This is a genomic window from Microbacterium sp. A84, from assembly GCF_051842815.1.
In the GTDB taxonomy this organism is placed as follows: domain Bacteria; phylum Actinomycetota; class Actinomycetes; order Actinomycetales; family Microbacteriaceae; genus Microbacterium.
Window position 1 is genome coordinate 111060 of record NZ_JBPXMS010000004.1, and the last position, 56562, is coordinate 167621.

Annotated in this window: 55 protein-coding genes and 1 tRNA gene (2 of these 56 running past the window's edge); 26 read left to right on the forward strand and 30 right to left on the reverse strand. The window is 64.5% G+C overall.

Annotated elements, in window-relative coordinates:
• From ACSU04_RS15335 to ACSU04_RS15375, 9 genes are all read left to right on the forward strand, one after another.
• Nucleotides 1–459, forward strand: partial view of a PTS mannitol transporter subunit IICB gene (locus ACSU04_RS15335; RefSeq protein WP_439290184.1) — the 3' end only. Its footprint begins 1104 nt before the window's first position; the window shows 459 of its 1563 coding nt (coding positions 1105–1563); its start codon lies beyond the left edge, outside the window; its stop codon occupies nucleotides 457–459.
• Between the two features lie 59 nt (nucleotides 460–518).
• Complete coding sequence (locus ACSU04_RS15340) at nucleotides 519–953, forward strand: PTS sugar transporter subunit IIA (RefSeq protein WP_439280547.1); 435 nt, start codon at nucleotides 519–521, stop codon at nucleotides 951–953.
• Between the two features lie 14 nt (nucleotides 954–967).
• A complete protein-coding gene (locus tag ACSU04_RS15345; RefSeq protein WP_439290355.1) occupies nucleotides 968–2119 on the forward strand; it encodes a mannitol-1-phosphate 5-dehydrogenase in 1152 nt (383 codons plus the stop codon).
• An 82-nt stretch (nucleotides 2120–2201) separates the two neighbouring features.
• Nucleotides 2202–3491 carry a flavin-containing monooxygenase gene (locus tag ACSU04_RS15350; RefSeq protein WP_439290185.1) on the forward strand — a complete coding sequence of 430 codons (1290 nt, stop codon included), beginning with the start codon at nucleotides 2202–2204 and terminating at the stop codon, nucleotides 3489–3491.
• On the forward strand, nucleotides 3488–4438 hold the full coding sequence (locus ACSU04_RS15355) for a bile acid:sodium symporter family protein (RefSeq protein ID WP_439290186.1): 951 nt from the start codon (nucleotides 3488–3490) through the stop codon (nucleotides 4436–4438). The genes ACSU04_RS15350 and ACSU04_RS15355 overlap by 4 nt, the downstream gene beginning before the upstream one ends.
• The gene (locus ACSU04_RS15360) at nucleotides 4435–5409 is read left to right on the forward strand and encodes an SDR family oxidoreductase (RefSeq protein ID WP_439290187.1); all 975 of its coding nucleotides are present in this window, start codon (nucleotides 4435–4437) and stop codon (nucleotides 5407–5409) included. Before ACSU04_RS15355 ends, ACSU04_RS15360 begins: the two co-directional genes overlap by 4 nt.
• A gap of 96 nt (nucleotides 5410–5505) precedes the next feature.
• Complete coding sequence (locus tag ACSU04_RS15365) at nucleotides 5506–6885, forward strand: MFS transporter (protein ID WP_439290188.1); 1380 nt, start codon at nucleotides 5506–5508, stop codon at nucleotides 6883–6885.
• Nucleotides 6886–7108: 223 nt separating this feature from the next.
• Complete coding sequence (locus ACSU04_RS15370) at nucleotides 7109–7552, forward strand: HAD family hydrolase (RefSeq protein ID WP_439290189.1); 444 nt, start codon at nucleotides 7109–7111, stop codon at nucleotides 7550–7552.
• A gap of 30 nt (nucleotides 7553–7582) precedes the next feature.
• Entirely contained in the window at nucleotides 7583–8320 is a 738-nt protein-coding gene (locus ACSU04_RS15375) for an alpha/beta hydrolase (protein ID WP_439290190.1), read from the forward strand.
• 33 nt (nucleotides 8321–8353) lie between these two features.
• On the opposite strand, the gene ACSU04_RS15380 is transcribed toward ACSU04_RS15375, so the two are convergent.
• The 9 genes from ACSU04_RS15380 to ACSU04_RS15420 form a co-directional block, all read right to left on the reverse strand.
• Nucleotides 8354–9514, reverse strand: a complete 1161-nt coding sequence (locus ACSU04_RS15380) for a polysaccharide deacetylase family protein (protein ID WP_439290191.1) — start codon at nucleotides 9512–9514, stop codon at nucleotides 8354–8356.
• A gap of 24 nt (nucleotides 9515–9538) precedes the next feature.
• Nucleotides 9539–10657: an adenosine deaminase gene (locus ACSU04_RS15385; RefSeq protein WP_439280554.1), complete on the reverse strand. Its 1119-nt coding sequence runs from the start codon at nucleotides 10655–10657 to the stop codon at nucleotides 9539–9541.
• 60 nt (nucleotides 10658–10717) lie between these two features.
• Nucleotides 10718–12010, reverse strand: coding sequence for a thymidine phosphorylase (locus ACSU04_RS15390; protein ID WP_439290192.1), 1293 nt, complete (start codon nucleotides 12008–12010; stop codon nucleotides 10718–10720).
• A complete protein-coding gene (locus ACSU04_RS15395; RefSeq protein ID WP_439280556.1) occupies nucleotides 12007–12405 on the reverse strand; it encodes a cytidine deaminase in 399 nt (132 codons plus the stop codon). The genes ACSU04_RS15390 and ACSU04_RS15395 overlap by 4 nt, the downstream gene beginning before the upstream one ends.
• Before the next feature lie 7 nt (nucleotides 12406–12412).
• Nucleotides 12413–13693 (reverse strand): ABC transporter permease, encoded by a 1281-nt coding sequence (locus tag ACSU04_RS15400; RefSeq protein WP_439290193.1) that lies wholly within the window; start codon nucleotides 13691–13693, stop codon nucleotides 12413–12415.
• Nucleotides 13690–14976 carry an ABC transporter permease gene (locus ACSU04_RS15405; protein WP_439290194.1) on the reverse strand — a complete coding sequence of 429 codons (1287 nt, stop codon included), beginning with the start codon at nucleotides 14974–14976 and terminating at the stop codon, nucleotides 13690–13692. Before ACSU04_RS15405 ends, ACSU04_RS15400 begins: the two co-directional genes overlap by 4 nt.
• Nucleotides 14973–16526 carry an ABC transporter ATP-binding protein gene (locus tag ACSU04_RS15410; protein ID WP_439290195.1) on the reverse strand — a complete coding sequence of 518 codons (1554 nt, stop codon included), beginning with the start codon at nucleotides 16524–16526 and terminating at the stop codon, nucleotides 14973–14975. Before ACSU04_RS15410 ends, ACSU04_RS15405 begins: the two co-directional genes overlap by 4 nt.
• Before the next feature lie 114 nt (nucleotides 16527–16640).
• A complete protein-coding gene (locus tag ACSU04_RS15415) occupies nucleotides 16641–17738 on the reverse strand; it encodes a BMP family lipoprotein (RefSeq protein WP_439280560.1) in 1098 nt (365 codons plus the stop codon).
• Between the two features lie 139 nt (nucleotides 17739–17877).
• Nucleotides 17878–18993, reverse strand: coding sequence for a mannose-1-phosphate guanylyltransferase (locus tag ACSU04_RS15420; protein WP_439290196.1), 1116 nt, complete (start codon nucleotides 18991–18993; stop codon nucleotides 17878–17880).
• Nucleotides 18994–19160: 167 nt separating this feature from the next.
• Between ACSU04_RS15420 and sdhC the strand changes: the two genes are divergently transcribed.
• Genes sdhC through ACSU04_RS15460 form a run of 8 tightly spaced genes read left to right on the forward strand, consistent with a single transcriptional unit; the run spans nucleotide 19161 to nucleotide 26524 of the window.
• Complete coding sequence (sdhC, locus tag ACSU04_RS15425; protein ID WP_439280562.1) at nucleotides 19161–19595, forward strand: succinate dehydrogenase, cytochrome b556 subunit; 435 nt, start codon at nucleotides 19161–19163, stop codon at nucleotides 19593–19595.
• The gene (locus tag ACSU04_RS15430; protein ID WP_439280563.1) at nucleotides 19595–20047 is read left to right on the forward strand and encodes a succinate dehydrogenase hydrophobic membrane anchor subunit; all 453 of its coding nucleotides are present in this window, start codon (nucleotides 19595–19597) and stop codon (nucleotides 20045–20047) included. Before sdhC ends, ACSU04_RS15430 begins: the two co-directional genes overlap by 1 nt.
• Nucleotides 20048–20064: 17 nt before the next feature.
• A complete protein-coding gene (gene sdhA / locus ACSU04_RS15435) occupies nucleotides 20065–21870 on the forward strand; it encodes a succinate dehydrogenase flavoprotein subunit (RefSeq protein ID WP_439280564.1) in 1806 nt (601 codons plus the stop codon).
• A 2-nt stretch (nucleotides 21871–21872) separates the two neighbouring features.
• Nucleotides 21873–22631, forward strand: a complete 759-nt coding sequence (locus ACSU04_RS15440) for a succinate dehydrogenase iron-sulfur subunit (protein ID WP_439280565.1) — start codon at nucleotides 21873–21875, stop codon at nucleotides 22629–22631.
• Nucleotides 22632–22691: 60 nt separating this feature from the next.
• Nucleotides 22692–23903, forward strand: a complete 1212-nt coding sequence (locus ACSU04_RS15445; protein ID WP_439280566.1) for a YihY/virulence factor BrkB family protein — start codon at nucleotides 22692–22694, stop codon at nucleotides 23901–23903.
• A 9-nt stretch (nucleotides 23904–23912) separates the two neighbouring features.
• Nucleotides 23913–24767 carry an exodeoxyribonuclease III gene (locus ACSU04_RS15450; protein WP_439290197.1) on the forward strand — a complete coding sequence of 285 codons (855 nt, stop codon included), beginning with the start codon at nucleotides 23913–23915 and terminating at the stop codon, nucleotides 24765–24767.
• 37 nt (nucleotides 24768–24804) lie between these two features.
• The gene (gene trpS / locus ACSU04_RS15455) at nucleotides 24805–25809 is read left to right on the forward strand and encodes a tryptophan--tRNA ligase (RefSeq protein WP_439280568.1); all 1005 of its coding nucleotides are present in this window, start codon (nucleotides 24805–24807) and stop codon (nucleotides 25807–25809) included.
• A 34-nt stretch (nucleotides 25810–25843) separates the two neighbouring features.
• The gene (locus ACSU04_RS15460) at nucleotides 25844–26524 is read left to right on the forward strand and encodes a hypothetical protein (RefSeq protein ID WP_439280569.1); all 681 of its coding nucleotides are present in this window, start codon (nucleotides 25844–25846) and stop codon (nucleotides 26522–26524) included.
• A 25-nt stretch (nucleotides 26525–26549) separates the two neighbouring features.
• On the opposite strand, the gene pth is transcribed toward ACSU04_RS15460, so the two are convergent.
• Nucleotides 26550–27131, reverse strand: coding sequence for an aminoacyl-tRNA hydrolase (gene pth / locus ACSU04_RS15465; protein ID WP_439280570.1), 582 nt, complete (start codon nucleotides 27129–27131; stop codon nucleotides 26550–26552).
• An 87-nt stretch (nucleotides 27132–27218) separates the two neighbouring features.
• Nucleotides 27219–27827 carry a 50S ribosomal protein L25/general stress protein Ctc gene (locus tag ACSU04_RS15470; protein WP_439280571.1) on the reverse strand — a complete coding sequence of 203 codons (609 nt, stop codon included), beginning with the start codon at nucleotides 27825–27827 and terminating at the stop codon, nucleotides 27219–27221.
• 223 nt (nucleotides 27828–28050) lie between these two features.
• On the opposite strand from ACSU04_RS15470, the gene ACSU04_RS15475 reads away from it, so the two are divergent.
• Both ACSU04_RS15475 and gndA read left to right on the forward strand, forming a co-directional pair.
• Nucleotides 28051–28176, forward strand: a complete 126-nt coding sequence (locus ACSU04_RS15475; protein ID WP_439280572.1) for a hypothetical protein — start codon at nucleotides 28051–28053, stop codon at nucleotides 28174–28176.
• Between the two features lie 126 nt (nucleotides 28177–28302).
• Complete coding sequence (gndA, locus tag ACSU04_RS15480) at nucleotides 28303–29751, forward strand: NADP-dependent phosphogluconate dehydrogenase (RefSeq protein ID WP_439280573.1); 1449 nt, start codon at nucleotides 28303–28305, stop codon at nucleotides 29749–29751.
• A gap of 68 nt (nucleotides 29752–29819) precedes the next feature.
• Here gndA and ACSU04_RS15485 read toward each other — a convergent pair whose 3' ends face one another.
• The 8 genes from ACSU04_RS15485 to ACSU04_RS15520 form a co-directional block, all read right to left on the reverse strand.
• Nucleotides 29820–31058: an FAD-binding oxidoreductase gene (locus tag ACSU04_RS15485; protein WP_439290198.1), complete on the reverse strand. Its 1239-nt coding sequence runs from the start codon at nucleotides 31056–31058 to the stop codon at nucleotides 29820–29822.
• Between the two features lie 63 nt (nucleotides 31059–31121).
• A complete protein-coding gene (locus ACSU04_RS15490; RefSeq protein ID WP_439290199.1) occupies nucleotides 31122–32138 on the reverse strand; it encodes an alcohol dehydrogenase catalytic domain-containing protein in 1017 nt (338 codons plus the stop codon).
• Nucleotides 32135–32839, reverse strand: coding sequence for a bifunctional 4-hydroxy-2-oxoglutarate aldolase/2-dehydro-3-deoxy-phosphogluconate aldolase (locus tag ACSU04_RS15495; protein WP_439290200.1), 705 nt, complete (start codon nucleotides 32837–32839; stop codon nucleotides 32135–32137). Before ACSU04_RS15495 ends, ACSU04_RS15490 begins: the two co-directional genes overlap by 4 nt.
• On the reverse strand, nucleotides 32788–33939 hold the full coding sequence (gene dgoD / locus ACSU04_RS15500) for a galactonate dehydratase (protein ID WP_439290201.1): 1152 nt from the start codon (nucleotides 33937–33939) through the stop codon (nucleotides 32788–32790). The genes ACSU04_RS15495 and dgoD overlap by 52 nt, the downstream gene beginning before the upstream one ends.
• Nucleotides 33936–34463: a gluconokinase gene (locus ACSU04_RS15505; protein ID WP_439290202.1), complete on the reverse strand. Its 528-nt coding sequence runs from the start codon at nucleotides 34461–34463 to the stop codon at nucleotides 33936–33938. Before ACSU04_RS15505 ends, dgoD begins: the two co-directional genes overlap by 4 nt.
• Before the next feature lie 2 nt (nucleotides 34464–34465).
• Nucleotides 34466–35350 (reverse strand): carbohydrate ABC transporter permease, encoded by an 885-nt coding sequence (locus ACSU04_RS15510; RefSeq protein WP_439290203.1) that lies wholly within the window; start codon nucleotides 35348–35350, stop codon nucleotides 34466–34468.
• On the reverse strand, nucleotides 35347–36273 hold the full coding sequence (locus ACSU04_RS15515) for a carbohydrate ABC transporter permease (RefSeq protein ID WP_439290204.1): 927 nt from the start codon (nucleotides 36271–36273) through the stop codon (nucleotides 35347–35349). Before ACSU04_RS15515 ends, ACSU04_RS15510 begins: the two co-directional genes overlap by 4 nt.
• A 71-nt stretch (nucleotides 36274–36344) precedes the next feature.
• Entirely contained in the window at nucleotides 36345–37655 is a 1311-nt protein-coding gene (locus ACSU04_RS15520) for an ABC transporter substrate-binding protein (RefSeq protein ID WP_439290205.1), read from the reverse strand.
• Nucleotides 37656–37790: 135 nt separating this feature from the next.
• Between ACSU04_RS15520 and ACSU04_RS15525 the strand changes: the two genes are divergently transcribed.
• From ACSU04_RS15525 to ACSU04_RS15535, 3 genes are all read left to right on the forward strand, one after another.
• Nucleotides 37791–38549 carry a FadR/GntR family transcriptional regulator gene (locus ACSU04_RS15525; protein WP_439290206.1) on the forward strand — a complete coding sequence of 253 codons (759 nt, stop codon included), beginning with the start codon at nucleotides 37791–37793 and terminating at the stop codon, nucleotides 38547–38549.
• 80 nt (nucleotides 38550–38629) lie between these two features.
• A complete protein-coding gene (locus ACSU04_RS15530; protein ID WP_439280583.1) occupies nucleotides 38630–39358 on the forward strand; it encodes a response regulator transcription factor in 729 nt (242 codons plus the stop codon).
• Nucleotides 39355–40812: a sensor histidine kinase gene (locus ACSU04_RS15535; protein WP_439290207.1), complete on the forward strand. Its 1458-nt coding sequence runs from the start codon at nucleotides 39355–39357 to the stop codon at nucleotides 40810–40812. The genes ACSU04_RS15530 and ACSU04_RS15535 overlap by 4 nt, the downstream gene beginning before the upstream one ends.
• A gap of 98 nt (nucleotides 40813–40910) precedes the next feature.
• Here ACSU04_RS15535 and ACSU04_RS15540 read toward each other — a convergent pair whose 3' ends face one another.
• The 7 genes from ACSU04_RS15540 to ACSU04_RS15570 all read right to left on the reverse strand — a co-directional run bounded on the left by ACSU04_RS15540 (nucleotide 40911) and on the right by ACSU04_RS15570 (nucleotide 47498).
• Nucleotides 40911–41747: a DUF559 domain-containing protein gene (locus ACSU04_RS15540; RefSeq protein WP_439290208.1), complete on the reverse strand. Its 837-nt coding sequence runs from the start codon at nucleotides 41745–41747 to the stop codon at nucleotides 40911–40913.
• A gap of 209 nt (nucleotides 41748–41956) precedes the next feature.
• On the reverse strand, nucleotides 41957–43531 hold the full coding sequence (locus tag ACSU04_RS15545; RefSeq protein WP_439290209.1) for an FAD-dependent oxidoreductase: 1575 nt from the start codon (nucleotides 43529–43531) through the stop codon (nucleotides 41957–41959).
• Nucleotides 43532–43545: 14 nt separating this feature from the next.
• Entirely contained in the window at nucleotides 43546–44415 is an 870-nt protein-coding gene (locus ACSU04_RS15550; RefSeq protein ID WP_439290210.1) for an FAD:protein FMN transferase, read from the reverse strand.
• Nucleotides 44416–44421: 6 nt separating this feature from the next.
• A complete protein-coding gene (locus ACSU04_RS15555; RefSeq protein WP_439280587.1) occupies nucleotides 44422–44901 on the reverse strand; it encodes an FMN-binding protein in 480 nt (159 codons plus the stop codon).
• 47 nt (nucleotides 44902–44948) lie between these two features.
• The gene (locus ACSU04_RS15560; RefSeq protein WP_439280588.1) at nucleotides 44949–45983 is read right to left on the reverse strand and encodes a ribose-phosphate diphosphokinase; all 1035 of its coding nucleotides are present in this window, start codon (nucleotides 45981–45983) and stop codon (nucleotides 44949–44951) included.
• Nucleotides 45984–45991: 8 nt separating this feature from the next.
• Entirely contained in the window at nucleotides 45992–47425 is a 1434-nt protein-coding gene (gene glmU, locus ACSU04_RS15565) for a bifunctional UDP-N-acetylglucosamine diphosphorylase/glucosamine-1-phosphate N-acetyltransferase GlmU (RefSeq protein ID WP_439290211.1), read from the reverse strand.
• 1 nt (nucleotide 47426) lies between these two features.
• Nucleotides 47427–47498: transfer RNA gene (locus ACSU04_RS15570), tRNA-Gln, on the reverse strand.
• A gap of 90 nt (nucleotides 47499–47588) precedes the next feature.
• On the opposite strand from ACSU04_RS15570, the gene ACSU04_RS15575 reads away from it, so the two are divergent.
• The 3 genes from ACSU04_RS15575 to ACSU04_RS15585 are packed head-to-tail and all read left to right on the forward strand — an operon-like array spanning nucleotide 47589 to nucleotide 49904.
• Complete coding sequence (locus ACSU04_RS15575; RefSeq protein WP_439280590.1) at nucleotides 47589–48083, forward strand: MarR family winged helix-turn-helix transcriptional regulator; 495 nt, start codon at nucleotides 47589–47591, stop codon at nucleotides 48081–48083.
• A gap of 22 nt (nucleotides 48084–48105) precedes the next feature.
• The gene (locus ACSU04_RS15580; protein WP_439290356.1) at nucleotides 48106–49014 is read left to right on the forward strand and encodes a pseudouridine synthase; all 909 of its coding nucleotides are present in this window, start codon (nucleotides 48106–48108) and stop codon (nucleotides 49012–49014) included.
• Nucleotides 49011–49904, forward strand: coding sequence for a L,D-transpeptidase (locus ACSU04_RS15585; RefSeq protein WP_439290212.1), 894 nt, complete (start codon nucleotides 49011–49013; stop codon nucleotides 49902–49904). The genes ACSU04_RS15580 and ACSU04_RS15585 overlap by 4 nt, the downstream gene beginning before the upstream one ends.
• A gap of 22 nt (nucleotides 49905–49926) precedes the next feature.
• On the opposite strand, the gene ACSU04_RS15590 is transcribed toward ACSU04_RS15585, so the two are convergent.
• Complete coding sequence (locus ACSU04_RS15590; protein WP_439290213.1) at nucleotides 49927–50397, reverse strand: MarR family winged helix-turn-helix transcriptional regulator; 471 nt, start codon at nucleotides 50395–50397, stop codon at nucleotides 49927–49929.
• Between the two features lie 55 nt (nucleotides 50398–50452).
• Between ACSU04_RS15590 and ACSU04_RS15595 the strand changes: the two genes are divergently transcribed.
• Nucleotides 50453–51940: an MFS transporter gene (locus ACSU04_RS15595; RefSeq protein WP_439290214.1), complete on the forward strand. Its 1488-nt coding sequence runs from the start codon at nucleotides 50453–50455 to the stop codon at nucleotides 51938–51940.
• Here ACSU04_RS15595 and ACSU04_RS15600 read toward each other — a convergent pair.
• From ACSU04_RS15600 to ACSU04_RS15610, 3 genes are all read right to left on the reverse strand, one after another.
• A complete protein-coding gene (locus ACSU04_RS15600; RefSeq protein ID WP_439290215.1) occupies nucleotides 51921–53738 on the reverse strand; it encodes an ABC-F family ATP-binding cassette domain-containing protein in 1818 nt (605 codons plus the stop codon). The two genes, ACSU04_RS15595 and ACSU04_RS15600, sit on opposite strands and share 20 nt — an antisense overlap.
• A 68-nt stretch (nucleotides 53739–53806) precedes the next feature.
• The gene (locus ACSU04_RS15605) at nucleotides 53807–54967 is read right to left on the reverse strand and encodes an ROK family protein (RefSeq protein ID WP_439290216.1); all 1161 of its coding nucleotides are present in this window, start codon (nucleotides 54965–54967) and stop codon (nucleotides 53807–53809) included.
• An 86-nt stretch (nucleotides 54968–55053) separates the two neighbouring features.
• Nucleotides 55054–56562: the 3' portion of an ATP-binding cassette domain-containing protein gene (locus tag ACSU04_RS15610; protein ID WP_439280596.1), read on the reverse strand. The gene runs 18 nt beyond the window's last position; 1509 of the gene's 1527 nt are visible here — the last part of the coding sequence; its start codon lies beyond the right edge, outside the window; it ends in the stop codon at nucleotides 55054–55056.

A 56562-nucleotide genomic window follows, 5' to 3' on the forward strand; every position in this document is an offset into this window, starting at 1 on the left:
TCGCGCAGGCGTGACATCGCGGCTGAAGCGGCCAGCGGTGACCCGCTCGCTGCCGCGATTGCGAAGACCGAGGCAAACAAGGGCAAGGCCTCCAGCACGCTGTCGAACCTGGCAGCATCGGCCACCACTACGACAGGTGCAGCGACCGCGCTTCTCACCGCGCCGCTCCAGAACATCGTGTTCGCGTGCGACGCCGGCATGGGCTCATCCGCCATGGGTGCGAGCGTGCTGCGCAACAAGCTGAAGAAGGCGGGCATCGAGGGTGTCACGGTCACCAACCAGGCGATCGCAAACCTGGATGGCACTGCTGACCTGGTGATCACCCAGCAGCAGCTGACCGATCGCGCGAAGGAAAAGTCTCCGAACTCGATTCACGTTTCGGTGGACAATTTCATGAACTCCCCGAAGTATGAAGAGGTCGTCGAGATGGTGCGAGAGCAGAAGGAATCCGGCGAGTAATCCCATTTGGTGGGGCGGATGCCATCGCATCCGCCCCACCACCGAAAGAAGGAGACATCATGGGCGTTCTGACACTCGGCCAGGTCCGCATCCACTCAGGCTCTGCCACCCAGGATGAGGCGCTGCAAGAAGCCACCGACATCTTGGTCGCGGCAGGTGCTGTCACCGCTGACTACGTCGACGCGATGCGTCAGCGCGAGGAGACCGTATCGACCTTCATGGGCAACGGTCTCGCTATCCCGCACGGCACGAATGAGACGAAGGCGTCAATCCTCGATTCCGGGCTGTCCGTCGTGCGATATGACGGCGGCGTGGACTGGGCAGGGGATCAGGCCACGTTCGTCATCGGCATCGCCGGTCGCGGAGACGAGCATCTCGAGATCCTCTCCCAGATCGCGATCCTGTTCTCCGAGGAAGATGACGTCGCGAAGCTCAACGCTGCACAGACACCTGACGAGCTGTATGCGCTGCTCTCTGACGTCAATGAATCATGAGCGGTGAACGCGCAATGAAGGCCGTCCATTTCGGTGCGGGCAACATCGGCCGGGGCTTCGTCGGTCTGCTGCTGCATGAGGGCGGCTACGAGCTCGTCTTCTCGGATGTCGCCGATGCCCTGGTGGACGCGATCAACAACGTCGACTCCTACACCGTGCATGAGGCGGGCCCCGGCGGTGTCGATCGCGTTGTCACCGGCTTTCGCGCGGTGAACAGCAAGAACGATCCGGATGAGGTCGCCGCGGAAGTCGCGACGGCCGACGTCGTCACCTGCGCCGTCGGGCCGACCGTGCTGCGCTTCATCGCGCCGGCGATCGTCGCCGGACTCTCGCGTCGCTCCCCCGATCTCGCCCCGCTGACGATCATGGCGTGCGAGAACGCGATCGGCGCGACCGATCAGCTGCGTGCCGAGATCGAGAAGATCGCCGAAGACCCGTCGCTGCTAGCACGCGCGGTGTTCGCCAATACCGCGGTCGATCGCATCGTTCCCGCACAGCCGGAGGGCGGCGGGGTCAATGTCACCGTCGAGCCGTACTTCGAGTGGGCGATCGAGGCGGGGCCCTTCAACGGTGACCTGCCGAGCATTCCCGGCGCACATTTCGTCGACGACCTCGGCCCGTATATCGAGCGGAAGCTCTTCACGGTGAACACCGGGCATGCGGCCACTGCGTACTTCGGTGCGCAGGCAGGGCATGAGCGTATCTCTGACGCACTCGCGGACCCGACGATCGCTGACAAGGTCGGCGCCGCACTCGAGGAGACTTCGGCCGTCCTCGTCGCCGTGCATGGGTTGGACCCTGCCGAACTGGCGGAGTACCGGGCGAAAATCTTGGAACGGTTCCGCAATCCTTCCCTCGTCGACACTGTTCAGCGGGTCGGACGCCAGCCACTGCGCAAGCTCTCGCGCCACGAGCGGTTCATCGGGCCCGCCGTCCAGGCAGCAGAGCGCGGCCTGTCCACCACCGCACTGGTGGAGGCTGTCGCGGCTGCCGTTGCCTTCGATGATCCCTCTGACGAGCAGTCCGTCGAGATGCAACGGATGCTGCGCAGCGAAGACGCCGATGTACTCACCTCGACCGTCACGGGTCTGGAGCCGGAGCATCCGCTCTTCACCGCCGTGCACGAGGTGTTCGCAAAACGTCAACAGGAACTGCACACGTTCTGAGCTGAACCGGGCACCCGCTCGGCGGCGGCGCTACGATCAACTCGGGGACACAGATCGAGCACACCGTCGTGCGGGGAGCAGAATGAGCAGATACGCCGTTATCGGCGCGGGCCCATCAGGGTTGGCCGCAGCGCGAGCCTTGCAGAAGCAGGGCATCGAGATCGATGGCTACGAGGCCTCCCACGGCGTCGGCGGACTGTGGGACATCGATAATCCTCGCAGCACGATGTACGAGTCAGCGCACCTGATCTCATCGCGCACGACAACCGAGTTCACCGAGTTCCCGATGGCCACCCCCGTCGATTATCCGAATCACCGTGTGCTGCGCGAGTACTTCCAGTCCTACGCAGATCATTTCGGGTTGACCGCGCTGTTCCGCTTCGATAGCCGCGTCACCCGTCTCGAACCCCGGGGTGCCGGGTGGGACCTCACCGCCGCGTCCTCTGAAGGCGAGACCACCCGCTGGTACGCGGGCGTCATCCTCGCGAACGGCACACTCGCCGAGCCGAACATCCCCACCTTCGCCGGCGACTTCAGCGGCGAACTCATGCACACAAGCGCATATAAGGATGCCAGGCAACTCGATGGCAAGCGCGTGCTGATCATCGGCGCGGGTAACTCTGGCTGTGACATCGCCGTGGATGCCGTGCACCACGCGGCATCCATCGACATGAGTGTGCGGCGCGGCTACTACTTCGTGCCGCGCTATCTGTTCGGCCGGCCCAGCGACACGTTGAACCAGGGCCGGCCGTTACCGGCGCGCATCAAGCAGGCCGTCGACTCCCGCGTGCTGAAGATGTTCACCGGGGACCCGGTGCGGTTCGGTTTCCCCAAGCCCGACTACCGCATCTACGAGTCGCATCCGATCGTGAACACCATGGTGCTGAACCACCTCGGCCAGGGCGACCTGCGCGTACGAGCAGACATCGCCCGCTTCGACGGGCACACCGTGCATTTCCGCGATGGCAGCAGGGACGACTACGACGCCGTGCTGCTGGCGACCGGATACCACCTGGACTATCCCTTCGTGGATCGCGCGCATCTCTCCTGGCGTGGAGCCGCACCACGGCTGTTCCTGAACATCTTCCCCGCCGCCTTCAACGGGCTGTATGTGATGGGCATGATCGAGGCATCCGGCATCGGATGGCAGGGCCGTTTCGAGCAGGCAGAGCTGCTCGCCGCGTATCTCGCCGCGGTCGAGAACGCCCCCGACAGCGCAGCGCGTTTCCGGCAGCGAGTCACCAGCGCACCATGGCCAGATCTCACCGGTGGCTACCACTACCTGGGGCTGGAGCGGATGTCGTACTACGTCAACAAGGATGCCTATCGCGCGGCCATGCGCACCGAGCGCATGTCACTGGGGTCGATATGAACGTCGATGACGTCGTCCTCAGCTTCGCCCCCGGTTCGCTCACGATCCTGAACATCGTCCTCGGATTGATCATGCTCGGCATCGCATTGGACACCGCACCGAGCGATTTCCGAGTAGTGACGAAGCATCCCAAGCCGTTCATCATCGCGATCCTCGCTCAGCTTCTGCTGCTGCCCGCCGTCACCTTCCTGCTGACGCTCGTGCTGCCGGTGACTGCGTCCATGGCTATGGGAATGATCCTGGTGGCCTGCTGCCCGCCCGGCAATATTTCGCAGGTGCTCACGCACCGCTCCGGAGGCAATGTCGCACTGTCGGTATCGATGACAGCCGTCGGCAACCTGCTGTACATCATCGCCATGCCGCTGAGCATCGCCTTCTGGGGTTCTCTGCATCCGACGGCGAGCGCCGTGCTGCGTCAGGTCGCATTGGACCCGCTAAAGATGCTGCTGGAGATCGTCCTGATCATCGGATTGCCTTTTGCGGTCGGCCTGTTGGTGCGCGCGAAGCTTCCTCGGCTGGCTGCGAAGGCGCATCCGTTCGTGAAGTGGTTCAGCCTGATCGCTCTCGTTGGCTTCATCGTCGTGGCGCTGATCGGCAATTGGTCCGTATTCGTACAGGTGCTGGGAATTATCCTTCTCGTCGTCACGATCCACGATGCCGTCGCGCTGCTTCTCGGCTACAGCACAGCGGTTCTGGGCGGCCTCGGCACCCGTGAGCGCAAGGCGATCACCTTCGAGGTCGGTATCCGCAACGCGGGTCTCGGGCTCGGCCTGGTGTTCGTGTTCTTCGATGGCCTCGGTGGCATGGCGATCGTGGCCGGATGGTGGGGCATCTGGGACATCATCGCTGGGCTCGTGGTTGCCGGGCTGTGGGCATGGCACACCAAGAGGCGCACCGGATCCGCGTCGGGTGATGCGACCAGCCACCGCACGGCGGCCAGCACATGAGCCGGGTTCTCATCACCGGAGGCAGCGGTTTTCTCGGCACGCATGTGGCCTCGATGCTCGCGGTGCGCGAGAACGTAGAGATCGTCATCGCGGCGGATCTGCACACCGGCAGTGCACATCACGGCCACGCCCATAACGGCATCACACACGTGGTGCTGGACGTGACGGATGCCGCGAGCATCGCTCCCGTGCTGCGTGAACACCACATCGACACCGTCGTGCACCTCGCCGCCATCGTCAATCCCGGCGCCGATGTCGACCTCGAATATCGCGTCGACGTGACCGGCACTGCGAATGTGCTGGCGGCGTGCGTCGAGACCGGGGTGTCGCGCATCGTCGTGTCGAGTTCCGGGGCCGCCTACGGTTATCACGCCGACAACCCGGAGTGGATCGACGAGTCACAGCCGGTACGCGGCAATGACGCCTTCCCCTATTCACGGCACAAGAGGCTGGTCGAGGAGATGCTCGCCGAGTACCGCCGTGCTCATCCGGAACTGGAACAGGTGATCTTCCGCATCGGCACCATCCTCGGCCCAGACGTGCGTAATCAAATCACCGCGCTCTGGGATGGGCGGCGCATCCTGAGCATCACCGGCTCAGACTCCCCCTTCGTGTTCATCTGGGTCGACGATGTCGCCGCGGCCATGGTGCGCGCGGCGACGGACGGCCCAGCCGGCATCTTCAACGTCGCCGGCGACGGACGCCTCACAGTGTCCGAGATCGCGGCACGGCTGGGTAAGCCGCTGCTGACGATCCCGGCGTGGGCGCTGTCCGCCGCGCTCGGCGTCGGACGGACGCTGCGGCTGACACCCCACGGACCGGAGAAAGTGCCGTTTCTGCGCTACCGTCCGGTGCTGGCGAACGACCGGCTGAAGGACGATTTCGGATTCACCCCGACCCGAACCAGCCGCGAGGCTTTCGAGGAGTACCTGACGACGCACCCGCACGTCGCCGCGCCCTCCCGCACTTAATCCATCGTCTCGATGAAAGCCTGAAGAAAGTCATGTCACGCACACTTCCTCTCGGACCGGACATTCCGGTTCCGGAGGGGGTTGGGGATGGCCGGTATGGGTCGATTCAGGATGATCATCATCTGTCTGGCGCTGTTGCTGGAGGGTATGAGCACGTCGGGAATCAATGTGCAGCTGGGGGCTCTGCGCACGGAACTCTCGCTCTCGGACGGCGAGCTTCAGCTCGTCGCGAGTGCGTTTCTCATCGCCTATGCAGGCCTCCTTCCGATCGCAGGAGCACTCGCCGACCGGCTCGACCGGCGGCGGGTGTTCCTCGCGGGCATCGCCCTGTTTGGCCTCGGCTGTGTGGTGTGTGCCGTGGCGCCCTCATCTGCCCTCTTGATTGTGGGCCGCGTCATCCAGGGCGCCGGCGCTGCGCTCAGCGCTCCCGCCGCACTCGCACTGATCACCGCCGGGCTGCCTGAGGGGGCAAGCCGCAACCGCGCCGTAGCGATCTACGGTGCGATGGGAGCGGTCGGCTTCTCGCTCGGCCTGGTCGTTCCCGGTGCTGCGGTGACGTGGTTCGGATGGCGCTGGAGTTTCCTCATCTCCGTCCCGGCCGTTGTGCTGGTCTTCGCTGCCACCTACGGCATCCATTCGGCCAGTATCCGCGCACAGGGGCGCCCCGACATCATCGGTGCGGTGCTGCTCACCATCTGCCTGATGCTCACCGTGCACCTCGTCGGTGCCCTCACCACTCTTGCGCCGCTCGCACTCGCGATCGAGGGGATCCTCGTCATTCTGCTCGCAACGTGGCTGATCGCCCGGCGCGGCGTCCGTGACATCCCGAGGTCGGTCGTGTCGTCTCCCCGCGTGCGTGCCGCCTGCCTGGGGCTGGGTGGCCTCTTCGCCGGCGTCGTCGGATCAATGTATGCGCTCAGCCTCGGACTCAGCGATGGGCAGGGTGCGTCGGCGCTGGCGGTCGCACTGCTGATCGTGCCGCAACCCATCCTGTTCAGTCTCTCCGCCGGTGTCGGCGCACGCCTGGTCACCACGTGGGGCGCTCCGCGGGTGTTCGCTCTGGGAGCGGGCGTGTTCATCCTCAGCCTCCTCTGGCTGGGGTCCGCGCACGGCGCTCCGGTGTGGGTGGGGATCCTCCCTTCGATGGCCGGTGTCGGTATCTCACTCGGCCTGTGCTTCCCTGCCGCCTCCGTCGGAGCGGTGGATGCCACTCCTCCTGAAACGAGAGCGACGACGGCGGGCCTGCTCACCACAGCACAGAACATCGGAGGCGCAATGGGGATCGCCACACTCACAGCCCTCAGCGTCGTGCCAACCGCGGCATCCGGGCTGAGTATCGCTACGGCAATGTTCTGGTCTGCGGGGTTCGCTGCCACCGGACTTCTCGCCGCGGCGATCGTGCTGCTTCGTGCACGATTGCGCACGGATGCCGCCGCTGCTGCGACGGCAACGATGAAGGCTACGGCAGCACGATGAATCTTCACGTTGCCACCGACCTGGACGGCACGATCGCGTTCGCCGGGCAACCGCCGCATCCACTCATCCGTGCGGCATTGACCCGGATCGTGGCACGCGACTATGTCGCGCTCTCCGTCGCGACCGCACGCTCACCCCGCGTGATCAGTGGGAGCGCGGCGAGCGGTTCTGCGTGGAGTATGGAGATCGATTTGCCGCGAGCCACCCTGAAGCGCTTCCGTGGATGGGGACGACGGCTCGCATCACGCTCGCGCAGGCCTCGCCGTTGCTCGACGACGTCGTCAAGGTGAGTATCGCCACAGGCGCTGGGTGGGCCGAGGAGCTCGCCCTCCTCGCCGGAGCGGCGGGTGAGGTGTATCCGCATACGACCGGTGACGCCGATGTCGTGGCGCGCGGTGCGAACAAGGCCGATGGTGTTCGACGGCTGCGCCGTGCCGGGGAATCGTTGCTCGCGCTCGGCAACGACGTCAATGACCGTGAGCTGCTGCTCACCGCCGACCGAGCGATCGTCGTCGGGGAGATGATGCCAGAGCTGGACGCCTACCCTCATGTGACACGCGTCGCCGCATCCTCGCGCGCCATCGTGGTTGCCCTTCGCCGTGCGATCCAGAAGCAGTCGAGTTCAATGCTCTTGTCGGCCGGGGGACGCCATTTGCGAGATATCTAGTCACTCTCACCGCCAGATACTCTTGGATCTGTGCACAACAAACGCCGCCGCCGGATCATCGCCAGAGTGGGGTGGGGCCTCCTCATCCTCCTCGTTCTGCTTATCGCGGGAGTCCTCGCGTGGACTCAGATCGGCGTGATGGCGGCGGAGAAGGCTCCGCTCGCAAGCGCACAAGCCAACCCGAACATCACGATCGAGGATGCTCCGGAAGGCATCGTGCTTGCCCCGGCAGACGGCGATTCGGAGATCGGCCTGGTGTTCATCCCCGGAGCCAAGGTCGATCCGTGGGCGTACGTCGCGATTCTGCAGGGTATCGCTGAGGAGGGCACCACCGTAGTGATCACTCGGCCCTGGCTGAACCTGGCGTTCTTCGATCTACGAGGGCTGGATGCCTTCACCTCCGCTGCGCCGGAGATCGACTCCTGGGGTGTTGGCGGACACTCTCTCGGCGGGGTGCGCGCCTGCCAGTTGGCGACGGATGCCGATGCGCTCGTACTCTTCGGCTCCTACTGCGCGACCGACCTCTCGGACACAGATCTCGACGTCCTGAGCCTCGCCGGCAGCGAAGACAAGCTGTCCACGCCCGCGAAGATCGCCGATGCTCGGCCTCTGCTCCCCGACAGTGCCGAGCTCATCGAGATCGCTGGCGCGTCTCACGCATCCTTTGGCGACTACGGCTCACAGAGCGGCGATGGCATCCCGACGATCTCCGACGAGCAAATGCACGCGACCGTCACCTACCTGGTCGGGGCATTCCTGAGCCGCTAGCTGAGCTCAGGGTCATTCAACCCGAACAGGCCCTCAGCCGATGCGCGAGATGAGCGAGTCCAGGCCCATCCCGTAGTCGATCCGCACAACCGGCAGTGCGTATTTGTCGGTGCCGATGACGACCTTGCCTGGTTCGATCGTGCGCGCCATCTCGTAGCCCGCCTGCGCAACACCCTGTTTTGCGGTGTCGTTGTAGTGGCCATACGGGTAGGCGATCACTTCGCGCGCTCCCAGCAGATCACCGGAGGTGTTCAGATCTGCGGCGATCTCGTCGGCCGTCCAGTTCACCATCCGGCCGTCGCCATTGGCTCCTGCTTCGTGCATGTCGTGGGTGTGCGAGCGCCGCAGCACGTACGGTGACGGCGCCGGGTCAGAGCGGTATGCCGTGACCATGAACGACGTGGCCAGTACCTTCTGCTGCTCCACGATCGGTGCCGCCAGATCGAACCAGGTCTGGTCGGCGTCATCGTCCGTCACGATCACAGATCGCGGCGGAAGGTACAAACGCCCGTCGATGAACGCGCTCAGCTCGTCCCAGGTCGGCAGGTAGAAGCCGGTGGAGGCGATGTGAGTCATGTGCGCCTCGAAGTCACCGATGTACGCGTAGTTCCCGCGCAACCAGCCATCCTCACCCTCGGGCCTGGTGGTGAACTGGTGGTACATCAGGATCGGTACTTCGGTGCCCGCCGCGGCGTTCTGCTCGGCCGGCATCCACGAGCCGTGCAGTTCGCGCTGCTGGTTGTCGCAGGTCACGGCGTCCGCGCCGTTGACTCGGGCGTCGGCCTGGAACGCAGCCGCCGTCTCCGCACTCGTGTACCAGCCGCCGAAGGCCATTCCGTCCTGCGCGGGAATCGGCAGCGCCGCATACAGCGTGCCCTGCACCTGCAGCATCGGTGCGTCGGCGATCCCGTCACCGGCGAACGTCACCGCGCAGGCGAGATCATCGTCTGCATCGGCGAGCAGCTGCTCGACCGGGGTGAGTGGTGTGTGCTCCGGAGTCGGTGTCTGGGTTCCTGACGCCGCTTCTGGCGCTGTCTCGGCCTCGGCCGGTGCCTGCAGGCTCGCGAGCACGATCGACAAGCTCACGCCAAGCACGACGATCACGGCAACGGTGCTGACAAGCCAGACCCGTCGGTTTCGACGGATGCGCGCACGCCTCGCGGTGCGCTCACTTCGGTGCCATTCATTACCCATAGACAGAATCCTATGGGCACTTCATCACGTGCTCTGGAACCCTTGCGCGATCATCTCGACGAGTTCTTCGCGCGCCTCGACGGGCAGGAAAGCTGCGGATGCGGCGTTGAACTGAAAAGCCTCGAGGTCTTCGAGGTCGTAGCCGAAAGCATCCACCAGCAGAGCAAGCTCACGAGTCAGCGAAGTGCGGCTCATCGTGCGGTTGTCGACGTTGACGGTGACGGCGAAACCGAGCTGGTACAGCAGGTCGAAGGGGTGATCCGCGATCTCTGTGCCCCACGCTTCGATCGCCGCGGTGTGCACGTTCGAGGACGGCGACAGTTCCAGAGGAATCTCTCGGTCGCGCACCCACCGGGCAAGGTCGCCGAACTCGACCTGCACCTCGTCGCCCTCACGGGTGATGACATCGAGGTCAGAGACAAGACGCACACCGTGCCCCAGGCGCACGGCCCGTCCGTCAAGGAGCGCACTGCGGATGGATGCGAGTCCTGCGGCCTCACCGGCATGCACGGTGACGGGCATGAAGTTCTCTGCCAGCAGGTCGAACGCCGCACGGTGCTGAGAGGCGGGATAACCCTCTTCCGGACCAGCGATGTCGAAGCCGACCACGCCACGATCGCGGTGGGCGATTGCGAGCTCTGCGATCTCGAGCGAGTGGTCGCTGTGTCGCATGGCGCTGAGGATCTGACCGACCCGGATGCTGTGACCGGCACTGTCGGCGGCATCCTCGCCCTCTTCAATGCCCTGTTGCACGGCATCGACCGCGTCATCCAGGGAAAGGCCGCGGGTCAGATGCTGCTCCGGCGCCCAGCGCATCTCACCGTAGATCACGCCGTCTTCGACCAAGTCCTCAACGAACTCCCGCGCAACGCGGGTGAGGGCCTCGGCCGTCTGCATCACGCCGATGGTGAATTCGAAGGCCCTCAGGTACTCCACGAGGGAGCCCGAGTCACTCTGCTTCGAGAACCAGTCGCCGAGACCACGCGCATCGCTGGCGGGCAGATCAAGCCCGATCTCCGCAGCCAACTCCACAATCGTCGCAGGGCGCACTGCCCCATCGAGGTGATCGTGCAGCGAGACCTTCGGCAGTGAGCGCAGCGAGACGCCCTGGATCTTGATGTCACCGTCGGAAGCGATCGACATGGGGTTTTCCTCTCAGAGACCGCCGCGTCGATGGGGAAAGCGAGCGGCGAATACTCCAGCCTACGCGGTGATGCGCTCGCGAACGAGCGGCCTGATCTCCGGTGCCGAGTCCCCGAGCGCCCATGCGTCTTCCAGCGCTTCCAACGCACGCGGGAAGCGCGCCTCGTCTTGCGCCGAAAGCGTGAACAGCGGCTGGCCGGCAGCGACACGGTCGCCCGGCTTGGCGTGCAGATCGATACCGGCCGCATGCACGACCTGGTCTTCTGCACGGGCTCGTCCGGCTCCCAGGCGCCACGCTGAGATACCGAACGGCAGTGCATCCATCCGCGTCACGATGCCGTCGGTGGGAGCCGTCACGACATGTGTCTCGCGTGCGGTCGGCAACGCCGCATCCGGATCGCCGTCCTGCGCACGGATCATCGCGTTCCAGGTGTCCATGGCGCGTCCGTCATCGAGTGCTGCTTCGACATCCGCATCCGGGAGTCCTGCGAGGGCGAGCATCTCGCGCGCCAGCGCGACCGTGAGCTCACGCACATCGGCCGGTCCGCCACCGGCGAGGATCTCCACCGATTCGCGCACCTCATTCGCGTTGCCGATCGCGAAGCCGAGTGGCACGTTCATGTCGGTCAGCAGCGCGGTGGTGGCAACACCGGAATCGGTGCCGAGCGCGACCATCGTCTGCGCGAGCTCCCGGGCGCGATCGATGTCCTGCATGAAGGCGCCGGATCCGAACTTGACGTCCAGCACCAGTGCATCGGTGCCTTCGGCGATCTTCTTCGACATGATGCTGGACGCGATCAGCGGAATGGCCTCGACGGTACCAGTGACATCACGCAGCGCGTACAGCTTCTTGTCAGCGGGCGCGAGTCCAGACCCGGCAGCGCAGATCACGGCGCCAACATCGCCCTGCATCTGGGCGAACATCTCCTCGTTACTCAGCGCAGCGCGCCAGCCAGGGATCGACTCGAGCTTGTCGAGCGTGCCGCCAGTGTGCCCGAGGCCTCGACCGCTCAGCTGCGGCACCGCGACACCGAACGATGCCACGAGAGGAGCCAGCGGCAACGTGATCTTGTCACCGACGCCGCCCGTGGAGTGCTTGTCGACCGTTTTCTTGCCGAGGGCGGCGAAACTCATCCGCTCTCCCGAGGCGATCATCGCGTCGGTGAGCACCCGGATCTCGTCCCGGTGCATCCCGCGCTGGAAGATCGCCATCGCGAAGGATGCCATCTGCGCATCTGACACGAAGCCGCGCGTGTACGCGTCGACCATCCACCGCAGCGCCGGCTCCGGCACCGCACCCCCATCGCGCTTGGCGCGGATGACGTCGATCGCGTCAAAAGCTTCTACAGTCATCGGGCATTCTCCAAATCGCGGGGGCCGAACGCATCCGGCAGAACTTCATCAATGGTGCGGATGCCACTCACGGTCTCCAGCAGCATCTCCGGCATTGAGTGCTCGAAGAGAAGCTGCCGGCAGCGGCCGCACGGCATGATGGTCTCGCCGTCGCCGTTGACACACACGAACGCGACGAGCTTCCCGCCGCCAGACATGTGCAGATCGCCGACCAGTGCGCACTCGGCGCACAGGGTGACCCCGTAAGAGGCGTTCTCCACGTTGCATCCGGCGACGATCCGGCCGTCCGCCACGAGAGCGGCGGCGCCCACCTTGTATCGCGAGTACGGCGCATACGCCTTGCGCATGGCGTCGCTTGCGACCTGACGCAGCTCGTCCCAGTCGATGTCAGTCATTGTTCCTCTAGCTCTTGATATACGGCTCGCCCGACGCAGCCGGCGGACGAGATCGTCCGACGAGACCTGCGACGGCGAAGATCGTCACGACATACGGCAGCATCAGCATGAACTGGCTCGGCACCGGCGAACCGATGACGCTGAGCACGCCCTGAAGGTTGGTGGCGAAGCCGAACAGCAGCGCCGCAAGCGTCGCGCGGATCGGGTCCCACTTACCGAAGATGACGGCGGCAAGTGCGATGTAACCGGCGCCCGCGGTCATCTCACGACCGAACTGCGGGTTGCTGACCAGTGTGTAGAACGCTCCGCCCATGCCAGCAATGGCGCCGGCGAGCATCATGTTCCAGTACCTCGTGGGAACCACCTTGATGCCCACTGTGTCAGCGGCCTGAGGGTGTTCGCCGACCGCGCGCAGGCGTAGGCCCCAGCGCGTGCGGTACAGCCCGAACCAGACCAGGAACACCGTGACATACATCAGATACACGATGATCGTCTGACGGAACAGCACCGGTCCGAGAACCGGAATTTCACTGAGCACGGGGATGGAGATCACCGGGAAAAGCTCCGGAGAGTTAAGCTCGGCGGCATTCGGGTTCAGCACCTGGCGGTAGAGGAACGTCGTGAGCCCAGCGACGAGCACATTGAGCACGACACCCACGATGACCTGATTGACGTAATAGGTGATCGCGAACACCGCGAGTACGAGCGCGACCAGCGCACCGGCGAACATCGCAGCGATGAGGCCTGCCCATGGGCTACCTGTCGCCGAGCCAACGACCGCGGCCAAGAAGGCACCGGCGAGCAGCTGCGCTTCGATCGCGATATTGACGACACCGACCCGCTCACCGATCACGCCTCCGAGCGCTCCGAAGATCAGGGGCGTGGCGAGCGCCAGGGCGCCGCCCAGCAAACCGATCATGGGAAGTGTTCCGCCCGCCGATGCCCAGGCGAGGAACCCGATCATCAGGATCGCGACGTAGACCACGGTCAGCCAAAGCGGGAGCTTGCGGCGCGCACGCGTCCATACGACAGAGAGCACCGTGGTCGCGGCGAGGAGAGCCACGCACACCCACGCTGTCGCGTTAGCCGGAAGCACGAGCTCTGGGAGCTGGATCGCCGCGTTCGCGGAGCGGACCAGACGGAACGTGCTCACGCCCTCCCGCGGAACGAGCAACGGCAATAGCGCGAACAGAACAGTGAACAGACCGAAGATGATCGGTGTCTTCCACGAGGTGACGGTGACGCGACGCTGCTCGTCACTGACGACCACTTCAGCACTGATGGTCATGCGGACACCTCCTCGGCGATCTGCGCGGCGTTCTTCTTCGGCGTCTTCGGTTTCTTCGGCTTCTTGCGTGTGCCGGGCTGTGGCAGGCCGAAGATCGCACGAACGAGCGGCGGTGCGGCAATGAACAGCACGATCAGCGACTGCACGACGAGCACGATCTCGATCGGCACGTTCTCCGAAGCCTGCATCGCGAATCCGCCGGCCTTGAACGCACCGAACAGGATGCCGGCGGCGAGGATGCCCAGCGGCGTGGATCGACCGAGCAGCGCGACCGTGATGGCGTCGAAGCCGATGCCGGCATCGATGTCACCGCCGAACCCGCTGGTGACGGTGCCGAGCATCTGGCTGACACCGGCAATGCCGATCAGCCCGCCGGCGATCACCATCACCAGGAAGTACATCTTGCCGACGCTGATGCCGGCGACCTTCGCCGCCGCGGGGTTCTCCCCCACCGCCCGGAATCGGAACCCGAGGCTGGAGCGCTCCAGGAGCCACCATGTGAATGCGACGGCGATCAACGCAAGGATGAAACCCGCGTGCAGCTTGTACTGCGAGCCGAGGATGCCGGGCAGCAGCGCCGACTCCGCCATCGCAGCGGTCTTCGGGTTGCTGGAGCCTGGAGCCTGCAGAATGCCGGGGGTGGCGAGCATCCACGCCAACAGGTAGAAGGCGATGTGATTGAGCATGATCGTCACGATCACCTCGTGCGCACCGGTGCGCGCCTTCAGGAGCCCGGCGATGCCGGCCCAGAGAGCACCGGCGATGACTCCCGCGATGATGGCGACGAGCATGTGCAGCGGCCACGGCAGGTTCAGACTCGTACCCACCCAGCCCGCGGCTGCAGCGGCCATGAGCATCTGGCCCTGACCGCCGATGTTGAAAAGACCGGCGCGGAACGCGAGACCGACGCCGAGACCGGCGGCGATCAGCGGCGTTGCGAACTTCAGCGTCTCGGTGAGCGGCTTGATTCCGGCGGCGAACCCGTCGACGCGGAAGTTGTAGACCGCGCCTTGAAAGAGCGCGACGTATGCTCCTGAGACGGCAGCCCACACCGCGGCGAGCATGTCCTGCGGACGTGAGAAGAAGTAGCCGGCGGTGCGCTGCACATCGGGATCCGTGAACGCGATCATGATCGCACCGGCGATCAGTGCCAGGATCACCGACAGCACCGAGATCATGCCGTTGCCGGTGGAGACACGCTGCAACGCGCTGGTCCACCGTGATGGCTCAATGCCGAAGTCTGCCGGTGGGGACTTGATCGGAGCCGGTGTGGGAGCACTCATGCGCCTGCCTCCTCGGACGGTGTGATGGGATCGACGGCAACGGTCGTGTCGGTCTCGACCATGCCCGCCATCATGAGGCCGAGCTGCGCGCGCGAGGTATCACCCGGCACGATGCCGACGACCTTGCCTCGGTACATCACCATGATGCGATCGGCAAGGGCCGCCGCTTCATCGAGTTCAGTGGAGATGACGACGACGGGGATGCCGGAGTCTCGTGTCTCGACGATGCGCGTGTGAATGAATTCGATTGAGCCGACATCGACGCCGCGAGTCGGCTGCGCCGCGACGAACAGCGAGAGGTCGCGGCTGAGCTCGCGCGCCAGCACGACCTTCTGCTGGTTTCCGCCCGACAGTCGCCCCGCTTGCTGCGTCGACCCCTGGGTGCGGATGTCGAACTCGGCGATCTTCTCCTTGGCAAAGGTGTCCAGTGCCTGCAACTGCAGAGTGCCGGCCTTCACGAATGGGGCACCGACCGAGCGGTCCAGCATGAGGTTCTCCGCGATGGAGAATTCCTTGACGAGACCGTCGACGCTGCGGTCCTCTGGGACGAAGCCGACGCCAGCATCGAGGATCTCGCGGACGGAACGTCCGATCAGTTCAGCTCCGTTCAGACGGATGCTGCCCTCGGTCCGCGGCTGCAGGCCGACGATGGCCTCGGTGAGCTCGGTCTGGCCGTTGCCCTGTACACCCGCGATCACGAGCACCTCGCCGGCTCGCACCGAGAATGACACGTCGTCCACGAGCACGGTACCGAACGGATCGGTGACCGTGAGCTCCTTCACGACGAGTGCCTCTTCGCCGAGCTTCGGTGCGTCCTTGTGCACGGTGAGCTCGACGGCACGCCCCACCATGAGTGCGGCGAGTTCCTGGTTACTGGCGGTCGGCGACGCTTCGCCGACGACCTTTCCCAGCCGGATGACCGTGATGCGATCCGCGACTTCGCGGACCTCACGGAGTTTGTGGGTGATGAAGACGATCGACGTTCCGGATTCCTGGAGCGTGCGCATCGTCGCCATGAGCTCGTCGGTCTCTTGAGGGGTGAGCACTGCAGTGGGCTCATCGAAAACGAGCACCTTCGCATCACGCGAGAGCGCCTTGATGATCTCCACTCGCTGCTGTACACCGACGGGCAGGTCTTCGATGATCGCGTCAGGGTCGACATTGAATCCGAAGCGATCGGAGATCTCGCGCACCATCGCTCGCGCAGCCGAGAGGTCCAGTCGTCCGCCGAAGCGTGTCTTCTCGTGCCCCAGCATGACGTTCTCAGCGACGGTGAACACGGGGATCAGCATGAAGTGCTGATGCACCATGCCGATACCGGCGGCCATCGCATCACCCGGTCCTGCGAAGTGCTGTTCGACACCGTCCAGCAGGATCTCACCCTCGTCGGCCTGGTACAGGCCGTAGAGCACGTTCATCAGCGTCGACTTGCCCGCACCGTTCTCGCCAAGGAGACAGTGGATCTCCCCCGGCTCGATCGTGAGATCGATGTGGTCGTTGGCCGTCAGCGCGCCGAACCTCTTTGTAATGCCGCGCAGTTCAAGCTTCATGTGTCAGATCCTAACCAGCAAAGAGCGCTTCGTCCCAAGCTCCTGTGGGCGCCGGGCATCGACAAGGGGAGGCCGGCGGTTGGCCGACCTCCCCTTTTAGTGGGTCGTCCTCGATCAGTCGAGGTACGAGGTGACGGTGATGTCACCGCTGATGATCTGCTCCTGCAGTGCCTCGACAGCCGCCCACAGCTCGGGGTCGACCTTGTCTTCGAAGTTGTGCAGTTCGGCAATGCCGACGCCCTCGTTCTCGAGCGTGCCGATGTAGGCAGTCGCGTCGAACTCGCCGTTCGCGCTGCTCATCGTGGCCTCGTAGGTGGAGAGCTTCATGTCCTTGAGAATCGAGGTCATCACGAAGTCCGCGGTGGTCGGGTCGGTGACGAACAAGTCGGCATCTGCGCCGATCAGTGCGATGTCCCGGCCGGACTCCTTGATGGCCTGCAGACCGGACTGGTAGATCGGACCGCCGACCGGCAGCAGCACGTCGACACCCTGGTCGATGATGTTCTGCGCGACCGTCTTGGCCTCGGGACCAGCCTCGAATCCGCCGGTGAAGGTCCCGGTCGTGCCGTCCCAGCCGACGACCTCGACGGCTGTGCCGTTCTGCTCGTTGTAGTAGTTGACGCCCTGGTAGAAGCCATCCATGAAGATCGTCACGGTCGGGAACTCCATGCCGCCGTAGGTGCCGACCTTGCCTGCTTCGGAGTACCCGGCAGACAGGTAGCCAGCGAGGAATGCGGCCTCAGCCGTGTTGTAGAGCAGCGGCTTGACGTTGTCGGCATCCTTCTCGCCGTCGAAGTCGTTGTCGGCAGCGTCGTCGACGAGAATGTAGTCGATGTCTTCGTTGGCCAGTGCGCTGTCGACGGTCGCAGCCGAAAGCGCGAAGCCGACGGAGATGATTGCGTTGCAACCCTCCGAGACGAGGCTCTCCAGGTTGGGGGCGAAGTCGGTCTCGCTGTTGGATTCAGGGTTCTTGAACCCGACGCCAAGTTCGTCAGCGGCCTGCTTCATGCCTTCGAAGGAAAGCTGGTTGAACGACTTGTCGTCAAAGCCACCCTGGTCAGAGACGATGCAGGGAAGGAAGTCGATAGTCTCGGCACCGCCGGCGGTGCCGCCGCCGGTCTCTTCCGGAGCTGCGCCGCAGCCTGCCAGTGCAACGGCGACGCCGGTCGCCACGAGCGCGGCGAGTGCGCGCTTCTTGGTGCTAATGGTCACGTAAGCCTCCACGACTACTGGCCTGCGCCAATCGCAGGGTCCCAATGCCTAAGTTACCTACTATGACGCCGCTATTGAGAGTGACTGCGTTAATGGTTACAAACTCGAAACAGATCGGATGTGCGTCTGAGAGCACCTCTCAGAGCACGTCTCCTTGACCGGTGAGCTTCAGTGACTCGACGACACCCTTCACCCGCTGCGCATGCTCGGTCGTGGTGACCAGCAGCGCGTCGGGAGTATCGACGACCACGATGTCCTTCACGCCGATGAGACTGATCACTCGTGAGGTCTGGCTGACGAGGATTCCGGTCGCTGCATCCGAGAGCACTCGAGCGTTCGGTCCGAGCACGGCAAGGTCGTTCTTGCGCCCGTTGCTGATGAGTTTGGTGAGGGATGCGAAATCTCCCACGTCGTCCCAATCGAAGTGCCCGGGGATCACCGCAAGGCGCCCCTTCTCGGCAGCAGGCTCGGCCACTGCGTAGTCAATAGCGACCTTCTTGATCTTCGGCCAGACGCGATCGACGACCGGACCGCGTCGCTCGCGATCGTCCCATGCTTCGGCGAGTTCGAGCAGGCCCGCATGCATCTCGGGCTCGTTCGCGGCGAGTTCTTCCAGCAGCACACTTGCCTTGGCGATGAACATGCCGGCGTTCCACAGGAAGGAGCGGTCAGCGAAGTACTGCGTGGCGGTCTCGAGATCGGGCTTTTCCACGAAGCGGACGACCGTGGCCGCTTCCGGGGCCCTGTCGATGATGAGCTCATCGCCCTTTTCGATATAGCCGAAGCCGACGGATGGCTCCGACGGCTGAATGCCGATCGTGCAGATATAACCGGCTCGAGCGACCGCAACGGCCTGCTCGACCGCGAATTCGAAGGTGCGGGTGCCTCGAATCACGTGGTCTGCGGCGAACGAGCCGATGATGACGTCTGGGTTGCGGCGATGCAGAATCGCGGCGGCCAGGCCGATGGCTGCGGCGGAGTCCCGCGGCTCGGACTCGAGGAACACGTTCATATCGGCGATGCCCGGGAGCTCTGCCTCGACGGCGGCGCGGTGCGCACGCCCGGTCACGACCGCGATACGGTCTGGCCCCGTCATCGGCTCGAGCCGATCCCAGGTGTCGCGAAGCAGCGAGTTTCCGGACCCAGTGAGGTCATGCAGGAACTTCGGCGCATCCGCTCGGGAAAGCGGCCACAGCCTGCTCCCGATGCCACCGGCGGGAATCACTGCGTAAAAGTCGTCGAACGGCTCGGTCATACCCCCAGCGTAACCCGCGCGAAGAATCTTGATATCGAGATAGTTAGGCGAGCCTTCCTCGCTCCCAGCGTTTGAACAGGAATAGGATGGGACACGATCGGGCAGCCCTGTGGTCAGTTCGGACTCAGGAGCCGCTGCCGACGTCGCATCGACCAGGGAGGACGACCGTGTCCGCAGGCACTCGCTTGACACCGTCGATTTCGGAAACCACGTCCAAAGCGCCACGCGGCACCCTTTACCGGGGACGCGAAGGCATGTGGTCGTGGGTGCTTCATCGCATCACCGGAGTCGCCATCTTCTTCTTCTTACTGGTGCATGTGCTCGACACAGCACTGGTCCGCGTCTCCCCCGAGGCGTACAACGCAGTGATCGGCGCGTACCAGACCCCGATCATGGCGCTGGGCGAGGTCGTGTTGGTCGCGGCCATCGTCTTCCACGCGATGAACGGCCTGCGCATCATCCTTGTCGACTTCTGGTCCAAGGGTGCGCGTTTCCATAGGCAGCTGTTCTGGGGCGTCATCGCCGTGTGGCTCGTCCTGATGGCCGGCTTCTCCGGCCGTCACCTCATGCTCGCTTTCGCAGGATTCGGAGGGGGCCACTGATGTCCGCTCAGACTGTCGCCGCACCGGCGCGCCGCCGCCGTGGGATCAACCTCGAGAAGTGGGGCTGGGTGTTCATGCGAGCATCCGGCGTCGTCCTGATCGTTCTGATCTTTGGACACCTGTTCGTCAACCTGATGGTCGGCGATGGTATCCATGCCCTCGACTTCGCCTTCATCGCCGGCAAGTTCGCCACGCCGTTCTGGCAGTGGTGGGACGTGTTGATGCTGTGGCTCGCGCTCCTGCATGGTGGCAACGGCATGCGCACGATCGTCAACGACTACGTGACCACGCCCAAGGTTCGCACGGCCCTCGTCTGGGCGATCGGCCTGGCCGCGGCACTGCTGATCGTGCTGGGCACCCTGGTCGTATTCACATTTGACCCCTGCCTCGGTCTCACCGAGGGCAGCACGCTGGTGAAAGAGTGCGCCGCCATGGGCGTGTTCCCGAACTGAGAAGAGAGCTACGAGAAGTGACTACTGAGACGCAGGATTCCGTCGTCCGTGACGGCGTGCACTACCACCAGTTCGACGTCGTCATCGTCGGCGCCGGTGGCGCCGGTATGCGGGCTGCCATCGAAGCAGGCCCCGGGGCGAAGACGGCCGTGATCTCCAAGCTCTATCCGACTCGCTCGCACACCGGTGCGGCGCAGGGCGGCATGGCTGCGGCCCTCGCGAACGTCGAGGAAGACAACTGGGAGTGGCACACCTTCGACACCGTCAAGGGTGGCGATTATCTCGTCGATCAGGATGCGGCCGAGATCCTCGCCAAGGAGGCCATCGACGCGGTCATCGACCTCGAGAACATGGGCCTGCCCTTCAACCGCACGCCAGAGGGCAAGATCGATCAGCGTCGTTTCGGCGGTCACACGTCTGAGCACGGAAAGGCGCCCGTGCGCCGCGCCTGCTACGCGGCAGACCGCACCGGCCACATGATTCTGCAGACGCTGTTCCAGAACTGCGTTCGCCTCGGCATCAACTTCTTCAACGAGTTCTATGTTCTCGACCTGATCACGGTCAAGGCCGAGGACGGCAGCACGCAGGTTGCAGGCGTCGTCGCATACGACCTCTCCACCGGCGAGCTGCATGTCTTCCAGGCGAAGGCCGTGATCTTCGCGACCGGCGGCTTCGGCAAGATCTACAAGACCACCTCCAACGCACACACCCTCACCGGTGACGGCGTCGGCATCATCTGGCGCAAGAACCTCCCGCTCGAGGACATGGAGTTCTTCCAGTTCCATCCGACCGGCCTCGCCGGGCTCGGCATCCTCCTCACCGAGGGCGCCCGCGGTGAGGGCGCGATTCTGCGCAACGCATCCGGTGAGCGCTTCATGGAGCGCTATGCCCCCACCATCAAGGACCTCGCTCCGCGTGACATCGTGGCCAGGTCCATGGTGCAGGAGGTTCTCGACGGCCGCGGTGCCGGTCCGAACAAGGACTACGTGTACCTGGACTGCACCCACCTCGGTGCGGAGGTGCTGGAGACCAAGCTTCCCGACATCACCGAGTTCGCACGCACCTACCTGGGTGTCGACCCTGTTACCGAGCCGGTGCCAGTGATGCCGACCGCGCACTACGCCATGGGCGGTATCCCCACCAACAACAACGCTGAGGTGCTGGCCGATAACGACACCGTCGTTCCTGGCCTGTACGCCGCCGGCGAGTGCGCCTGCGTCTCGGTGCACGGCTCGAACCGGCTGGGCACGAACTCGCTGCTCGATATCAACGTCTTCGGAAAGCGTGCCGGTAACAACGCCGTCGCGTATGCCAAGACTGCAGAGTTCGTCCCTCTCCCCGAGAACCCGGCTGCCTTCGTTTCCGGGCTGCTCGAGAACGTGCGCACCAGCAACGGCACCGAGCGGGTGGCGGTCCTGCGTAAGAAGCTGCAGGACGAGATGGATCTCGGCGCTCAGGTCTTCCGCACCCATGATTCGCTCGAGCACGTGCTCGGCGTCATCAAGGAACTGCGCGAGCGTTACAAGAACGTCTACGTCGATGACAAGGGCAAGCGGTTCAACACCGACCTGCTCGAGGCGATCGAGCTGGGCTTCCTGCTCGACATCGCTGAGGTCGTCGTCTACGCCGCGCAGAACCGCGAAGAGAGCCGTGGCGGTCACATGCGCGACGACTTCCCCCACCGCGACGACGAGAAATACATGAAGCACACGATGGCCTATCTGACCGGCGACCCGCACTCGTCGACACCGGCCGACCACATCAAACTCGATTGGAAGCCCGTCGTCATGACCCGCTACCAGCCGATGGAGAGGAAGTACTGAGCATGTCGAACGCTGTTGCAGAGACACCTGCCGTGGAGTCGGCCGTCCAGTCATTCCTGGTCACGTTCATCGTGCGCCGGTTCGACCCCGAAAAGGATTCCGAGCCGCGCTGGGTCGACTACGACGTCGAGCTCTACGCGACCGACCGGGTACTCGACGCGCTGCACAAGATCAAGTGGGAGGTCGACGGTTCGCTGTCCTTCCGCCGTTCCTGCGCGCACGGCATCTGCGGTTCGGATGCCATGCGCATCAACGGCCGCAACCGCCTGGCCTGCAAGACGCTGATCAAGGATCTCGACATCTCGAAGCCGATCTATGTCGAGGCCATCAAGGGTCTGCCCCTGGAAAAGGACCTCATCGTCGACATGGAGCCGTTCTTCGCCTCCTTCCGCGAGGTGCAGCCGTTCCTTATTTCCGGCTCCGCACCCGAGAAGGGCAAGGAGCGCGTGCAGTCGATTGCTGACCGCGCGATCTTCGACGACACGACCAAGTGCATCCTGTGCGCTGCGTGCACCTCGTCGTGCCCGGTGTTCTGGACCGACGGCCAGTACTTCGGCCCGGCCGCGATTGTCAATGCGCATCGCTTCATCTTCGATTCGCGTGACGACAACGCGGATGTGCGTCTAGACATCCTCAACGACAAGGAAGGCGTCTGGCGCTGCCGCACGACCTTCAACTGCTCGGAGGCCTGCCCGCGAGGCATCGAGGTCACCAAGGCGATCGCCGAGGTCAAGCAGGCTATTCTGCGCGGAGGTCGCTGACCCTTCGACAGAAGCAGATTTCTGTCATCGACACGCCCCCACCCTGGATAGGGTGGGGGCGTGTCTGTTTCTGAGGCCGATGAACCTGAAGCCGGTCGCCTGGGCGTTGCGGTCGAGCGCGCCACCACACTGACCAAACGCACTCTCGGGCTGTTTCCGGTGCGGGTATGGCGTCATTTCCTGCAGAACAACGGTTTCCTGCTCGCAGCGGGAGTCAGCTATCAGGCACTGTTCGCCATCTTCGCGGCGATCTACCTCGCGTTCGCGGTCGCCGGTCTGTGGCTGGGCGGCAGCGCCGAGGCCGTCGACGCCTTGATCGCGATGATCAACAGCTACATCCCCAATCTGATCAGCGACCCGCCATACGGCGTGGTCACTCCGGCGCAGGCCCACGAAATCGCCAAGAACACCACTGGAGTGCTCAGCATCACCGGTCTGATCGCGCTGGTTGCGGTCATCTGGACAGCCATCGGCTGGGTGACATTCTCTCGACGCGCCGTGCGCGACATGTTCGGACTTCCCCCTGACCGGCGCAGTTACGTGCTGCTCAAGGCGCGTGATCTGCTCGCCGCGCTCATCTTCGGGGCGTCGTTGGTCGTGGGGTCAGTGCTCAGCTATGCCAGTGCGGCCACACTGAGCTGGCTCCTCACGCTGCTGGGCTGGGACGCAGGCTCCAGTGCGGTGAACCTGCTCATCCGCATCGGCACCATCCTCATCTCGTTCGTCCTGCTCTCGGGTGCGCTTGCCACGATGGTGCGTTTCCTCACCGGCACCTCGCTGCGCTGGCGCACGATCTGGCCCGGCGCACTCCTCGGCGGCGGCGCCATGACCGTGCTGCAGTTCGGTGTGGGTTTCCTGCTGAGCTACACGCCGACCAATCCGCTCCTTGCCACGTTCGCGATCTTCATCGGTCTGCTGCTCTGGTTCCGGGTCAACGGCGTGGTCATGCTGGTGGCTTCGGCGTGGATCGCCGTCTCCGCACAGGATCGTGATCTGCCTCTGCTGCAACAGAGCGAGGCGGAACGCATCGCGGCCGAATATCACGCTCTGGTGGTGGCCGCACGCATCCGCCTTCGTGATGCTCGCGCGGCGCAGGGCACCGCACCCTGGTATCGCGTCTGGGGAGCGAAAAGAGCAGTGAATGCGGCAACGGCCGAGCTCGCAGATCTCGTCGCCAATCCGCCAGAGACCACGACTGCGGATGCTCCAGCCGCCCATCGGCTGCTCACAGCGCTCACCCGCTCGGAAGGTGATGTCCGACGCTCTCGATAGGCTGGTTACATGCCTCATCTGCGCGTAGCTTCGGTCAATGTCAACGGAATTCGGGCGTCGGCTCGCAACGGAATGAGCACATGGCTCGACACGGCCGATGTCGACATCCTCACTCTGCAAGAGGTACGTGGGCAAGATGAACACCTCGAGGCGGCGCTTCCCGGCTGGCACATCATCCACGATGAGGCCACGGCAAAAGGCCGCGCAGGCGTCGCCATTGCGAGCCGCTTGCCAGCGCTGGCAAGCCGCACGACCTTCGGCGCCGATGACTTCGACTCGAAAGGCCGCTGGATCGAAGGTGACTTCACCTTCGGCGACCGCGTGCTGACCGTTGTCAGTGCGTACGTGCACTCGGGCGAAGCTGACACGCCGAAGCAGGACGAGAAGTGGAAGTTCCTCGACGCCTTTGGGCCCCGGCTGAGCGCGCTCGGGCAGGGCGAGCTCGGGCAGGGCGACGCGCTCGCTGTCGTCACCGGCGACCTTAACGTCGGTCACCGCGAACTCGACATCAAGAACTGGCGGGGCAACCGCAAGAAGGCGGGGTTCCTTCCACGGGAGCGCGCATACTTCGATCGTTTCCTTGGTGAAGCGGGCGCCGAGATCACCGGCGTCGATGGCACCGTTGGCACCGGACTCGGATGGGTTGATGTCGGCCGCCACGTCCACGGTGAGGTCGAAGGGCCGTACACCTGGTGGTCGGCACGCGGCCAGGCGTTCGACAACGACACCGGCTGGCGGATCGACTACCACCTCGCCACCCCGACGCTCGCCGAGCGCGTGCAGGCATACAGCGTCGCCCGCGCAGCTTCCTACGCAGAGCGCTGGAGTGATCACGCGCCGGTGATCGTCGACTACCGGATCTGATCCGAGCGACCGCCGACAGCCGCGTAAGATTGGTCCCGTGACGAAACCTCGCCTTTACTCAGGAATGCAGCCCTCCGCCGACTCTCTCCAGATCGGCAACTACATCGGGGCGCTCCTGCAGTGGCGGGATCTGCAGACGTCGTACGACGCCTATTTCTCGGTCGTCGATCTGCACGCGCTCACCGTCGCGCAGGACCCGAAAGAACTCCGCGAGAAGACGCGCCGAACGGCCGCACAATACATCGCCGCAGGCATCGAGCCTTCGAAGTCAACGCTGTACGTACAGTCACACGTGCGCGCTCACGCCGAGCTGGCATGGATCCTCAGCACGTTCACCGGTTTCGGTGAAGCCGGCAGGATGACCCAGTTCAAGGACAAGTCCGCACGCTACGGCGCGGACGCCACGAGCGTTGGCCTGTTCACCTATCCGGTGCTGATGGCAGCCGACATCCTGCTGTACCAGACCGACATCGTGCCGGTCGGTGACGACCAGAAGCAGCACGTCGAGCTCACTCGCGATATCGCGGAGCGCTTCAATTCGCGCTTCGGTGAGACGTTCGTCGTTCCGCTGCCGGTCATCCAGAAAGACACCGCCCGCATCTACGACCTGCAGAATCCGACGTCGAAGATGTCGAAGTCGGCAGACAGCGAAGCAGGCGTGCTGTGGATGCTGGACGACCCGGCGAAGTCAGCAAAGAAGATCATGCGCGCGGTCACCGATAACGAGGGCAGCGTCCGCTTCGACCGCGAGAACAAGCCTGGCGTCTCGAACCTGCTGACGATCTACGCCGCCCTCAGCGGCCGCCAGGTGGCCTCGATTGAAGACGAGTACGCAGGCCGTGGCTACGGTGATTTCAAGAAGGGTCTTGCCGAGGTCGTCGTCTCAGAATTCGAGCCGGTGCGCGCCCGCGCTCTTGAGCTGCTCGATGACCCTGCAGAGCTCGACCGCATCCTTGCGATCAACGCGGCCAAGGCGGATGCCGTCGCCGATGCGACGCTCGCTGATGTCTATGACAAGGTCGGCCTGCTCCGTCGCGTCTGACAGTTGGATCAGTCAGGCACCATAGGATGAGTGCGTGACTGATCCGCAACTTCCGCCGTCCGCACCTTACGGCTCCGTACCGCCGGTACCGCCAATGCCAGTAGTACCGCCAGTACCGGTAGCGCCCGGTTACCAGACGCCCCCCGCAGCGCCCGGCTACCCGGAGGCACCCGCAGCGCCCGGTTACCACCAGCTGCCAATCGCGCCGGGCTACCAGACGCCTGCTGCACCCGCGCCGCAGATGCCTCCTGGCGCGTACGCCGCTCCTGTGGGCGGCTACGGCGCTCCTGTGGGCGATTACCAGGCACCGGAGGCCACGCAGCCAAAGTCGAGCCTCCTCGGGATCATTGCGCTGGTGCTGTCACTGGTCGCGGCAGTGGTCACGCCGATCGTCGCCGGCATCTCGGGCTATCAGATCGGCTACACACTGCCGTCGGTCATGCAGTACGTCGATGCCGATGCCAGCGACCTCTCGTTCCTTGCCCCGGTGCGCGAGCAGGTGCTGCTGGGCGAGATCGGATTCTGGGTCGGCACGCTCGCCGGTATCGCCGCGATCGTACTCGCCATCATGGCCATCGCGAAGCGGCAGGGTCGAGGAACAGGTATCGCTGCGCTGATCCTGGCCGTCCTTGCACCGATTATTTTCTTCATCGTGCTGTTCGTCACGCTCGCCGCCGGCGCAAGCGCGGGTGCGTTCGCCGCCTTCGGTTCCTGATCGATCCCGCCATCACGCCTCGCGCTCAGCGCGGGGCGTGATGCTTCTGCTGAGCAGCCAGCAGTCCCTCAGCAACGAGTAGTTCAACGGCATCCGCTGCGTCTGAGACGAGAATCCCCAGGGTCTCGCGCTCAATCTTTCCGAACGGCGACAACACCCAATCGGCCGGGTCTTGACGCCCAGGCGGGCGCCCGATGCCCACGCGCACACGCGGAAAGTCTGCCGTGCTGATTGCGCGGGCAACATCTCGCACACCGTTGTGTCCGCCATGCCCTCCGCCGATCTTCAGCTTCACGCTGTCGAACGGGATGTCCAGTTCGTCGTGGACGAGTACCGTGCGCTCCGGAGGCACCGAGTAGAAGCGCGCGAGGGCTGCCACCGGAGTACCGGCGACGTTCATGAAAGAGTTCGGCTTCGCGAGCACGAGCTTGTCTCCCCCTGGCCGCAACCAGGTCTCGATGACGCGCGCACCAGCTTTGTGCTCACGGAAGCTCTCGCTGCGACGTGCCGCAAGCTCATCCACAACGAGTTGGCCGATATTGTGCCGGGTGCTCTCGTAGCGAGGGCCGGGATTACCCAGCCCCACGATCAACCAGGTCTCAGCCATACGTCTGCCGCCTTTCGAACGCCGTCAGGATACGACAGAGGGGACGCGATGTGCTCGCGTCCCCTCTGTGCACGAAGTGCGGGTGAATTACTCCGCAGCAGCCTCAGCAGCAGGTGCTGCAGCAGCAGCCTCAGCGGCGTCGTCCGCGGACGTCTCAGCTGCGGGGACGTAGACCGCGACGAGCAGCAGCTCCGGGTCATCCAGCAGAGTCGCACCCTTGGGCAGCACGACCTGACTTGCAGTGATGTGCGCACCCTCTTCAAGGCCTTCGACCGAGACCTCGAGGTTCTGAGGGATGTGGGTCGCCTCGACCTCGAGCTTGATCGTGGTGACCTCGAGGGTCACGCTCGTGCCAGCGAAAGACTCACCGCTGGTGAAGATCGGAACCTCAACCTGAACCTTCTCGCCCTTCTTCACGACGAGGAGGTCGATGTGCTCGATGATCTGGCGCACCGGGTCACGCTGCACATCCTTGACGAGTGCGAGCTGCTCCTTGCCATCGATGTCGAGCTCAAGCAGCGCGTTCGCGCGACGAATGATGAGCGAGACCTGGTGGCCGGGCAGTGCAACGTGCACGGGATCGGTGCCGTGACCGTAGATGACGGCGGGGATCTTGCCGGCAGCGCGCAGGCGGCGGGCGAAGCCCTTGCCGAACTGCTCACGAACCTCGGCGTGGACCTTGGTGTCCTTAGACATGAATTCTCCTTCGGGGCACGCGACGAACTACTCGTCACGTGGTGGTCTAATTGTCAGATTCTCGACCGCAGACGCACGAAGAAGCCACGAGGCTTGGTTCGCCGCGTCGATCACGGATGCCACGCACGCGAAGCATCCCTCGCCGAGGAACTCCTCTATCGTACCGGATGACCGGGTAGGCTGAAACTCAGGTCTTTTCCCCACGCAGAACTTGGAGTCCGGCATGCTCGACGGCGCTTTCCTTTCACACGCCCTCCTCTGGCTCATCGGCGTCATGGCGCTGGGTGCCACCGTCTTGACGTTCGGCGCACTGTTCTCGATGGGGCGCACCAGCTACCGCAAGGACTGACCGCCACAGCGGCGCCACGCCTGCGTGTCACGCCAACAAATGGCATCTCGTGACACACGCGCGCTCGGACGTCGTCCACAGGGATAATCTGAGAGCATCCCTAACTTCACGACCGAGGAGCAGTCTGTGCCCGAAGCATCAGCGAACATCGGAGTCGTCGGACTCGCCGTCATGGGTTCGAATCTCGCCCGCAACCTCGCCAGCCGCGAGGGCAACACTGTGGCGATCTTCAACCGCAGCTACGAGAAGACGCAGACCGTTCTCGATGAACACCCGGAAGCCGGCTTCGTTCCGGCATCCACCTACCAGGAGTTCGCCGACTCTCTGCAGAAGCCGCGCACCGCGATCATCATGGTCAAGGCCGGCGGACCCACCGATGCGGTCATCAACTCGCTCGCCTCGGTCTTCGAGCCTGGCGATATCATCGTCGACGGCGGAAACGCGTTCTTCCCCGACACCATCCGCCGGGAGAAGGCCGTCCGCGAGACGGGCATCAACTTCGTCGGCGCCGGCATCTCCGGCGGTGAAGAGGGCGCACTGCTCGGCCCGAGCATCATGCCGGGCGGATCTGATGAGTCGTGGACCACGCTCGGCCCGATCCTGAAGTCGATCGCGGCAGTCGCCGAGGGCGAGCCGTGCGTCACGCACGTCGGCCACGACGGCGCCGGGCACTTCGTGAAGATGGTGCACAACGGCATCGAGTACGCCGACATGCAGCTCATCGCTGAGGCCTACGACCTCATCCGCCGCGGCACCGGAAAGACGCCGGCGGAGATCGCCGACATCTTCGCCGAGTGGAACAAGGGCGAGCTGGAGTCGTACCTGATCGAGATCACCGCCGAGGTGCTCCGTCAGGTGGATGCATCCACAGGCAAGCCACTCGTCGATGTGATTGTCGACCAGGCAGGCGCCAAGGGAACCGGCGCGTGGACAGTGCAGACCGCACTCTCCCTCGGCGTTCCCGTCTCCGGCATCGCCGAGGCGACGTTTGCTCGTTCGCTGTCCTCACACCCCGAGCAGCGCGCGGTTGCCGCAGCTCTGCCCGGCCCGGAGGACGAGTTCGAGGTCGAGGACACCGAGTCATTCATCGAGGACGTGCGCCTGGCGCTGTTCGCCTCGAAGATCATCGCCTACTCGCAGGGCTTCGATGAGATCCGCGCGGGCGCGGTCGAATACGACTGGACGATCGACCTCGGCGCGATCAGCAAGATCTGGCGCGCCGGCTGCATCATCCGCGCCCAGTTCCTCAACCGCATCGCTGACGCATACGCCGAGACTCCGGATCTTCCGGTGCTCGCGGCTGCGCCGTACTTCGCCGACGCACTGACTCGCGGCCAGGCCTCATGGCGTCGTGTTGTCATCGCCGCGACCGAGGCGGGCATCCCGTCGCCGGCATTCTCGTCATCACTGGCGTACTACGACGGCATCCGCGCCGACCGACTCCCCGCAGCCCTCATCCAGGGACAGCGTGACTTCTTCGGCGCGCACACCTACAAGCGCATCGACAAGCCGGGCACGTTCCACACGCTGTGGTCTGGCGACCGCACCGAGATCGAGGCGGAAGACACGCACTGATCGCTTTCATTTCGAAGGGCCGGTAACCGCGAGGTTGCCGGCCCTTCGTCATTCGGTAAAGACCCGCCTCACGCGACGATGTTGTGGTTTCGCCGGAACACGTTGTGCGGATCCCACTCCGCTTTCACCGCACGCAACCGCTTAAGTGCCTCGGTCGAGAACATTCCCGGCACTGCTGCCGGACGTTCCGTGTCCGCGAAGTTTCCATATTCGGCCAGGCGACCGGATTCGATCTCTCGCCAGTGGGCGAGGATCGCTGCCCGTGTGTCGTCATCGATCATGCCGGGGATGTCAAACCCACCCGCCATCACGAACCACGTCGCCGACCTTGCCGGGAAGGGTGTCGTCTCTTGAGGCACGTCGGCGAACGCTCCCCCGAGTGAGCGCAGGAACACGACCGATGCCGGATACGCGCCGCGAAACGCCACCAGCCGATCGATGAGGTCATCGTCGAGCTCCGCAAAGAGGCCATTGCCGCCCAGGAACCCGGGCGGGGCAGCCGCGTCCTCCCCCGCCTCAGGCACGGGCATCTCGAGCAGGATCTCCCGGTATGCCGGAGTCGTCACCGCGGCTTCGGTGCCCTCCAATGCTGCCACCGGCGCGAGGGAAGTTCGCAGCGCATCCGCGTCGTCCCCTGCCCAGACCGCGGCCAGACGCGCCCCGGCCGGTGCGCTCGGGTCCATTGCCGGAACATCCATGTAGGTGACCGTCAGCTCGCGCGGGGCCGTGCGCATCAGATCACGGGTCGTGCGCAGCACAGCAGCGGCATCCCCACCGATCACATACTCGCCGTACGCGATGCCGGAGAGGTGATGGGCCGCGAAATCAAAGCGTGTCACGATGCCAAAGTTACCGCCTCCGCCCTTCAGCGCCCACAACAACTCGGCGTTCTCATCTGCTGTGGCCTCGACGATCTCGCCGGCTGCGGTCACGAGTTGTACGCCGATCAACTGATCGGCTGCGAGCCCCCAACTGCGCACCATCCAGCCGATTCCGCCGCCGAGCGTCAACCCGCCGACGCCGACGCTGGCGGTGTCACCCGAGCTGATCGCCAGCCCCGCATCCGTGAGCGCGGTGGCGACCGCGCCCCATGTCGCCCCGCCGCCGATATGCACAGTGGTGCCTTCGACGCGGACGTCCGCAAGTTCGGTGAGATCGATCCGCATGCCGTCCGGCACGTCTCGCGACCAGGGCCCATGGCCGCCGGATACGACGGTGATGGTGAGAGCTTCCTGCTGCGCGCGTCGCACCAGGGCGGCGACATCCTCCGGTGTCGCCGGAACTACTGTGAGTGGACTATTTGTCATGCGCTCACGCTAGCGACGGGCACCGACGTTTACGGCCAAATCGCGAGAATCGGCCATGCGCCGTCAGCGAACCGACGAGCTTCCGGGTACCACGACGGTCTTCAGACCCTCGCCGCGCGCCGCGGCGTCAAGGGCATCGAAGAAGCCAGCCAGTGGCACCTGTTTCGTGATCAGCGGTGTCAGCACAACGTCGCCCGCCGCGATCAGCCGCATCGCCGCGCGCCAGGAGGCCGGCGTGGATGCGAAGCCACTGGTGACGGTGAGCTCCTTGTATAAGACGATGTCGAACGGCAGCGTGACCTCGCGTCCAAATATCCCCACCTGCACATAGCGTGCACCTCGGCGCGCCGCACGCAGTGCGCCTGCCGCACCCGGAGCGGAGCCGGAGCATTCGATGACGACGTCGAAAGAGTCAGCCTCCGGTGTCTGCGCGGTCGTCCCGATACCGAGGTCTGCGGCAACCGCCAGACGTGCGGCATCGGCGGGGAGCCCGGCGAGGGTGACGATACCCCCGGATGCCTTCGCGACCTGTGCTGCCAGCTGTCCCATCGCTCCGGGCCCGGTGACGAGCACGCGGTCCCCCGGTTGCACGACCGGCGGATCGAGCAGGCACTGGGCGACGCAGGCGAGTGGTTCGCTGAGCACTCCGTCGAGTTCCCCTGGCGTTGCTGGCATCCGGTGCAGGTTGATGACCGGCAGCAGCATCTGGGTGGCGAACCCGCCGTTTCGGAATGATCCGATCGAGCGGCGGTCCGCGCACAGATTGCGGCGCCCTGCGCGACACATGTCGCACCTCTCGCAGGCGGCGAAGTAGGTCTCGGCTGCCACCTTGACACCGACCCAGGCCGCGTCTTGTTCAGATCCGACCGAGGAGACGACGCCGAGAACTTCGTGGCCCATCACGACCGGCCGCTCGTGGTCGTACTTGTCATGGGCGACATGCACGTCGGTGCCGCAGATGCCGGTTGCGAGGACGTCGATGACGACCTGCCCTGCACCAGCGATCGGAACGTCGACCTCGCCGAGCTCGATACCCTCGACGCCGGGGCCACGCTTGATCACCGCGGGCATGGTGCTCATCGGTCGCGGCTTTTCACGATGGTCGTGCGGAACGCTGCGGCGCGCGCGGCGAGGGCTATCAGGTCGCCGCCGGGGCGGGCAGCATCCCCCACCAGCGGTCCCCCCACGCCAACCCCGAAGGCACCCGCCGCGAGGAATGAGTCGATCGTCTCGACGTACACACCCCCGACGGGGATGATCCTGGCATCCGGGAATGGATCACGCACTGCCTTGATGAATCCAGCCCCGAGTGTGGCCGCGGGGAAAAGTTTCACCGCGGCCGCACCCAGATCCATCCCCCGCTGAATCTCGGTGGGCGTGTAAACGCCGGGAAGCACACCGATACCCTGACGGATCGCGTATTCGACGGATGCCGTGAGCGTCGGAGTGACGATGAACTGCGCACCTGCGGCGAGCGCACGGTCGGTGTCTGCCTCAGTGAGGACGGTTCCCGCGCCGATGAGTGCCTCGGTCGGGGCATCCGCCACGATCTGAGAGATCGCTTCCTCGGCATCCGCCAGAGTGAGTGTGATCTCCAGCGTCGTGACACCGGCGTCGATGAGTGTGCGCGCCGCGGCGACGGTCGCATCCACATCGGTGCCCCGCAGAATCGCCACCAGACGATCAGAAGCGATTCGATCGCGCAACTGCGCGTTGTCCACGGTGCTGTTCACCATTCCGCCACCGATCCGTCTGCGTGCCGCCAAATCGGGTTCTGCCATGTCTCCCAGCGAGACGCGGCATCCCGTACGGCCTTCTCGTCGATCTCGATTCCGAGACCAGCACCAGTCAACCGCTCAAACCCGCCATCGACGAACTTCAGCGGCGCCGTGTCGACGACATAGTCGAGCACCTCAGCACCCTGGTTGTAATGGATGCCGATCGACTGCTCCTGAATGAGGTAGTTCGGCGTCGCGAAACCCACCTGCAAGCATGCGGCAAGCGCGAGCGGCCCCAGCGGGCAGTGCGGGGCAAGCAAGACGTCGAACGTCTCCGCGAGAGCAGCGATTCGGCGTACCTCGGAGATCCCTCCGGCGTGGGAGAGGTCAGGCTGGGCGATGGCAATTCCGGCCTGCAGCACCGGAAGGAACTCCTGCCTGTTGTACAGCCGCTCCCCCGTGGCGATCGGAATCGTCGTCGCATCCACGATCCGGTCTATCGCGTGCGAGTTCTCCGGAACGACCGGCTCCTCAAGGAAGAACGGATGCAGCGGCTCCAACAACGGCGCCAAGCGGCGAGCGGTGGCGAGCGTGAATCGCCCGTGCAGATCGACCGCGACATCGCGATCGGGACCGAGTACGTCCCTGGCCATGGCGACCCGCGAGACGACGCCGTCCAGCTCTGCGACCGAGCCGTTTCGACTCATCTTGCCGGAGGCGTTCATCTTCACTGCGGTGAGTCCGACCTCGAGCTGCTCAGCGATGTGGTCGGCCACTTCGGCCGGGTCGTCACCGCCAACCCAGCCGTAGGCGCGGATGCGGTCGCGAACTGCACCGCCGAGCAGGTCATGCACCGGCACGCCGAGCCTCTTGCCCTTGAGATCCCACAGCGCCTGATCGACGCCGGCGACGGCGCTGGCAAGCACCGCGCCACCGCGATAGAACTGACTTTTGGTGAGCACCTGCCAGTGATCCTCGATCAGGCCAGGGTCACGTCCCATGAGATACCCGGCGAACTGGTCGACAGCCGCGCGCACGACATCGGCATAGCCCTCCAGCGACGCCTCACCCCAACCGACGAGCCCGTCGCTCGTCTCGATGCGCACGAACAGCCAGCGCGGCGCGACGGGGAATGACTCGATGCGGGCAATGGTGGCAGTCATGGCGCGCCTCCTGCCTGCGAGAGATAGTCGGCGGCAACCTGGGCGACAATCGCCTGCGGTGTGGCGATCACACTGACTCTGATTCCGTGCTCATCGGCGGCAAGCGGCTCAAGTGTGTCGTACTGCGACTGCAGCAGGGCTGGCGGCATGTACTCGTGCGTCCTGGCGCTCACGCGCTCACGCACCAATTCGACCGCTCCCCACGGGTCAACGAAGTACGCCTCTGGATCGTGCTCGCGGATGAGATCACGGTAGCTGCGGCGCAGTGCGGAGCAGGCCACCACGACGCCACCCGAGGCGGCTCGCTCAACCAGCGCAGCACCCACCGCATGCAGCCATGGCTCGCGATTGTCATCCGTGAGCGCTGTCCCGGCTGCCATGAGCTCGATATTCTGCTCGGAGTGCAGGTCATCCCCGTCGATGAAGGGGACGCCCAGTCGCTCTGCGAGCAGACTGCCGATGGTGGATTTGCCGATTCCCTGCACTCCCATCACCACGATGGATACGGTCCGTGCTGCAGACATGCTCAACCCTTTGTGGCGCCGGCGGTGAGCCCACTGACGATATAGCGCTGCGTGAACAGGGCGATCAGCATGATCGGCGTCGTCACCACGACGGATGCCGCCATGAGCGCACCCCAGTCGATCGAGGCGTAGCCGATGAAGTCGAAGATCGCCACCGGCAGCGTCTTGGTGGAGTTGCCGGAGAGCACGAGGGCGAACATAAAGTTGTTCCACGAGAAGATGAACGACAGGATCGTCGCCGTTGCGATACCTGGCACCGACAGCGGCAGCGTGATCCGGAAGAACGCGCCGATCGCAGTGAGTCCGTCCACCTGCGCCGACTCCTCCAGCTCCAGCGGAAGCTGATCGAAGAACGACATCATGATGTAGAGAATCAGCGGCAGCGACACGAACATGTGCGAGAGAATCAACGGCGTATACCCGCCGGTCAGCTTCAACTGGGCGAAGATGAAGTACCACGGCACCAGCAGGCTGACGCCGGGAATGATGCGTGCCAGCAGTACCACCATCGCCGATTTATTCATGATGAATCGGCTCATCGCGTAGGCGGCTGGAACCGCGAGTACGAGAGAGAGTGCCGTCGCCATGAAAGCGACGAAGAACGAGTTCCAGATGTAGACAAGGTAGTTGCCACGACGCGGATCGAACACCGTGCCGTAGTTCTCCAACGTCGGGTCGAAGATGAACGCCTTGGTGGGGTCGTAGATCTGCACATTCAGCTTGAGGCTGGCGAGCACCATCCATACGATCGGGCCGAGGAACGCAAGCACGATGAGGGCGAGCCCGATGAACCGTCCAACGGTCCCCCATCGGAACTTCCGGCGTCGCATGATCGGCGGCTTTGCGCCGCCGGTAACGAGGGTGCGGGTATCAGTCATCGAGGTCATGACTCCTTGCCCTTTCTCTGCATCTGGAGAACCCAGATCACGGCCAAGATGAGGAGGAAGAACAGGATCAGCACCGCCGACGCCAGTCCGTACTCGTTGTAGTCAAAGCTCAGGCCATAGGCATACACGTTGAGCGTCTCCACGTCGTGGAATGCCCCGCCGCCCTTGCCCTTGGTGGCGTAGAGGATGTCGAAGGTCTTCAGCGCATCGATGCCGCGCAGGAGAACCGCCGCGACGATCACCGGGCGCATCAGCGGGACGATGACGTACCAGAAGCGCTGCCAGCCGTTCGCACCGTCGACCTTTGCGGCTTCCTGGGGTTCGTCGGAGAGGCCGGTGAGCCCAGCGAGCAGGATGAGCGTCACCATCGGCGTCCACTGCCAGATGTCGACGAATGTCAGCGTAGCCAGCGACGTGGCAGGATCCGCCAACCACGGCTGAGGGGGGATGCCGACCCAGCTGAGCATCTCATTGATGAAGCCGATGTTCGGCTCGAAAAGCAGCCGCCACATCATGCCGACCGCGACCGGTGTCGCCACCAGCGGGAGCAGGATGATCGTTCGAACGACGCCTTGGCCTCGGAACGGCTTCCACAGCAGGAGGGCGATGATCATGCCGAGAATCAACTCGAAGAAGAGTGCGCCACCGGTGAAGGCGAACGTGCGCCAGACGGCGGGCCAGAACCGTTCGGTGTCGGTGAGCGCTTCGATGTAGTTCTCCGCGCCGATGAAATCGAAGGCCCGGCGAACGGAACGCTTCGAATCGGTAAAGCTGAGAAAGACGGTCCAGCCCAACGGGATGGCAAGCAGCAGAGCGGTGAAGGCGATGGAGGGACCAGCGAACAGCCACTTTCGGTGCCGATTGGCCCAGCGGCTGAAGCGCTCCATCGCCCCGACGTTCTCGGGTGTCTGTAGTGCAGTCATGAGTGCTTCCGTGAGGGTCGGCCGTCGTCGCCCCGGTGCTTCACCGGGGCGACGACGGACTGGCGGAATGGTTACTCGGCGTCCTCGAGAAGGAATTCGTCGAACGCCGTGTTCGCGGAGTCAACCGCCGCATCCACGTCGCCGCCGGCGATGGCCTCGACGATCGGACCGCCCACGAGCTCGCGGGCCAGTGCGACCTGGATCACGAGAGGACGATCCTGGCCGACGCCGTTCGCGCCGTTGATTTTGATCGCCTCGACGAGCTCGGCCGGGTACTCGGCGGTCGCCTCGGGGTTGTCCCACACCGAGGTGCGTGCACCGGAGACACCGAGCTTGGCCATCTCCAGCGTGATCTCCTTCGACGTCGCCCACTGGACGAACTGCCATGCGGCGTCCTGGTTCGCAGAGGTCTCGTTGATGGCGAGTGCCCACGCCGCGACGTTATACGGCTTGGACCCGGCTTCGCCCTCGGGGAAGGCCGCGAAGCCGACCTGCTCAGAGACCGTCGACTGCGTCGGGTCGGTCATGTTCTTGTACAGGCTGTCAGCGTCTGCGATGAATGCGGCCTGACCCTGCTGGAACACGGCGAATGCCTCGGGCCAGCTCATCTCAGGGTTGATCGTGGCATCCGTGTGATTGCGGATGAGGTCGCCGTAGTACTGGTACGCGCCACGAGCCTCATCACTGCCGATCGCAGAGGTGCCGTCGTCATTGATCCACTGACCACCCGAGCTGAACAGGAACGCACTGAACTGAGTCACGGCCGCGGACTTGCCGGTACGACCGATGTAGCCGGCAACGTCTGGATGCAGCGCATGGATCGCCGCTGCCGCAGCATCGAGATCCTCGAGCGTGGCCGGCACTTCAAGGCCTGCCTCTTCGAGGAGGTCCTTGCGGTAGTAGAGCACGGTGCGCTCGGTGATGATCGGGACGCCGACAATCACGTCCTCGTAGGTGGTCAGCGACGCCGGCCCAGACTGGAAGTCAGACCAATCCCACTCCGTGTCGGCCTCGGCCCGCTCGGTGAGGTCGGCAAGGTAGCCGTTGCTGGCGAACAGCTTGTTCTCCTGCAGCGGGCGGTACATGAGCACGTCGATCTCATCCGTGCCGGCATTGAGCTTGACGTTGTACTGGTCAGAGAGCTGGTCTTCTGCGAGCTGCGAGATTTCGACGGTGGCGCCGGTCTCCTCCTCGAATTCCGGAATGAGTTCCTTGATGGTCTCGGTCCAGACGTGGTTGGCGAGGGTGACCCGAATGGTCTCGCCCTCGATGCCGGCGGTCTCGTCGGTCTCCGGCCCTGAGCTGCAGCTGACAAGTGCGCCAGCTACCACTGCTGTTGTTGCCGCCGCGAGGAAGCGGGCGGTCTTGGATCCGTACTTCACTGTGACTCCATCCTGAGCCGCGCGTCATCGCGACTGCTCCTGGTGCAGGTGTTCCGTTACATCTGCTTAGTGGTCAAGATAACCCTCACAAGTCATACCTATCAACCCGTGTAACCAAAAAGATATGCTCTAGTCATGAACACCGAAATCGTACTCACCACCGACGCCGCACCTTCAGTGGTGAAGGGTGACCTCCGCAATCTCGTACTTGACACCCTCGGGCGCGAAATCTGCGCGGGTGCGATCGGGCCGGAGACGACATTCACGACCGAGTCGATCGAGGCCCGCTTCCAGGTCTCTCGTTCTGTGGTTCGCGAGGCACTGCGGGCGCTCGAGGCGCTGGGTCTGACGACACCGAAGCGGCGGGTGGGCGTGCGGGTGCTGCCATTGACCCGATGGAACGTGTACGACCTGCAGGTCATCCGCTGGCGACTCGCGAGCCCCAGTCGTGTCGCGCAGCTGCGATCGCTCACTGAACTACGTGGAGCGATCGAACCTGCCGCCGCCCGAATGGCAGCGATGCGCGCCCCGCTGAATCAGGCCAGTGACCTCGTGGGCCTCGCCGGAAGGCTCTGGGCTGCCGGGAAGGCTGGCGATGCGCCCGCGTTCTTGACCCTCGACAAGGAGTTTCACTCCCTCATTCTCACGATGAGCGGCAACGAGATGTTCGCTCAGCTGCATCATCTCGTCGCCGAGGTACTCACCGGTCGCTCCCAGTACAGCCTGATGCCGCAGTTCCCGGCATCCGAAGCGCTGCAGATGCATGTGGACATCGCCACCGCCATCCAAACCGGAAACGCCGACAAGGCTGCCGCGTCGATGGTCGCCATCATGGATCGCACGCTCGCCGAGATGAGCTCGATCTGGGACAACGAGGTCCCGATCATCGGCTGACTGTCACTGACCGCGAAACTCACAGATCACACATAGCGGATTCCATAGCAATCACATAGGAGATTGCCCAGAATGGTTCCATGAGCAACGACCAGCCTGAACTGCGCCGCCCCGATGGTTCTCCTCTGCGCATCCTCGCCGTGGACGATGAGCAGATGCTCACCGATCTGCTCGCCATGGCGTTGCGCATGGAGGGCTGGGAAGTGCGCACGGCATCCTCCGGTCTGGAGGCACTCCAGGTCGCACGCGAATTCGAGCCTGACGCGCTGGTGCTCGACATCATGATGCCCGACCTCGACGGTATGAGTGTCCTGCGACGCCTGCGCGAAACGGGCAACTTCGTCCCCGTGCTGTTCCTCACCGCGAAGGATGCCGTCGGCGACCGCATCGCGGGCCTCACCGCCGGTGGTGACGACTATGTGACGAAGCCGTTCAGCCTGGAGGAGGTCATCGCGCGTCTGCGTGCGATCATCCGTCGCACCGGGCTTGCGACGAGCGACGAGGGCCAGTCGATTCTTCGCGTCGGCGATCTCACACTGAATGAGGACAGCCACGAAGTCGAGCGCGACGGCACCGAGATCGAACTGACCGCCACCGAGTTCGAACTGCTCCGCTATCTCATGCGCAATGAGCGCCGAGTGCTCTCGAAGGCGCAGATCCTCGACCGGGTGTGGAGCTACGACTTCGGTGGCAAGTCCTCGGTCGTGGAGCTGTATATCTCCTACCTCCGCAAGAAGATCGATGCCGGGCGCACGCCGCTGCTGCACACTGTTCGCGGCGTCGGATACATGATCAAGGCCCCGCAGTGAGCTCAACGGGGATGACGCGGCACCCGCTGACCCTGCAGACGCGGCTGATGGCCGCCGTCATCGGATTCGTGTCGCTCATCCTCATCATCGTCGCGGTGATCACGAGCGCGACGCTCGGCCAGGCACTGGAAGGGCGGCTGCAGGATCAACTGAATCGGATTGCGAGCCAGACAACAGTTCTCGTCAAACAGGCGCAAATCTTGACTGTCGCCGGCCGGCCGCTCACCGCACAGAATGTGCTCGCCGGTCAGCACTATCCCGGCCTACTCCTGGCAATCGCATTTGAGGACGGCGCCAGCGGCGCTCTGGTCACGTCCGAAGGGACGACCGTTCTCTCGGATGCCCAGTTCGAAGCCCTCACCGACGCTGTCAAGACATCGCCGAACACCTCTGTGATGTTGGACGGTCTCGGTTCCTTCTCCGTCACCGTCAGAGAATCAGGCGGCATCGGAATCGTCACCGGTCTGCCTCGCGATGAGGTGCAGAGCACCATGGCGCAGTTGCTCACCGTCATCACGCTCGCCACCCTCGGCGGACTCATCCTGCTTGCGCTCACCACAACGATCACGATTCGGATGAGTCTGCGACCCCTGCGAGCGGTGGCGGCGACGGCAATGCGCGTGGCCAATCAGCCATTGGATCGTGGCGAGGTCACCATTACCGAGCGCGTACCGACCTACGAGGCCGATCCCCGAACCGAGACCGGCCTCGTAGGCGCATCGTTGAACAAGCTGCTCGATCACGTCAACGATTCCCTCGCATCGCGGCAGAACAACGAGGAGCGGATGCGACGGTTCGTCGCGGATGCCAGCCATGAGCTACGTACTCCCCTGGCGTCCATTCGCGGGTATTCCGAGCTCTCGCTGCGGGATCGGACACTGCCGGACACAGCTCAGACGGCGCTGGAGCGCATCCAGGCACAGTCACTGCGGATGACCCGACTGGTCGAGGATCTGCTGCTGCTGGCTCGCCTGGATGAGGGTCAGGAACTCGTGCACGGCACAGTCGATCTCACCCAACTGGCGCTGGAGGGGCTGGCCGACGCGCGCCCCACTGCTCCAGAGCATCACTGGAGCATCGATGTTCCCGAGGAGCCGGTGACCATGCTCGGCGATGCGGGGCGACTGCATCAGGTGGTCGCGAACCTGCTCGCGAACGCACGCACTCACACACCGGCAGGAACCCAGATCACCCTGGGCGTCGCTGTGGAGAACGATCAGGCTGTGATCCGCGTGCATGATGATGGCCCAGGCATCGACCCGCAGGTGCGTGATGAAATGTTCGCTCGCTTCGCGCGAGGAGACAGTTCACGCGCCCGCCAGACCGGTGGCACCGGTCTGGGGCTCGCGATCGTCAAGGCCATCGTCGAAGGTCACGACGGAGAGATCGCGGTGGAGTCAGAGCCCGGCAATACGACATTCGCGGTCAGGTTCCCCCGGACGCCCGCGGTGTGACCCATCCCGGCTCACACTTGCAGGGCCGAGGCACGGATGCAGTGGCATCCGTCGGCGTTTCGCCATGCATCCGTTCGATCGCCCTGCAGGTGTGCAGCTCAGACGCGCCATGCCATCCGCGCTAGCGCCGCGATGATTGCAGCCTCGACCATGGGCCAGTCGTAGACGACGAGCGCGTAGTCGAAACGGAGCGTCTCGTATCCGAGAAGGGATGCCGCGGCATCCCTCACAAGATCCTTGTGTCGGTGTGACTCGTCGTCATGGTTCTCTTTGCCGTCGGTCTCCAAAATCAGGTGCTCGCCGATGACGAAGTCGACCGTGCCGACCGTGGGAATCACGACTTGACAGTCAAGACGGATGCCAAGCAGATGAAGGCGCAGCCGCAGAAGTGATTCGAGACCGCTGTCCGCGTCGCTGCGGGCAAGATCGACAAGCCAGCGCGCGTTCACCGGTAGTCGCGCGCGCACACGGGTCCTCGCAGAAGAGGTGATCTTCCGCTGCCGAAGCGCCGATTCGAGCGCCGCAAAGAACGCCTCGTCACCATGGCAGTGATAGACATGCACGAGCACGACCTCCAGCGGCGCCAGCCCGAGGCTCATCCTCCCAGCGAAGAAGTGTCCGACGCATGAGCAGCTCCTCGGATGGTGGACTCTTCCGGTGCCGCCCAACCAGACGTGCACGGTGGCATCGTCATTCAACGTCCAAATGCTATGCCGGCGCAGTGCGCGCGCACAGGTCACGGCGCCGCCGTGCGCGGCAGCATCGATCAGTTCCGCATCGGTGGAGGGCACGGCGAAGACGCCTGGACGCACCCGCAGGATGCTTCCGTCCTTCACTGAGTTCGACAGCATCCTTCGGGAGAATCCGAACTCCTGAAGACGAGTTCCTCGGGCGATTCCGCCCGCGTGTGTGATGAGTTGGGATGGTTGCAGCATCCGCCGATCCTGTCCCATCCCGAGGCTCGAGAACTTGCCCCGACGGCGATTGTGGATGAAATCGCGAGGTCTCGCAGATGTGCAGGACAAGTCGCCGTGCACACTTGCAGGGCCGAGGCACGGATGTCGAGGCATCCGTCGGCGTTTCGCCATACATCCGTTCGATCGCCCTGCAAGTGTGCCGGGGCGAGCGTCCGCCGGGGCACCGGTCAGTACCCGGCGAAGGCGTCCGTCGTCAGGGTGCGTGCCTTCTTCAGCGCCGGGGCGAGATCGGCGAGCAGCCGCGGCGGGCCCGAGATGAAGGTATGCCGAGTCGAGATATCCGGAACCACCCGCTCCAGTCCCTCCGCGTCCAGGCGCACTCCCTGCGCCCAGGTCCAGTGCGCGGGAAGATCAGCCGGAGCATCCCTCGTGAATATGACAACAGGCACGCCGGTCGCCTCGAGTTCTGCGCGGAACGCGAGCTCTGCGGCCTCGGCTGCGACATAGACGAGCACGACATCACGCTGCACGCCATCGGCCTGCATTTGCCGCAGCTGCGAGACGAATGGTGTGACGCCGATGCCCGCGGCGACCATGAGCACCGGCACATCGCTGTGCGGCAACACGAAATCGCCCCACGTTCCGGTGACGGCAAGGGTGGCACCCGGCTCGGCACTCGCCAGCGCCCGCTTGTATGACGACGGATGCTTCTGATCGCCGCTTTTGTACGCGATCCGCAGCGTCGGGAGGTCGGCCGGCGCGGAGACGATGCTGAACTCGCGGCGTGTGCCACGTGCATCCGGATGGCGGTGCGGCACATCGAGCTCGAGGTACTGCCCCGGCACGAACTTCAGCTTCCCCTTGGCCCGGAACGTCAGCTCCTGCGCCGTCGGGGTGATGAACTCACGCTTGTGAAGAGTGAGTCGCACCGAACCGCGTAGGGCGAACGCGACAGCGAGCAGGTTGCCGATCAGCAGCGCCCTCTCTTGTCCCAGCGTGAAGAGCCCTCCGATGAGGATCGGCCAGCCAGCGAGCACGCCGACCAGCGCAGCGACGGAGAACTGCTGCCAGCGTCGGGGCGGACTCGTCAGCGGCTCAGAAACCATGAACACGCCGAGGAAGAGGTACGGCGACTGCAGTACGGCGAACCCAATCGCGGATGCGAGATCGAAGTCGATCCCGAACTGCTCCGCCTGCACCGCTTGCCGCACGACCGCAGTGCCGACCGCGATCAGCAGGAAGACCAGCACCACACGCACCTTCTCGGTGCGCCACAGCAGGACCAACCCGAAGACGGCGACCGGGATCGCGAGGGCGCCGTTTCCGACCCACCAGGATGCGGAGGTGCCGAGCCATTCGAATGCACCGAACGAGCCGACGATAGTGACCACGGCTGCGCCGAACGCCGCCGGATTCAGGATGTGCCGGCCTCGCCAGGCAATGACGTACTTGGACAGGCTCGCGAGAGCACCCGCCAGTGCGAGGCCGAGGATGCTCGCCGGCTCGACCCCCGGCCTCATCACGAACAGCAGAATCAGCGCGGTGACCAGCGAAGATTCCACCCGCCATGGCAAGTGCAGAATCCGCTGCGCGCCCGCATCGACGGCCGAGATGACGACGGCGAGCACGACGAACGAGACGACGAGTTCCAGGGGCGTGGGCGACACGATCACGCCGAACACGGAGAGCACCAGCGCGATGAGCGCCAGCGCCGTCAGAGCGAAGAAGACCAGCCGGTACATTGACACAGCGCCGAGAACTGCGAGCACCCGTTGACGGATGGCAGTGAATGAAGACGTCACAGATTAACTCTTCCCTATCTGTGGCCTGCTGAGGCCGTGAACAGCTCAACCGGGGCATTCACAGAGCGTTCTGCGTGTCCGTCGGTACTCATTCGCACCCACTCCACGCCCCAGCGATCGGCAAGTTCTGCGCCCCCAGCGAAGAACAGCGCTGTGGCTGCGGCATCCGCTCGCATCGCGTTGGTGGCAGTAACCCAGGTCGCCGCCCATGTTCGCACTGGCAGTCCGGTTCGCGCATCCAGCACGTGGTGCAGGCCGTCGCCCCACGCGCGCCGATTGATGGCGGATGCGGACAGCGCCCGATCGCGAATCGTCGCGATGCCGATGGCTTTGGTCACATCGAACGGATGCTCCAGGCCAATCCGCACCTCGGCGCCCCGCACGGCCAGATCGCCACCGGCGTCGACGATGAGGTCACCTTCGATCTCGGAGAGCGCATCGATCACGAGATCAACGAGTCGCCCCTTTCCGAGTGCGCCCACGTCGATCACGCCAGCGGATGCCAGGGACAGCTCCGATGGGGTCCAGGTGAGGATGCTCTGCCAATCGGATGGCGCCGCTCGCGGAGCACCGGCGGCGAGGGAGTATCCGGCGTCGTAGCCGAGCGCGTTGAGGCTCTCCCCGACCAGCGGATTCACGGCGCCATCGGTGGCTTCGGACAGCTCGCGGTACACGTCAAGCATTGCCGCAGCATCCGTCGTCACCGCAGCGATACCGCCCGCTTCAGAGAGCCGTGTCACCAGCGAGTCTTCGCGAAAACGGGACCAGGTCAGGTCGAAGTCGTCGATGAGGGCGTCGATCTTCGTGCGCTGCGCCTTGGGCAGCGGGTTCTCGGTCTCGATCTCCCACCTCGTACCGATTGCGTCGAAGCTCCAGACGGACATCGTGGACTAGACCGCGGCCTGCTCTTTGATGTCGTCCACCGCAGAGTTGAACCCACCGCTGGTGAGCGATGAACCCGCGACGCGACTGACATTCAGCTCGTGGATCGCAACACCGACTACTTCCTCGGCGATCCCGGTGATGAAGACGCCCTGATACTGCTCGCTCTCGCGGGCCTGCGGGTCACCGGTCACCGTGACATCGGTGATCACGCCGTCTTCGAGGCGCAGCATGACCGAGATCTGCTCCACCGTCTCGGGCGTCTGGTACGCGCCTTTGGCGGTGTACGTGCCATCGACGTACTCACCGGAGCCGGACGATTCCTGCGCGCCGGAATCCGCCTCGGTCGCCGTCGCGCCCTGAGCCTCAGCCGTGCCCTTCACGTCTGCGTCAGCAGTACCAGAGCATCCGGCCAACACCAGAAGCCCGGCGACACCTGCGACGGCGGCGCCCTTGCGAACGGATGACGGGACGGTCGAGCTGATCATGAATTCGAGAGTAGGACGACCCGCTATGCGCTTGCTGTGGTCGTGCGTTACGCGTCGCCACCGAACATGCTGGTGACTGAACCGTCCTGGAACACCTCGTGGACAGCGCGTGCCAGCAGCGGGGCGATCGGCAAAACAGTGAGCCCATCCCAGCGACGTGATTCGCTCAGCGGGATCGTGTCGGTGACGACGACCTCGTCGATCGAAATATCCTGAAGACGCTCACTTGCCGGGTCGCTGAAGATCGCGTGTGTGGCAGCGACGATCACGCGGCGCGCGCCTGCGGACTTCAACGCCTGCGCAGCCTTGACGATGGTGCCACCGGTGTCGATCATGTCGTCAACAAGCAGGCAGGTGCGGCCTTCGACGGCTCCGACGATCTCGTGTACGGAGACCTGGTTGGCGACCTTCGGGTCGCGGCGCTTGTGAATGATCGCCAGCGGGGCACCCAGACTGTCCGACCAGGTGTCAGCCACGCGTACGCGCCCCATGTCGGGCGAGACGATCGTGAGGGTCTCACGGTCTTCTGCAGTGAGGTTCGTCTTGAAGTACTCCAACAGCACCGGCTTTGCGAACAGGTGGTCGACGGGGCCATCGAAGAAGCCCTGGATCTGCGCGGCGTGCAGGTCGACGCTCATGATGCGGTCGGCGCCAGCCGTCTTGAGCAGGTCCGAGACGAGGCGGGCGCTGATCGGCTCACGGCCGCGACCCTTCTTGTCCTGGCGCGAGTACGGGTAGTACGGGGCGACGACCGTGATGCGCTTCGCCGATGCACGCTTGGCGGCATCGATCATGATGAGCGTCTCCATGAGCCACTCATTGACCGGCGTACCGAAGGTCTGAATCAGGAACAGGTCGCATCCGCGGATCGAGACTTCGAAGCGGGCATAGATCTCGCCAGACGCGAATGTGCGGTGTTCGACAGGTACCGGCTGGATGCCGAGTCCCTCGGCGACCGCTGCAGTCAGCTCTGGGTGTGAACGACCGCCTGCGACGACGAGCCGCTTCTTGGTCTTCGAGATGAGCCCGGGGGCCACACCGTTGTCTCGATCTAATGCAACGGTCTTCTTCTTGTGCCCCATGACCTGCCTTACTCTGCGGTTTTATTCGCTCGGGATGCCGCGTGTGCAGCGCCGGTCCCGGCACGATTCTTCTCGACCCACCCCTCGACATTGCGTTGAGGGGCCACGCTCAAGGCCAGGGCACCAGCAGGGACGTCCTTTCGGACGACCGCTCCCGCTCCGGTCTTCGCACCAGCACCAATCCTAACGGGCGCGACGAAGACGTTATGCGAGCCCGTGTGCACCTCGTCACCGATCTCGGTGCGGTGCTTGACGATGTCGTCATAGTTGGCGGTGATGGCACCGGCGCCGAGATTGACGCGATCACCGATCGTGGTGTCGCCAACGTAGGAAAGGTGCGGAACCTTGCTGCCCTCACCGATCTGCGAATTCTTCGTCTCTACGAAGGTGCCGATCTTGCCGTTCGCGCCCAGCACCGTGCCAGGGCGGATGTAAGCGAAGGGACCGACACTCGCGCCGGCGCCGATGACGGCGAGTGTCGCATCGGTACGACGGATGACGGCATCCGCACCGACCTCGCAGTCGACCAACGATGTGTCTGGACCGATCACGGCGCCGGAGTCGATGACGGTTGCGCCGGAGATGATCGTGTTCGGCAGGATGGTGACGTCAGCCGCGAGCTTCGCGTCGTCATCGATCCAGGTGGTCGCTGGGTCGATGATGGTGACACCCTCGCGCTGCCAGTGGCGCACGATGCGATTGTTGAGCACGCGGCCTGCCTCGGCCAACTGCACCCGATCGTTGACGCCGAAGGTCGCGGCGGAGTCCCCGGCGACCTCGGCCGCGACGATCTCCTGCGCTTGGCGCAGCAGCCCGATCACGTCGGTGAGGTACATCTCGCCCTGCGCGTTGTTCTGGTCGACCTTCGCCAGGAAGGTGCGCAGTGCGGAGGCCCGGAACACATAGACGCCGGAGTTGATCTCGGAGACTGCGGCCTCTTCTGCTGTGGCATCCTTCTGTTCCACGATGCGCGCCACGGTGCCGCCGGCGTCGCGGATGATGCGGCCGTAGCCGGTCGGATCGTCCAACAGCGCGCTGAGCACTGTGGCCGCAGCGGAGGCTCCTCGGTGCGCGTCGACCAGCGCCTGCAGAGTCTCTGCTTCCAGCAGCGGCACATCGCCGGAGAGCACGAGCACGTCGCCGGCGAAGTCCGCTGGCAGCGCGTCGACAGCGATCTGCACTGCGCGCCCGGTACCAGGAATCTCGTCCTGGTCGACAATGATGGCGTCCGGGTAGTGCTCGGCGAGCACTGCAACGACACGGTCACGCTCATGACGGACCACGACCTCGATGCGCTCCGCGCCGAGACGGGATGCCGTAGTCAGCACATGTCCGACAAGCGAACGTCCGCTGATCGAGTGGAGCACCTTCGGCAATCGCGACTTCATGCGGGTGCCCTGCCCCGCGGCGAGCACGATGATCGCGAGCTTGTTCTCCGTCATGCTCCGCCGCCAGGATTCGAACCTAGACTTAACAGCTCCAAAGGCTGTCGTGCTGCCATTACACTACGGCGGACCGCGGCGATGAGGCCGCGAGACAATTCTGCCATGCCTGAGGGGTCCACCGTCGCCACGAGTGATGTTCGTCTGAGGCGATAATGGACAGATGAGCGAGGCAGATGAAGTCGACCGGATCGTCGGCGCGTGGAATACCCAGCGCCCCGACCTTGATTTCTCCCCGCTCGAGGTGCTCTCCCGGATGGATCGCCTTTCCAAGCATCTCGACCGCGCACGACGTGATGTCTTCCGGCGCAGTGACATCGAGACCTGGGAATGGGATGTACTTTCTGCTCTTCGCCGGGCGGGCACTCCGTTCCAGCTCTCCCCCAAGCAGCTTCTGCAGCAGACTCTCGTCTCCAGCGGCACCATGACCAACCGGATTGATCGGCTGGTGGGACGCCGCTTCGTGCGCCGAGAGGCCGATCCAGGAGATGGCCGCAGCGTTCAGGTCACGCTGACCGACGATGGCCGCATTCGGGTCGATGCCGCGATCACCCGCCTTGTCGACGTCGAGGCCGAACTGCTGCAGGCACTGTCGCGCACCGATCGAGACCGCATGGCGACTCTGCTGCGCAAACTCAGCCTGAGCTACGACTCCTGATGGCGGTGCACTCCTGATGGCGATGGCCTCCCCGCTTCCCGTCCGCGACGGCGTCGGCGCCACTCGACTGCATCTGCCGCGCACTGGCCCCTGGCCGACAGCGAGCGCCTACATGGTCGAACGCTTCTTCCATCTCGATCCGGAATGGCTACGCGAACGCTTCGATCGCGGTGAAATTGTCGCCGCTGACGGCTCGGCCCTGACCCGATACACACCGCTGGAGGCTGAAGAGTTCGTTTGGTATTACCGGGAGCCGCCGGCCGAGACCGAGATCCCGTTCTACTCCGAGATCCTGTACCAGGACGATGACCTCGTTGTCATCGACAAACCGCATTTTCTGCCGAGCACCCCCGCCGGGAAGTATGTGCAGAACTCAGCGCTCGTGCGCCTGCGGAGACAACTCGACAACTCAGATCTCGCGCCGATCCATCGGCTTGACCGCGCCACCGCCGGGCTGCTGATGTTCTCGGCCCGCGTGCAGACGCGCGGTGCTTACCAGGTGATGTTCCAGAAGCGGCAGATTACGAAGGTCTACGAGGCAGTGTCCACACGGCCCGAACATTGGGAGAACCCGTTCCCTTTGACCGTGCGCACCCATATCGAGAAGTTGCGCGGTCAGCTCTGCGTCGAGGTCGACCCGTCACGAGAGCCGAACTCCGAGACGCTCGTCGAGCTGATCGCTGCCGACGATCAGGTCATCCACACACTGTTGCGACCGCACACCGGCAAGATGCACCAGTTGCGCGTGCATCTCGCCTCGGTGGGCGCCGGTATTCTGCACGACAACCTCTACCCGATACTCACCGATGAGAAGCCGGACGACCACGAGCGGCCGCTCCAGCTACTCGCCAGAGAGCTGCGTTTCATCGATCCGCTGACGGGCAAGCAGCGCGAGTTCCTGAGCCGACGCACGCTGAAGTACGCACCGTGAGGCGGCTCGGGCCGCGTGAGTGGGCCCTCGTTGGCGTCATCGGAGCGCTGATCGTCGCGCTGGTCGTGGTCCTCGCAGTAGTCTGGCCTCGCGCGGATGCCGCGCCTGTCGTGACCAGCGCGCCGAGCGCCACCCCGGATCCAACGCCCACACCCACTCCCACTCCGACCCCCACCGGCTTCCCGGCGAACACCGGCGTCTACGACGCGCTCACACTCCCAGAGGCGAATGTGTTCGCCGTGCTGCCGCAGCTCCCGGTCGACGCCGACCCGGATGCGCCGTTCTCCGGATACACCGCCCGCGCCATCACCGACGCCGCGCCCGTCTGGGCCGATCCACTCGGAGAGCCGGTGGCAGCGCTACCGCGCGAGCATCGATACGGCGGCACAACGGTCGCCGTGGTGGAGCACGAGGAGAACTGGGTACGCGTGCTCCTGACCGGGCGCCAGAGCATCCCGTCCCAGGGGAATCCGGCTCAGCTGACCGGATGGCTGCGCACCGCCGACGTCGAACTGGTGGCCACGGACACAACGGTCGAGGTCAGCCTGTCCGCACGCACGGTCGATATCGTCCGCGCAGGCGTTCCCGAACGTATCGCGACAGACTTCGCGTTCGGCGCCGATGTCTCCCCCACGCCGCTCGGGCGTGCGTTCATCCACCTGACCGAGGTCACCTCATTCGGCTACACGCGTGGTCACCCGATCGTCTATCTGTCCCTGCAGTCGCCCGTTCTCGATGGGTTCGGCGGCGAGAACGTCGCAGTGACCGCGTTTCATTATCACGACAACCGCACCGGGGCCATCTCGAACGGATGCATCCGCCTCGACGAGACGGCCATCACGAGGCTCTCCGAACTGCCGGAGGGCACCGGCGTCATCATCAGGCCCTGACGTGGGCGACGAGGGCGCGGAGTCAGTCGCTGGCCGTCGGCCGAGGCCAGTCGCGGCCGGTCCGCTCCTCGATCGAACGATTGAAACGCCCGAGCAGTTCGGCGAAGGCCTCAAGATCCTCGCTGGCCCAGTCCTCCATCAGACGGCCCAGGCCCGCGCGACTGGCGGCGCGTTCCTCCTGCGCTGACAGCTCGCCGTGCGCCGTGGCCCGGAACTTCCTCGCGAGCCCACCATCCGGGTCGGCGATGCGCTCCGCGAGGTCGTCTCGCAGCAGTGCGGCCGTCTGACGGTTGAGGGTCGAGGCATCCAGCCCAGTCACCGCGCTGAGTTCGCCGATACTCTGCGGCCCACCAGCCTGCAACAGATTGAGCAGAGTGTATGCGCTTTGATCGAGCACGCCTCCGCTGCGGCGGGTGCGCCCCGGCAAGGAGGAGAGGTGACGTTCGAAAACCATCGACTCGTACTCGATGACATTGATCGGATCCGCGGTCATTTCGCCATCATGCCACACGCATATGCCACATGCATAACATGTGTAAGATACATAAGTGACCACAATTCCCCGCACCGACAGCACGCCCACGCACGGCGCTCCACTCGTTCGCCCCGGCCTTGTCATCGCGGTGCTCGCCGCGGCCGGCATCGTGGTGTCGCTCGCGCAGACCCTGGTGATACCAATCCTCGGCACCCTGCCCCAAATCTTCGCCACGAATGCAACGAACACTTCGTGGATCATCACCATCACGCTGTTGACCGGCGCGATCTCGACGCCGATCGCCGGGCGTCTCGCCGACATGTACGGCAAGAAGCGGATGATGCTAATCGCCATCATCCCGTTCATCTTCGGATCGGTCATTTGCGCGATCGCGGGCGACGTCGTGACGATGATCGTGGGGCGCGGGCTGCAGGGTCTCGCCAGCGGTCTTATTCCGCTCGGCATCTCTCTCCTGCATGACATCCTCCCGAAGGAGAAGGTCGGGGCCGCGATCGCTCTGATGAGCTCCTCGATGGGCATCGGCGGTGCCCTCGGTCTGCCGATCGCTGCGGGAGTGAGCCAGTTCGCGAGCTGGCGAGTGCTCTTTTGGGCGACGGGTCTCGCGGCGGTCCTCGTCGCGGTCGCTCTCATGAAAGTGGTTCCCGCCCGCAATGCGATTCGAAACGAGAGCAGGTTCGACTACGTCGGTGCAATCGGTCTTGCGATCGGACTCACAGCGCTGCTGCTGGCCATCTCCAAGGGTTCGGAGTGGGGCTGGACGAGCGGTCTGACTCTCGGTTGCTTCGTCGTCGCCATCGTCGTGCTGATGCTGTGGGGCAAATATGAACTCGGTCGACGCGCACCGCTGGTGAATCTTCGCACCACCGTCGCGCCCGTCGTGCTGCTGACGAACATGGCGTCGATCCTCATCGGCTTCGCGATGTACGCCATGAACCTGATCGTGCCTCAGGTGATGCAGTTGCCCACCGAGATCGGCTACGGCCTCGGGCAGAACATGGTGCAGATGGGCCTCTGGCTCGCACCGATGGGCCTCGGCATGATGGCTGTGTCCAAGCTCGGCGCCTCGATCAGTCGCACTCGCGGACCGCGGACCACCCTCATCATGGCGTGCATCGTGATTGCTGCCGGCTACGGTCTGGCGACTCTCGTTCTCGCCACGATCGGTGCTCGTGAGCCTGGCCCGGCCGACAGCACAACAATCATGTGGACGCTCATCCTGATGGCCTCCAGCAGCACGATCACCGGATGCGGCATCGGCTTCGCGTACGGCGCGATGCCTGCCCTCATCATGGGCTCGGTGCCCGCCAGCGACAAGGCGGCTGCCAACGGCTTCAACTCACTCATGCGGTCGCTCGGCACGTCTGTTTCATCCGCCGTCATCGGCGTCGTCCTGGCGTCGATGGTCTTTTCCTACGGCGAGCACGCACTCCCCGCACACGCAGGATTCGTGGTTTCGCTGCTCATCGGCTGCGTGAGTGCGATCGTCGCAGCCCTCATCACCGCTGCGATTCCGCGCGAGCTCAGCCGAGCTGGTCGCTGAGCTCCAACCAGCGCGCCTCGTAGGTCTCGACCTCTGCCTCCAGCGTGCTGATTCGCTTCATCTTGTCGGCGAGACCCTCGTAGTCGGACTGATCGTGCTCGACGAGAGCATGCTTGGCCTTGTCGATCTGCTGCGTCAGCTTCTGGATCTTCCGCTCGGCGGCCGCGACCTCTTTCTGAGCAGTGCGGAGGGCTGCGCCTTCCAGACCGGATGCCCGGGTGGATGCCGAGGCAGATGCCGACTTCGGGGAATTCTGCTCGGCGGTGCGCAGGCGAAGGTACTCGTCCACTCCCCCTGGCAGGTGACGGAGCTTTCCGCCCATGACGGCGAACTGCTGGTCGGTGACCCGCTCGATGAAGTACCGGTCGTGGCTCACCACGAGGAGCGTGCCCGGCCATGAATCGAGGAGGTCCTCGATCGCAGCGAGCATGTCAGTGTCCATGTCGTTGGTCGGCTCATCGAGAATCAGCACGTTCGGCTGCTCGAGCAGCACGAGCAGCAATTGCAGTCGGCGTTGCTGGCCACCGGAGAGATCCTTCACCGGAGTCGAGAGCTGAGCGGACGAAAAGCCGAGACGCTCCAGCAGTTGGCTGGGAGTGAGTGACTGCGACTTGGAGCCTGCGCCGAACGTGTATTCCGTGCGCAGGCTCGCGACGACCTTGCGCACCGGGTCGTTCCAGACCGCGGTCAGTTCATCGGTTCGCTGAGTCAGCGTCTTCACCTTGACGGTCGTGCCTCGCTTCACTCGACCGCTGGTGGGCTCAATAGTGCCGGCGACGAGTCCGAGGAGCGTCGATTTTCCGGCGCCGTTGACGCCCAGAATCCCGGTGCGCTCTCCCGGAGCGATCCGCCACTCCACATCGCGGAGCACCTCACGCTCGCCCTCGCCGATCCCCGAGCCTGTCGAGGGGTAGGTGACACCGGCATCCAACAGGTCGACGACATCCTTGCCCAGCCGCGAGACGGCGAGCGACTGCAGCGAGACGGCATCGCGGATCTCGGGGACGTCCTCGATGAGCGAGTTCGCGGCATCGATGCGGAACTTGGGCTTGGCTGTACGTGCGGGTGCGCCCCGGCGCAGCCACGCGAGCTCCTTGCGGGCGAGGTTCTGACGCTTGGCTTCAACAACCGACGACATCCGGTCACGCTCGACGCGCTGCAGGATGTACGCGGCGTAGCCGCCCTCGAAAGGCTCGACGATACGGTCGTGCACCTCCCACGTCTCGGTGCACACCTCATCGAGGAACCACCGGTCGTGTGTGACGACGAGGAAGGCGCCAGAGTTCACTGCCCAGCGCTTATTCAGATGTCCTGCGAGCCAGGTGATCGCCTCGACGTCGAGGTGGTTGGTCGGCTCGTCGAGCGCGATGATGTCCCAGTCCTTGACGAGGAGGGTGGCGAGGGCGACGCGGCGACGCTGGCCACCGCTAAGACCCAGCACAGGCGCGTTCCAGTCGAGGTCGGCGAGCAACCCTTGAATGACGTCGCGCACGCGCGAGTCACCAGCCCATTCGTACTCCGGAACGTCGCCAACGACGCTCTGGGCGATCGTGAGGGAGTCATCGAGTGTGTCTGCCTGATCCAGCACGCCGACGGTGGTGCCCGCGCGCATTGTCACGCGTCCGCCGTCCGGCTCCTTGCGGCCAGCGAGCATTGCCAGCAGGCTGGATTTGCCGTCGCCGTTGCGTCCGACGATGCCGATCCGATCCCCCTCCTCGATCCCGAGGGTGATGGAGTCGAAAACGACCTTGGTCGGGTATTCCAGGTGGAGGGCCTCGGCCCCGAGAAGATGTGCCATGTCGTCTCAAGGGTAGTCGTCATACATGGGAGAAGCCGCCCAAGCACAAGGCTCGAGCGGGTACGGCGTCACTCCAGCGGGGTCATATCCTCGAAGCCCTTGGACACCGGATCGTTGAGCAGCGATTCGAAGGCGAGCTCAGCCGGTGCGATCTGCATCAGGTGCGACCTCATGCGCGCACGCTCGAGACGGACGGTGCGACCCTCCGCGCCCACGGGATGGAGCCGCACAGCGGCCGACAGGCGTTCACGGCTCGTCGCCAGCAGCACGCCGAGGTAGCCGGACAGCACAACCATCTGGGGCGCGAATGCGTTGACGAAGTTGGTCAGCGCGATCGAAAGCACATCGACCTGTCTGGCCACCTCGGCGAGGATCACGGGGTCGCGCACGAGTCCGAGTTCGATGTCGAGTTCGTCCTCGTCTAGGCCTCGTCTGCCCAGCAGTGCAAGCACCTTCACCGGATGCACTTCGATCTGGAGACACCCGCGGCGGCCGCAGGAGCAGAGCGCTCCGGACGTGTTGATGACCGTGTGGCCAAACTCTCCTGCGAACCCGGAGGTGCCGCGCACCAGAGCGCCATCGAGGACCAGAGCGCCACCGATGCCGTTCATGGAACCGCTCAGGTAGAGAACATTGTCGACGTCGCGCCCGACGCCGAACCTCGTCTCCGCCATCGCGCCGACGCTTGTATCGTTGCCGACGGTCACCTCCATCCCGAGTGCGTCCGCGAGACGATGCGCCAGGTTCTCCCGGCGCCAGCCGAGCGAGGGCGACAGCAGCACCGCACCCCTGTGGTCGACGAGGCCGGGAACTGCGACGCCCGCTCCAACGAGTCGGTAGTGGCGATCGATGTCTGCGCGCATACCGTCGATCAGCGACGAAGCGAGCTGCGTGAAACGCCTCGGGCTCGGGGGCTTGGCGAGGTCGTGGCGGACCCGCGAGTGCACGGTCCCGCCCAGGCCGACCAAAGCCACGGAAACGGCGTGTGGGTCGGCAGTCACGCTCAGCGCGACGACGCGGTCGTCGGCCGCGACACCCAGTGACGGACGGCCGGCGCGGCCGGTGGGCTTCACCGATGTTTCGCACACGACCTGCAGATCGAGGAGCTCCTGGACCAGGCCCGTCACCGTCGAACGATTCAGCCCTGTCAGCGCGCCGATCTCCGATCGAGACATGGCGCCGGACCCGTGCACCAGCTGCAGCACCGAGGACAGGTTCTGCTGTCGCACGTCCTCATTCGTCGTGCGCGCGGCCGGACGGGCGACTGCGGAAGGTACGGAAAAGTCACGCTCTACCATGTGTTGCCTCGGAGCCATCAGAACTTGACCATCATGTGTCGCATGAGCAGCTCCTGTGTGGCATCCGCTCTGGCCACTTCGGCGGTGATGCGCCCGTGCGCGAGGGTGTAAACCCGGTCGGAGAGCCCGATCACCTCCGGAAGCTCAGAGGAGATCACGATGATCGCCTTACCCTGGGCCGCGAGCTCGTTGATCAGCCCGTAGATCTCATACCTGGCACCGACATCGATGCCCCGGGTGGGCTCATCGAGGATGAGCACCTCGGGGTTGCTGAAGATCCATTTCGACAGCACGGTCTTCTGCTGATTACCACCGGAGAGCGTCGCGGCTGGTGCGCTCACGCTCGGCGTCTTGATGTTCATCTTGTAGCGATACGCCTCTGCCACCTTGCGATCGCGGACGCCATCGACCAGCCCCCGGTGAGCGAGGCGCCCCAGTGCCACCGATGAGATGTTCGTCTGCACCGAGGCGAGCAGGTTGAGTCCGTCATGTCGGCGATCCTCCGGCGCGTAGGCGATGCCGTGACCGATCGCCTCCCGGATCGTCCGCAGCTCGATCTCCTCACCGTGTTTGAATGCCGACCCGGTAATCACAGAGCCGTACGACCGGCCGAAGATGCTCCTCGCAAGCTCGGTCCGCCCGGCACCCATGAGACCGGCGATTCCCACGATCTCACCCGCCATCACGTGGAAGCTCACATCGTCGATCACGACACGCTGGGCATCGCCGGGGTGGTGAACTGTCCAGTTCTCGACGCGGAACAGCTCATTGCCGATGTCCGGTTCGCGCGGCGGGAAAAGATCGTCGAGTGGGCGACCGACCATCGCTCGAATGATCCGGCCCTCGTCGGTGTCCGGGTCATCGCTACGCATCGTCTCGATCGTCGCGCCGTCGCGAAGCACTGTGATCCGATCGGCGATTGCCAAGACCTCACTCAGTTTGTGCGAGATCAGCACGCAGGTGATCCCCTGTGAGCGGATCCGGTCGATCAGCGCCATCAGCCGATCGGAATCGTCGCGTCCGAGCGCAGCGGTCGGTTCGTCGAGGATCAACAGTTTGACATCCTTGGCCAGCGCTTTCGCGATCTCGACCAGCTGCTGCTTGCCTATCCCCAGTTCGGATATCCGCGTCGCCGGACTCTCGTGGAGCCCAACCCTGGCCATGAGCTCAGCCGCGCGAATATACGTGGTTGCCTCATCGACAAGGCCGAACCGGGCGACCTCGTGCCCGAGGAAGATGTTCTCGGCGATGGAGAGTTGTGGAACGACCGCCAGTTCCTGGTGCACGATGACGATGCCCTCGTCCTCGCTGTCAGCGAGGGAACGGAACCGCATGTCGCGCCCCTCGAACCTGATCGTCCCCTCGAACGTTCCGTGCGGATGCACCCCGCTGAGGATCTCCATGAGCGTCGATTTTCCCGCGCCGTTCTCGCCGCAGATCGCGTGGACTTCGCCGCGGCGCACTTCGAGGGACACGTCGTTCAGCGCCACAACTCCTCGAAAGCGCTTCGTGACTCTCGCCATGCG

Excerpts from the sequence above, each read along its gene's own strand:
- ACSU04_RS15340 (WP_439280547.1), top strand. The coding sequence starts at position 519 with ATGGGCGTTCTGACACTCGGCCAGGTCCGCATCCACTCAGGCTCTGCC.
- ACSU04_RS15345 (WP_439290355.1), top strand. The coding sequence starts at position 968 with ATGAAGGCCGTCCATTTCGGTGCGGGCAACATCGGCCGGGGCTTCGTC.
- ACSU04_RS15350 (WP_439290185.1), top strand. The coding sequence starts at position 2,202 with ATGAGCAGATACGCCGTTATCGGCGCGGGCCCATCAGGGTTGGCCGCA.
- ACSU04_RS15355 (WP_439290186.1), top strand. The coding sequence starts at position 3,488 with ATGAACGTCGATGACGTCGTCCTCAGCTTCGCCCCCGGTTCGCTCACG.
- ACSU04_RS15360 (WP_439290187.1), top strand. The coding sequence starts at position 4,435 with ATGAGCCGGGTTCTCATCACCGGAGGCAGCGGTTTTCTCGGCACGCAT.
- ACSU04_RS15365 (WP_439290188.1), top strand. The coding sequence starts at position 5,506 with ATGGGTCGATTCAGGATGATCATCATCTGTCTGGCGCTGTTGCTGGAG.
- ACSU04_RS15370 (WP_439290189.1), top strand. The coding sequence starts at position 7,109 with ATGGGGACGACGGCTCGCATCACGCTCGCGCAGGCCTCGCCGTTGCTC.
- ACSU04_RS15380 (WP_439290191.1), bottom strand. The coding sequence starts at position 9,514 with ATGGGTAATGAATGGCACCGAAGTGAGCGCACCGCGAGGCGTGCGCGC.
- ACSU04_RS15385 (WP_439280554.1), bottom strand. The coding sequence starts at position 10,657 with ATGTCGATCGCTTCCGACGGTGACATCAAGATCCAGGGCGTCTCGCTG.
- ACSU04_RS15390 (WP_439290192.1), bottom strand. The coding sequence starts at position 12,010 with ATGACTGTAGAAGCTTTTGACGCGATCGACGTCATCCGCGCCAAGCGC.
- ACSU04_RS15395 (WP_439280556.1), bottom strand. The coding sequence starts at position 12,405 with ATGACTGACATCGACTGGGACGAGCTGCGTCAGGTCGCAAGCGACGCC.
- ACSU04_RS15400 (WP_439290193.1), bottom strand. The coding sequence starts at position 13,693 with ATGACCATCAGTGCTGAAGTGGTCGTCAGTGACGAGCAGCGTCGCGTC.
- ACSU04_RS15405 (WP_439290194.1), bottom strand. The coding sequence starts at position 14,976 with ATGAGTGCTCCCACACCGGCTCCGATCAAGTCCCCACCGGCAGACTTC.
- ACSU04_RS15410 (WP_439290195.1), bottom strand. The coding sequence starts at position 16,526 with ATGAAGCTTGAACTGCGCGGCATTACAAAGAGGTTCGGCGCGCTGACG.
- ACSU04_RS15420 (WP_439290196.1), bottom strand. The coding sequence starts at position 18,993 with ATGACCGAGCCGTTCGACGACTTTTACGCAGTGATTCCCGCCGGTGGC.
- ACSU04_RS15430 (WP_439280563.1), top strand. The coding sequence starts at position 19,595 with ATGTCCGCTCAGACTGTCGCCGCACCGGCGCGCCGCCGCCGTGGGATC.
- ACSU04_RS15440 (WP_439280565.1), top strand. The coding sequence starts at position 21,873 with ATGTCGAACGCTGTTGCAGAGACACCTGCCGTGGAGTCGGCCGTCCAG.
- ACSU04_RS15450 (WP_439290197.1), top strand. The coding sequence starts at position 23,913 with ATGCCTCATCTGCGCGTAGCTTCGGTCAATGTCAACGGAATTCGGGCG.
- pth (WP_439280570.1), bottom strand. The coding sequence starts at position 27,131 with ATGGCTGAGACCTGGTTGATCGTGGGGCTGGGTAATCCCGGCCCTCGC.
- ACSU04_RS15470 (WP_439280571.1), bottom strand. The coding sequence starts at position 27,827 with ATGTCTAAGGACACCAAGGTCCACGCCGAGGTTCGTGAGCAGTTCGGC.
- ACSU04_RS15475 (WP_439280572.1), top strand. The coding sequence starts at position 28,051 with ATGCTCGACGGCGCTTTCCTTTCACACGCCCTCCTCTGGCTCATCGGC.
- ACSU04_RS15485 (WP_439290198.1), bottom strand. The coding sequence starts at position 31,058 with ATGACAAATAGTCCACTCACAGTAGTTCCGGCGACACCGGAGGATGTC.
- ACSU04_RS15490 (WP_439290199.1), bottom strand. The coding sequence starts at position 32,138 with ATGAGCACCATGCCCGCGGTGATCAAGCGTGGCCCCGGCGTCGAGGGT.
- ACSU04_RS15495 (WP_439290200.1), bottom strand. The coding sequence starts at position 32,839 with ATGGCAGAACCCGATTTGGCGGCACGCAGACGGATCGGTGGCGGAATG.
- dgoD (WP_439290201.1), bottom strand. The coding sequence starts at position 33,939 with ATGACTGCCACCATTGCCCGCATCGAGTCATTCCCCGTCGCGCCGCGC.
- ACSU04_RS15505 (WP_439290202.1), bottom strand. The coding sequence starts at position 34,463 with ATGTCTGCAGCACGGACCGTATCCATCGTGGTGATGGGAGTGCAGGGA.
- ACSU04_RS15510 (WP_439290203.1), bottom strand. The coding sequence starts at position 35,350 with ATGACCTCGATGACTGATACCCGCACCCTCGTTACCGGCGGCGCAAAG.
- ACSU04_RS15515 (WP_439290204.1), bottom strand. The coding sequence starts at position 36,273 with ATGACTGCACTACAGACACCCGAGAACGTCGGGGCGATGGAGCGCTTC.
- ACSU04_RS15525 (WP_439290206.1), top strand. The coding sequence starts at position 37,791 with ATGAACACCGAAATCGTACTCACCACCGACGCCGCACCTTCAGTGGTG.
- ACSU04_RS15530 (WP_439280583.1), top strand. The coding sequence starts at position 38,630 with ATGAGCAACGACCAGCCTGAACTGCGCCGCCCCGATGGTTCTCCTCTG.
- ACSU04_RS15540 (WP_439290208.1), bottom strand. The coding sequence starts at position 41,747 with ATGCTGCAACCATCCCAACTCATCACACACGCGGGCGGAATCGCCCGA.
- ACSU04_RS15550 (WP_439290210.1), bottom strand. The coding sequence starts at position 44,415 with ATGTCCGTCTGGAGCTTCGACGCAATCGGTACGAGGTGGGAGATCGAG.
- ACSU04_RS15555 (WP_439280587.1), bottom strand. The coding sequence starts at position 44,901 with ATGATCAGCTCGACCGTCCCGTCATCCGTTCGCAAGGGCGCCGCCGTC.
- ACSU04_RS15560 (WP_439280588.1), bottom strand. The coding sequence starts at position 45,983 with ATGGGGCACAAGAAGAAGACCGTTGCATTAGATCGAGACAACGGTGTG.
- glmU (WP_439290211.1), bottom strand. The coding sequence starts at position 47,425 with ATGACGGAGAACAAGCTCGCGATCATCGTGCTCGCCGCGGGGCAGGGC.
- ACSU04_RS15575 (WP_439280590.1), top strand. The coding sequence starts at position 47,589 with ATGAGCGAGGCAGATGAAGTCGACCGGATCGTCGGCGCGTGGAATACC.
- ACSU04_RS15580 (WP_439290356.1), top strand. The coding sequence starts at position 48,106 with ATGGCCTCCCCGCTTCCCGTCCGCGACGGCGTCGGCGCCACTCGACTG.
- ACSU04_RS15590 (WP_439290213.1), bottom strand. The coding sequence starts at position 50,397 with ATGACCGCGGATCCGATCAATGTCATCGAGTACGAGTCGATGGTTTTC.
- ACSU04_RS15600 (WP_439290215.1), bottom strand. The coding sequence starts at position 53,738 with ATGGCACATCTTCTCGGGGCCGAGGCCCTCCACCTGGAATACCCGACC.